This is a genomic window from Undibacterium sp. 14-3-2 (assembly GCF_016595265.1).
In the GTDB taxonomy this organism is placed as follows: domain Bacteria; phylum Pseudomonadota; class Gammaproteobacteria; order Burkholderiales; family Burkholderiaceae_D; genus Undibacterium; species Undibacterium aquatile.
The window spans coordinates 461,070-518,740 of the sequence record NZ_JAENGS010000002.1 but is presented as its reverse complement, the minus strand read 5'-3'; the positions used below and the strand labels follow the sequence as shown (position 1 = coordinate 518,740).

At 51.0% G+C, this 57,671-nt stretch carries 50 protein-coding genes (2 of these 50 cut by a window edge); 21 read left to right on the top strand and 29 right to left on the bottom strand.

Annotated elements, in window-relative coordinates; all coding sequences use genetic code 11:
• The 4 genes in view from Undi14_RS06795 to Undi14_RS06780 are tightly spaced (at most 10 nt apart) and all read right to left on the bottom strand, a layout consistent with a single transcriptional unit that may run on beyond the window.
• A protein-coding gene (locus Undi14_RS06795; RefSeq protein ID WP_234030458.1) for an FAD-dependent monooxygenase crosses the window boundary here: on the bottom strand, nucleotides 1-216 show its beginning. 978 nt of this gene lie to the left of the window's left edge; only the first 216 of its 1,194 coding nucleotides appear in the window; its start codon is at nucleotides 214-216; its stop codon lies beyond the left edge, outside the window.
• Nucleotides 217-1,569: an aminopeptidase P N-terminal domain-containing protein gene (locus Undi14_RS06790; RefSeq protein WP_200178879.1), complete on the bottom strand. Its 1,353-nt coding sequence runs from the start codon at nucleotides 1,567-1,569 to the stop codon at nucleotides 217-219.
• A 5-nt stretch (nucleotides 1,570-1,574) separates the two neighbouring features.
• Nucleotides 1,575-2,288, bottom strand: coding sequence for an N-acetylmuramate alpha-1-phosphate uridylyltransferase MurU (gene murU / locus Undi14_RS06785; protein ID WP_200178877.1), 714 nt, complete (start codon nucleotides 2,286-2,288; stop codon nucleotides 1,575-1,577).
• Nucleotides 2,289-2,298: 10 nt separating this feature from the next.
• Nucleotides 2,299-3,366, bottom strand: a complete 1,068-nt coding sequence (locus Undi14_RS06780) for an aminoglycoside phosphotransferase family protein (protein WP_200178875.1) — start codon at nucleotides 3,364-3,366, stop codon at nucleotides 2,299-2,301.
• A gap of 182 nt (nucleotides 3,367-3,548) precedes the next feature.
• Between Undi14_RS06780 and Undi14_RS06775 the strand changes: the two genes are divergently transcribed.
• The 6 genes from Undi14_RS06775 to Undi14_RS18390 all read left to right on the top strand — a co-directional run bounded on the left by Undi14_RS06775 (nucleotide 3,549) and on the right by Undi14_RS18390 (nucleotide 11,127).
• Nucleotides 3,549-5,753, top strand: a complete 2,205-nt coding sequence (locus Undi14_RS06775) for an LPS-assembly protein LptD (protein WP_234030457.1) — start codon at nucleotides 3,549-3,551, stop codon at nucleotides 5,751-5,753.
• 179 nt (nucleotides 5,754-5,932) lie between these two features.
• Nucleotides 5,933-7,264: a peptidylprolyl isomerase gene (locus Undi14_RS06770; RefSeq protein WP_234030456.1), complete on the top strand. Its 1,332-nt coding sequence runs from the start codon at nucleotides 5,933-5,935 to the stop codon at nucleotides 7,262-7,264.
• On the top strand, nucleotides 7,264-8,310 hold the full coding sequence (gene pdxA / locus Undi14_RS06765) for a 4-hydroxythreonine-4-phosphate dehydrogenase PdxA (RefSeq protein ID WP_200178864.1): 1,047 nt from the start codon (nucleotides 7,264-7,266) through the stop codon (nucleotides 8,308-8,310). Before Undi14_RS06770 ends, pdxA begins: the two co-directional genes overlap by 1 nt.
• The gene (gene rsmA, locus Undi14_RS06760; protein ID WP_200178862.1) at nucleotides 8,307-9,083 is read left to right on the top strand and encodes a 16S rRNA (adenine(1518)-N(6)/adenine(1519)-N(6))-dimethyltransferase RsmA; all 777 of its coding nucleotides are present in this window, start codon (nucleotides 8,307-8,309) and stop codon (nucleotides 9,081-9,083) included. Before pdxA ends, rsmA begins: the two co-directional genes overlap by 4 nt.
• A gap of 56 nt (nucleotides 9,084-9,139) precedes the next feature.
• A complete protein-coding gene (gene pgi, locus Undi14_RS06755; protein ID WP_186882937.1) occupies nucleotides 9,140-10,786 on the top strand; it encodes a glucose-6-phosphate isomerase in 1,647 nt (548 codons plus the stop codon).
• 215 nt (nucleotides 10,787-11,001) lie between these two features.
• The gene (locus tag Undi14_RS18390; RefSeq protein ID WP_255422771.1) at nucleotides 11,002-11,127 is read left to right on the top strand and encodes a hypothetical protein; all 126 of its coding nucleotides are present in this window, start codon (nucleotides 11,002-11,004) and stop codon (nucleotides 11,125-11,127) included.
• Nucleotides 11,128-11,233: 106 nt separating this feature from the next.
• Here Undi14_RS18390 and gloA read toward each other — a convergent pair whose 3' ends face one another.
• From gloA to glyQ, 6 genes are all read right to left on the bottom strand, one after another.
• Nucleotides 11,234-11,632: a lactoylglutathione lyase gene (gloA, locus tag Undi14_RS06750; protein ID WP_186882938.1), complete on the bottom strand. Its 399-nt coding sequence runs from the start codon at nucleotides 11,630-11,632 to the stop codon at nucleotides 11,234-11,236.
• Nucleotides 11,633-11,733: 101 nt separating this feature from the next.
• A complete protein-coding gene (locus Undi14_RS06745) occupies nucleotides 11,734-12,654 on the bottom strand; it encodes a M48 family metallopeptidase (RefSeq protein WP_200178860.1) in 921 nt (306 codons plus the stop codon).
• 210 nt (nucleotides 12,655-12,864) lie between these two features.
• A complete protein-coding gene (locus tag Undi14_RS06740; RefSeq protein WP_200178858.1) occupies nucleotides 12,865-13,611 on the bottom strand; it encodes a 1-acyl-sn-glycerol-3-phosphate acyltransferase in 747 nt (248 codons plus the stop codon).
• A 32-nt stretch (nucleotides 13,612-13,643) separates the two neighbouring features.
• Nucleotides 13,644-14,219: a D-glycero-beta-D-manno-heptose 1,7-bisphosphate 7-phosphatase gene (gmhB, locus tag Undi14_RS06735; protein WP_200178855.1), complete on the bottom strand. Its 576-nt coding sequence runs from the start codon at nucleotides 14,217-14,219 to the stop codon at nucleotides 13,644-13,646.
• A 23-nt stretch (nucleotides 14,220-14,242) separates the two neighbouring features.
• Complete coding sequence (gene glyS, locus Undi14_RS06730) at nucleotides 14,243-16,327, bottom strand: glycine--tRNA ligase subunit beta (protein WP_200178853.1); 2,085 nt, start codon at nucleotides 16,325-16,327, stop codon at nucleotides 14,243-14,245.
• A 70-nt stretch (nucleotides 16,328-16,397) separates the two neighbouring features.
• Nucleotides 16,398-17,330: a glycine--tRNA ligase subunit alpha gene (gene glyQ, locus Undi14_RS06725; protein WP_186882943.1), complete on the bottom strand. Its 933-nt coding sequence runs from the start codon at nucleotides 17,328-17,330 to the stop codon at nucleotides 16,398-16,400.
• 248 nt (nucleotides 17,331-17,578) lie between these two features.
• On the opposite strand from glyQ, the gene Undi14_RS06720 reads away from it, so the two are divergent.
• From Undi14_RS06720 to Undi14_RS06705, 4 genes are all read left to right on the top strand, one after another.
• The gene (locus Undi14_RS06720; RefSeq protein ID WP_200178852.1) at nucleotides 17,579-20,104 is read left to right on the top strand and encodes an EAL domain-containing protein; all 2,526 of its coding nucleotides are present in this window, start codon (nucleotides 17,579-17,581) and stop codon (nucleotides 20,102-20,104) included.
• 3 nt (nucleotides 20,105-20,107) lie between these two features.
• The gene (locus tag Undi14_RS06715) at nucleotides 20,108-20,350 is read left to right on the top strand and encodes a hypothetical protein (protein ID WP_200178848.1); all 243 of its coding nucleotides are present in this window, start codon (nucleotides 20,108-20,110) and stop codon (nucleotides 20,348-20,350) included.
• A 70-nt stretch (nucleotides 20,351-20,420) separates the two neighbouring features.
• Complete coding sequence (locus Undi14_RS06710) at nucleotides 20,421-21,074, top strand: 3'-5' exonuclease (protein ID WP_200178846.1); 654 nt, start codon at nucleotides 20,421-20,423, stop codon at nucleotides 21,072-21,074.
• A 184-nt stretch (nucleotides 21,075-21,258) separates the two neighbouring features.
• Nucleotides 21,259-21,465, top strand: coding sequence for a hypothetical protein (locus tag Undi14_RS06705; protein WP_200178844.1), 207 nt, complete (start codon nucleotides 21,259-21,261; stop codon nucleotides 21,463-21,465).
• A 124-nt stretch (nucleotides 21,466-21,589) separates the two neighbouring features.
• Here the strand turns inward: Undi14_RS06705 and Undi14_RS06700 are convergent, their stop codons facing one another.
• The 3 genes from Undi14_RS06700 to Undi14_RS06690 all read right to left on the bottom strand — a co-directional run bounded on the left by Undi14_RS06700 (nucleotide 21,590) and on the right by Undi14_RS06690 (nucleotide 23,504).
• On the bottom strand, nucleotides 21,590-22,078 hold the full coding sequence (locus tag Undi14_RS06700; protein ID WP_234030455.1) for a DUF805 domain-containing protein: 489 nt from the start codon (nucleotides 22,076-22,078) through the stop codon (nucleotides 21,590-21,592).
• 104 nt (nucleotides 22,079-22,182) lie between these two features.
• Nucleotides 22,183-22,593, bottom strand: coding sequence for a TM2 domain-containing protein (locus tag Undi14_RS06695; RefSeq protein WP_234030454.1), 411 nt, complete (start codon nucleotides 22,591-22,593; stop codon nucleotides 22,183-22,185).
• A 365-nt stretch (nucleotides 22,594-22,958) separates the two neighbouring features.
• A complete protein-coding gene (locus tag Undi14_RS06690) occupies nucleotides 22,959-23,504 on the bottom strand; it encodes a GNAT family N-acetyltransferase (RefSeq protein WP_200178842.1) in 546 nt (181 codons plus the stop codon).
• Between the two features lie 259 nt (nucleotides 23,505-23,763).
• Between Undi14_RS06690 and Undi14_RS06685 the strand changes: the two genes are divergently transcribed.
• Both Undi14_RS06685 and Undi14_RS06680 read left to right on the top strand, forming a co-directional pair.
• The gene (locus Undi14_RS06685; protein ID WP_200178840.1) at nucleotides 23,764-25,197 is read left to right on the top strand and encodes an L-cystine transporter; all 1,434 of its coding nucleotides are present in this window, start codon (nucleotides 23,764-23,766) and stop codon (nucleotides 25,195-25,197) included.
• A 199-nt stretch (nucleotides 25,198-25,396) separates the two neighbouring features.
• Nucleotides 25,397-26,587, top strand: coding sequence for a serine hydrolase (locus Undi14_RS06680; RefSeq protein ID WP_200178838.1), 1,191 nt, complete (start codon nucleotides 25,397-25,399; stop codon nucleotides 26,585-26,587).
• Between the two features lie 175 nt (nucleotides 26,588-26,762).
• Here the strand turns inward: Undi14_RS06680 and Undi14_RS06675 are convergent, their stop codons facing one another.
• Both Undi14_RS06675 and Undi14_RS06670 read right to left on the bottom strand, forming a co-directional pair.
• Nucleotides 26,763-27,794 (bottom strand): Glu/Leu/Phe/Val dehydrogenase, encoded by a 1,032-nt coding sequence (locus Undi14_RS06675; protein WP_186896966.1) that lies wholly within the window; start codon nucleotides 27,792-27,794, stop codon nucleotides 26,763-26,765.
• A 294-nt stretch (nucleotides 27,795-28,088) separates the two neighbouring features.
• Nucleotides 28,089-28,739, bottom strand: a complete 651-nt coding sequence (locus Undi14_RS06670; RefSeq protein WP_200178836.1) for a hypothetical protein — start codon at nucleotides 28,737-28,739, stop codon at nucleotides 28,089-28,091.
• Between the two features lie 441 nt (nucleotides 28,740-29,180).
• Between Undi14_RS06670 and Undi14_RS06665 the strand changes: the two genes are divergently transcribed.
• The 3 genes from Undi14_RS06665 (at nucleotide 29,181) to Undi14_RS06655 (ending at nucleotide 35,336) form a co-directional block, all read left to right on the top strand.
• Nucleotides 29,181-30,377, top strand: a complete 1,197-nt coding sequence (locus tag Undi14_RS06665) for an efflux RND transporter periplasmic adaptor subunit (protein ID WP_200178829.1) — start codon at nucleotides 29,181-29,183, stop codon at nucleotides 30,375-30,377.
• 3 nt (nucleotides 30,378-30,380) lie between these two features.
• Nucleotides 30,381-33,569, top strand: a complete 3,189-nt coding sequence (locus Undi14_RS06660) for an efflux RND transporter permease subunit (protein ID WP_200178826.1) — start codon at nucleotides 30,381-30,383, stop codon at nucleotides 33,567-33,569.
• Between the two features lie 210 nt (nucleotides 33,570-33,779).
• Nucleotides 33,780-35,336 carry an oligopeptide:H+ symporter gene (locus Undi14_RS06655; protein ID WP_234030453.1) on the top strand — a complete coding sequence of 519 codons (1,557 nt, stop codon included), beginning with the start codon at nucleotides 33,780-33,782 and terminating at the stop codon, nucleotides 35,334-35,336.
• 105 nt (nucleotides 35,337-35,441) lie between these two features.
• On the opposite strand, the gene Undi14_RS06650 is transcribed toward Undi14_RS06655, so the two are convergent.
• Entirely contained in the window at nucleotides 35,442-37,115 is a 1,674-nt protein-coding gene (locus tag Undi14_RS06650; protein WP_234030452.1) for an alkaline phosphatase family protein, read from the bottom strand.
• 359 nt (nucleotides 37,116-37,474) lie between these two features.
• Between Undi14_RS06650 and Undi14_RS06645 the strand changes: the two genes are divergently transcribed.
• Nucleotides 37,475-37,852: a TraR/DksA family transcriptional regulator gene (locus Undi14_RS06645; protein WP_200178824.1), complete on the top strand. Its 378-nt coding sequence runs from the start codon at nucleotides 37,475-37,477 to the stop codon at nucleotides 37,850-37,852.
• Nucleotides 37,853-37,970: 118 nt separating this feature from the next.
• Here Undi14_RS06645 and Undi14_RS06640 read toward each other — a convergent pair whose 3' ends face one another.
• From Undi14_RS06640 to Undi14_RS06620, 5 genes are all read right to left on the bottom strand, one after another.
• Nucleotides 37,971-39,113: a DUF3667 domain-containing protein gene (locus Undi14_RS06640; RefSeq protein ID WP_200178822.1), complete on the bottom strand. Its 1,143-nt coding sequence runs from the start codon at nucleotides 39,111-39,113 to the stop codon at nucleotides 37,971-37,973.
• Between the two features lie 188 nt (nucleotides 39,114-39,301).
• Complete coding sequence (locus Undi14_RS06635; protein WP_200178820.1) at nucleotides 39,302-42,130, bottom strand: ATP-binding protein; 2,829 nt, start codon at nucleotides 42,128-42,130, stop codon at nucleotides 39,302-39,304.
• 5 nt (nucleotides 42,131-42,135) lie between these two features.
• Entirely contained in the window at nucleotides 42,136-42,909 is a 774-nt protein-coding gene (locus Undi14_RS06630) for a hypothetical protein (RefSeq protein ID WP_186896959.1), read from the bottom strand.
• Entirely contained in the window at nucleotides 42,906-44,261 is a 1,356-nt protein-coding gene (locus tag Undi14_RS06625) for a hypothetical protein (RefSeq protein ID WP_234030451.1), read from the bottom strand. The genes Undi14_RS06630 and Undi14_RS06625 overlap by 4 nt, the downstream gene beginning before the upstream one ends.
• Before the next feature lie 378 nt (nucleotides 44,262-44,639).
• A complete protein-coding gene (locus tag Undi14_RS06620; RefSeq protein WP_200178818.1) occupies nucleotides 44,640-44,981 on the bottom strand; it encodes a hypothetical protein in 342 nt (113 codons plus the stop codon).
• A 361-nt stretch (nucleotides 44,982-45,342) separates the two neighbouring features.
• Between Undi14_RS06620 and msrA the strand changes: the two genes are divergently transcribed.
• From msrA to Undi14_RS06605, 3 genes are all read left to right on the top strand, one after another.
• Entirely contained in the window at nucleotides 45,343-45,882 is a 540-nt protein-coding gene (gene msrA, locus Undi14_RS06615) for a peptide-methionine (S)-S-oxide reductase MsrA (RefSeq protein ID WP_200178816.1), read from the top strand.
• A gap of 218 nt (nucleotides 45,883-46,100) precedes the next feature.
• Entirely contained in the window at nucleotides 46,101-46,664 is a 564-nt protein-coding gene (locus Undi14_RS06610) for a lysozyme (protein WP_234030450.1), read from the top strand.
• Nucleotides 46,665-46,674: 10 nt separating this feature from the next.
• Complete coding sequence (locus Undi14_RS06605; protein WP_200178811.1) at nucleotides 46,675-47,733, top strand: hypothetical protein; 1,059 nt, start codon at nucleotides 46,675-46,677, stop codon at nucleotides 47,731-47,733.
• A 39-nt stretch (nucleotides 47,734-47,772) separates the two neighbouring features.
• On the opposite strand, the gene Undi14_RS06600 is transcribed toward Undi14_RS06605, so the two are convergent.
• From Undi14_RS06600 to Undi14_RS06585, 4 genes are all read right to left on the bottom strand, one after another.
• The gene (locus tag Undi14_RS06600) at nucleotides 47,773-48,252 is read right to left on the bottom strand and encodes a hypothetical protein (protein WP_200178810.1); all 480 of its coding nucleotides are present in this window, start codon (nucleotides 48,250-48,252) and stop codon (nucleotides 47,773-47,775) included.
• Nucleotides 48,253-48,312: 60 nt separating this feature from the next.
• Nucleotides 48,313-49,464, bottom strand: a complete 1,152-nt coding sequence (locus Undi14_RS06595) for a glycosyltransferase (RefSeq protein WP_200178808.1) — start codon at nucleotides 49,462-49,464, stop codon at nucleotides 48,313-48,315.
• A gap of 193 nt (nucleotides 49,465-49,657) precedes the next feature.
• Nucleotides 49,658-50,293: a pyridoxamine 5'-phosphate oxidase gene (pdxH, locus tag Undi14_RS06590; RefSeq protein WP_200178806.1), complete on the bottom strand. Its 636-nt coding sequence runs from the start codon at nucleotides 50,291-50,293 to the stop codon at nucleotides 49,658-49,660.
• A 75-nt stretch (nucleotides 50,294-50,368) separates the two neighbouring features.
• Entirely contained in the window at nucleotides 50,369-50,902 is a 534-nt protein-coding gene (locus Undi14_RS06585) for a hemerythrin domain-containing protein (RefSeq protein WP_200178804.1), read from the bottom strand.
• Nucleotides 50,903-51,017: 115 nt separating this feature from the next.
• Between Undi14_RS06585 and tcdA the strand changes: the two genes are divergently transcribed.
• Both tcdA and Undi14_RS06575 read left to right on the top strand, forming a co-directional pair.
• Nucleotides 51,018-51,833: a tRNA cyclic N6-threonylcarbamoyladenosine(37) synthase TcdA gene (tcdA, locus tag Undi14_RS06580; protein ID WP_200178802.1), complete on the top strand. Its 816-nt coding sequence runs from the start codon at nucleotides 51,018-51,020 to the stop codon at nucleotides 51,831-51,833.
• A gap of 185 nt (nucleotides 51,834-52,018) precedes the next feature.
• On the top strand, nucleotides 52,019-52,525 hold the full coding sequence (locus Undi14_RS06575; RefSeq protein ID WP_200178800.1) for a chemotaxis protein CheW: 507 nt from the start codon (nucleotides 52,019-52,021) through the stop codon (nucleotides 52,523-52,525).
• A gap of 123 nt (nucleotides 52,526-52,648) precedes the next feature.
• Here the strand turns inward: Undi14_RS06575 and Undi14_RS06570 are convergent, their stop codons facing one another.
• The 4 genes from Undi14_RS06570 to Undi14_RS06555 form a co-directional block, all read right to left on the bottom strand.
• Entirely contained in the window at nucleotides 52,649-53,401 is a 753-nt protein-coding gene (locus Undi14_RS06570) for an energy transducer TonB (protein ID WP_200178798.1), read from the bottom strand.
• Between the two features lie 419 nt (nucleotides 53,402-53,820).
• Nucleotides 53,821-54,861 (bottom strand): GMP reductase, encoded by a 1,041-nt coding sequence (locus tag Undi14_RS06565; RefSeq protein ID WP_200178796.1) that lies wholly within the window; start codon nucleotides 54,859-54,861, stop codon nucleotides 53,821-53,823.
• Nucleotides 54,862-55,137: 276 nt separating this feature from the next.
• Entirely contained in the window at nucleotides 55,138-56,061 is a 924-nt protein-coding gene (locus Undi14_RS06560; protein WP_200178794.1) for a metallophosphoesterase, read from the bottom strand.
• A gap of 214 nt (nucleotides 56,062-56,275) precedes the next feature.
• Nucleotides 56,276-57,671, bottom strand: partial view of a heavy metal translocating P-type ATPase gene (locus tag Undi14_RS06555; protein ID WP_200178792.1) — the 3' portion only. It continues 1,301 nt past the right edge of the window; only the last 1,396 of its 2,697 coding nucleotides appear in the window; its start codon lies beyond the right edge, outside the window; it ends in the stop codon at nucleotides 56,276-56,278.

Below are 57,671 nucleotides of genomic sequence, written 5' to 3'. Positions count from 1 at the left end.
CGCCATCTCTAAAATTTGCCGACTGCCGGCAGACAGCGCAATCGTGCGTGCATCCTGTTCCGCCTGTGCACTGGTTTTTCCATCGAATAAGGCGATCCTGTCTGCCGCTATACCCTGTTTATGCAACAACAAAGCGAGTGCCTGACCAGCAGGGCCCGCGCCGCAAATGGCGATGTCAACATCATTGATAATGGCGTGAGTCGTTGGTTTCATCATTTATGTAGTACGCATTTCTGCTTCAATTTCTGTCACCGTTTTTGGTGTGTCGCTGGTCAGATTCCGATGGCCCTCAGCAGTGATCAGGATATCGTCTTCGATGCGAATACCGATATTCCAGAATTCTTTCGGTACATCGGGTGCTGGCTGCACGTAGATGCCCGGCTCTATCGTAATGACCATCCCGGCCTGCAAAAGACGATAAGGCTTTTCGTCGCCGCTATATTCATTTTCTCTGTAATTGCCGACGTCATGCACGTCCAGACCCAGCCAGTGTCCGGTGCCATGCATATAAAAACGCCGGTAAGCCTGACTTGCCAACGCGTCGTCAAGATTGCCGACACTGTTTTTATTCAATAAACCGGTATCCAGCATTCCCTGCGTTAAAACGCGCAAGGCTGCGTGATGCCCATCCATATACCGGCTGCCCGGATGCGCGCAGTCAAGTGCGGCTTGCTGCGCTGCCAGCACGATGTTATACAAGGTGTTCTGTGCAGGGCTGAAACGGCCATTGGCTGGAAATGTACGCGTGATATCGGAAGCGTAACTGTTGAATTCGCAACCCGCATCGATCAGGATCAAATCCCCTTCTTTTATCTGCGCCCGGTTGCTCTGATAATGAAGAATACAGGCATTGGCCCCGCTGGCAACGATGGAGCCATAGGCGGGTGACTGTGCTCCCTGACGAAGAAACTCATGCAGTAATTCGGCTTCGAGTTCATATTCAAATTGACCCGGACGGGCACAGCGCATCGCTCGCGTATGCGCCGTTGCAGAGATGCTGGCGGCGCGTTGCATCAGTACGATTTCTGTTTCGTCTTTGATCAGTCGCATTTCATCCAGCAAGACCCGCACGTCCAATGTGCGTGCCGGAGCGTGAATTCCTGTGCGGCTTCTGGCGCGTACTGCCTGTAGCCATTGATGTACCTGCGTGTCCAGATGCGGTTCGGCGGCAGTGCTGTAAAACAAGGTGTGCGCATCAGCCAGAAAATCCGGCATTTCAGTGTCGATATTGTCGATGGCATCAGTGAGATCGAAGCCGAATGTAGTTTTAGCAGCTTCCGGCCCGAAACGGAAACCATCCCAGATTTCACGTTCGGGATTTTTTTCACGGCAAAACAACATCGATTTTTCTTCGTCTGCATTCGCGATTAATACCAATACCGCTTCGGGCTCATCAAAGCCGGACAGATAATAAAAATAGCTGTCGTGCCGGAATGGAAACGGATTATCGTTGTTACGGATATGTTCCTGTGCAGTTGGAATGATGGCGACACCACCGCCATGCGCCCGCATCAGCGCCATCAGTCGCTGGCGGCGGAGCTGGAAATGGGCATGGCTGTGTTTTTGCATTGCTTTCACCGCTTGAACGTCAACGGCGCATTGAGTGCATGTAACTGATCCGGAGTCCCAAGATTATGCCATTCGCCGCGATACAATTCGCCGCCGATGCGACCTGCATCAATGTATTCACGCAGCAACGGGCCGAGTTTGGCGTAATCGCCGGGGCGTATGCTGGCAAACATTTCCGGGCGGTACACGCCGACATTGGCAAAGGTATGCCTTGGTGTGCCTTCGTTCGACAGCCCCATCAGCGTCATTGCAAAGTCGCCACCGGGATGAAAGGATGGATTTTTCACCATATACAGCCAGGCGATATCGCGTTGATCGGCAGGGTGCGGATTGCCCCATGGATCATTGTCTTCCAGCGTGTTCAGGCATTCTTTAAAATCAAAATGCGGAATGTAAATATCGGCCGACACAACAACAAACGGATCTTCGCCGATCAGAGACAGGGCTTGGGCGATACCGCCGGCGGTTTCAAGCGCACTGTCTTCTGCCGAATATTGAATCTGCACACCGAATTGAGAGCCATCACCCAGCGCGTCTTCTATCATGTGACCCAGGTGCGCATGGTTGATGACGATGTCGGTGATGCCTGCCTTAGCCAGATTCAGTAAGTGCCAGACGATCAGCGGTCTGCCGCGCACCTTCAGTAAGGGTTTAGGACAATCATCGGTCAGTGGGCGCATGCGTTCACCGCGTCCCGCTGCGAGTAACATGGCTTTCATTATCGTCGCCTCAGAATGTATAGCCAACTTGTGGCGCGGTATTTTCTAATTCATCGAGCAAGCGCAACAGCGGCACCAGTTCTTTATAACGATGTGCGGTCTTGCGTATATATTCCATGACAGTTGGAATGTCTGCGAGATAGGTGTCTTTGCCGTCGCGATGTGAGAGGCGAGTAAAAATACCGAGAATTTTCAGATGACGTTGTAAGCCCATCCATTCAAAGTCACGATAAAAATTGTCGATGTCGGTAGGAACCGGCAAGCCTGCACGTTTGGCTTTTTCCCAATAGCGAATGGCCCAGTCGAGCACCATTTCTTCATCCCATTGTACATACGCATCACGTAACAAGGACACCAGATCGTAAGTAAGGGGACCATATACGGCATCCTGGAAATCAACGATACCGGGATTGCCTTTGTCCATCCAGATCAGATTGCGCGAGTGAAAATCGCGGTGCACAAAGACTTGTGGCTGCGCCATTGCGCTGGCGAGCAGATGTTCAAAGACCTTGTCCAGCGTTTTGGTTTGTGCTTCGGTGAGGGTGACGCCCAGATGTTTGCCGATATACCACTCAGTAAAAATATTCAGTTCACGCAACAGAAATGCACGATCGTATTCAGGCAACACATCCGGCTGGCTCTGAGTTTGCAGCAAGACCAGACTGTCTATCGCATCCAGATACAGTTTATGAGCGGTGTCATTATTCAGTACATGGGCATAGGTATGTTGCCCCATATCGCTGACCAGCAGAAAGCCTTGGGTCAGATCTTGCGCAAAAATTTCCGGTACAGATAAATTCATTTGCCGGAACAGATCGGCAACCTTGATATAGGCTGCTGAATTTTCCGTGGCGGGTGGGGCATCAACGGCGATCAGGCTGTTGCCACTTTTTGTGTCAATCCGGTAGAACTGGCGAAAACTGGCATCGGCTGACGCGGGACGCATCGTTTCTATCAGCAATTCCTGATCCGGAAGATTTGTCAGCCATTCACGCAGAGCGAGGCGGCGTTCTTCTTTTTTATCCGGCAAAGCGGGATTTTGTGTCGGTGTTTGCGTCGGTGTAACGGTGGATGACATGGGTAAAATAATAAGAGAGTTAGTTTGTCTGCACTGTTCAGCTGGTTTTCTCAGCATTTCACCTATAATAGGCGACTGATTTCTGGCGGATTGTCTGAATGATACCGACCAGCATGCTTGCAAAACGCTTACTGACCTCTGAATACATGCGCAGGAAACCCGTATTATCTCACTCACCGCTGATGTTTCCTACTATCCCCGCGATTGTCGTGTCGGTGCTCGTACCGGCCTTCTTTGCGCAGGCGCAGGCGCAAACAACAGCTCCTCAGAGCTTTGAGGAAGATCTGGTACTACGCCAGAAAAATAATCAAACCAAAGCCGACGATAAAAACGCCCCGACGACCGTGCAGTCAGAACGTCTGTGGGGAAGACCAGAGCGATTTATCCACTTTGAAAATGATGTTGAAGTTGTAAAAGGTGCGACGACCATGAATGCAGATAAGGCCACTTATCGCTTTCTTGAAGATGAGGTCGACGCTGAAGGGAAGGTCAGTTTGCAGCGTAATGGAGATTGTTACAAAGGGGATAGTGCCCGCATCCAGCTTGATTCAAGCTCCGGCAATGTGATCAACCCTGTGTACAAACTGTTGCGTAACAACGCGCAGGGCAAAGCGGAAAAAATCGATTTTATTGATGAAGAGCGTTCTCTCATTCATCAGGGAACTTACAGTACTTGTGATGGGCTTGATCCGGATTGGTATTTGCGTGCTGAAACACTGGACCTCGATACCGGTCTTGATAAAGGGATCGCAGGCAAATCCGTACTGTACTTTCTGGGAACGCCAATTCTGGCGACGCCTTCGCTGACATTTCCGTTGTCAGGCGCGCGTCATTCCGGGTTCCTGCCACCGGTTTTCGGTGCCTCATCCAAGGGCGGTGCAGAATTTGCCTTACCCTATTATTTCAATATTGCACCGAATCGTGATCTGACTTTATATCCTAAGGTGATTTCACGTCGTGGCTTGCAGCTTGGTGCTGAAGGGCGCTATCTGGGCGAAACATATCGTGGCGAAACCAGTCTTGAGGGGCTCAATAATGATCGCGTCACGAATACCAATCGCTATGCGCTGACGTCTGTTCATCAGCAACAACTGCTGCCAGAGCTGGCGCTGAACTGGAATCTGAATTACGCGTCAGACGATAATTATCCGTCGGATTTTTCAAATTCAATTACCAAGACTTCGCAGCGTTTATTATTGCGCGACATTAATTTCACGTATACCGGATCGTTCTGGAATCTGAATTTACGTGCCAGTAACTATCAGGTATTGCAGGATTATGCAGCACCTATTGCCCGGCCGTATGATCGTTTACCGCAACTGCAATTTCATGCCGAGCAGCATGATGTGAAAGGATTTGACTGGTCCGCAGATGCAATGCTGACGCGCTTCTGGCATCCCACACAAGTACGTGGTGACAGGCTGGTTCTGAATCCGCAGGTCTCATTCCCTATGGTTGAACCTGGCTATTTTGTGGTGCCGAAAGTGTCTTTGCATGCGACCACTTATCAGTTGTCCAATATCGTTCCCGGTCAGGACCCGAATTTCCACCGTGTCGTTCCGACTTTTTCTGTTGACAGTGGCCTGGTGTTTGAACGGCAATCCAGTTTGCTGGGAAAAGAAGTCACACAAACGCTGGAACCTCGCTTGTTCTATGTACGTACACCGTATCGCGAACAGTCTGCTTTTCCTAATTTTGACAGCGGTGTAGCTGATTTCAATTTTGCGCAGATTTTCAGTGAAAATCGTTTTACCGGCCAGGATCGTATCGGTGACGCCAATCAGATTACCGCCGCATTGGTCTCCCGCTATATAGAAATGGATGGCGAGGAAAGACTTAAACTTGCGTTGGGGCAGCGCTTTTATTTCAATACCCAGCGCGTGACGCTGGATAACGTGAACAGCCCGAGTCGTTCAGACTTATTACTGGCAGCATCTGGAAAAGTCTCACCGACTTTGTCGGCAGATGCCGCTTTGCAGTTGAATCAGAGTACCCATCAATCGGTGCAGGCGAGTTATGGAATACGCTGGCAACCTGATGTAAAAAAAATCTTGAATCTGTCTTACCGCCTGCAACGGGATACATTGAAACAGCTCGATATTTCGGGACAATGGCCGATTGCGAATCGCTGGTATGCCGTCGGTCGCAGCAATTATTCTCTGATGGATAAGCGCGTTGTTGATGGTCTGGTTGGTTTTGAATACAAGGCCGATTGCTGGTCCTTACGCTTCCTCGCGCAGCGTTTTGCGGTGAACAGTACCAATAATAATTCAGGTTTTTCAATTCAGCTTGAACTGAACGGTTTAGCGCGATTGGGTATCGGTAATAACCCGATTGAAGCGTTAAAAAGGAATATCTCCGGTTATCAACCGGTTAGTGAGCGTTAATTGACGTTCGTTTAGACGAGAAAAAAGTCATTGACGATTTTCTCTGCGGCAATGTCAGGATGTGGTTGTTTGTGAAATGAGAGCTAACGTGTATATTGCAACTTTTGCGCTCTCAGAACACGCTGCTCTGACGCCTTGCTTAACCAGCTTTTTAGAACATTATGCGACATTTATTGCACATGAAACAACGCACTTTTATTTCTGTTTTGGCCGTTTCCGCAAGTTTGCTGACAAGTCAGTTCAGTCTGGCACAACAGGTATCAGCCCCTGCTAAACCACAAGCCATCAACAGCATTGCCGTAGTCGTGAATGATGAAGTGATCACGCAGCAAGAGGTTAATGAGCGCATAGTGTCCGTTGAACGTCGGCTCAAAGCGCAAGGAACCGCCTTGCCTGACCGCGCCGAATTAAAGAAACAATTAATTGAACGCTTGATTGTTGACCGTGCCCAGTTACAGTTGGCCAAAGAAAATGGCATGCGGGTTGATGATGTGATGCTGGATCGCACCTTACAGCGCATGGCCGAGCAGAATAAAATGAATCTGCAGGAATTCCGCAATCAGATCGAACGTGAAGGCACTTCATTTGCGCGTTTCCGAGAAGAAATCCGCGACGACATCATGATGCAACGTATTCGCGAACGTGAAGTGGATAGCAAAATTTTGATTACTGAATCAGAAATTGATAATTTCCTGGCAGCAGAAGCTACTGCCAAAGTCGGTAAACAAGAAATCAACTTACTGCATATTCTGGTTCGTATTCCTGAAAATGCTACTGCCGAGCAAATCGCTTTGCGCCGTAATCGCGCTGAAGAAGTCGTGCAGAAATTACGTTCTGGCGGTGATTTTGCCAAGTTGGCCGTGACTTATTCTGACAGCGCTGAAGCATTGAAAGGTGGCGATATCGGTTGGCGTGAACAAGATCGTATTCCGCAATTGTTTATTGACGCGATCAATAAAATCAAAGTTGGCGAATTCTCTGAAATCGTCCGTAGCCCGAATGGCTTTCATATTTTGAAACTGGTCGGGAAGCGTGCCGCCAGTGAGGGCCAGCCTGCAGTTGCGGCGGTTCAGCAGACCCGCGTTCGCCACATCCTGATTAAAGCGAATCAGATCGTGACTGAAGCGGAAGCACGTCAGAAATTACTGGATCTGAAAAAGCAGATAGAAAATAAAACAGCAACATTTGAAGAGTTGGCTAAAACCAATTCTGCTGATGGTAGTGCGTCCAAAGGCGGTGATCTCGGCTGGATTTACCCCGGCGATACCGTCAAAGAGTTTGAAGATGCGATGAATAAGCTCGCCATCAATGAAGTCAGTGATCCTGTGCAGTCGCCGTTTGGCTTCCACCTGATTCAAGTGCTGGAACGTAAAACCGAAGATCAGTCTAAAGACCGCCAGCGTATGACGGCACGTCAGGCTTTACGCGAACGTAAATCGGATGAAGCGCTGCAGGACTGGCTGCGCGAATTGCGTGACCGTACCTATGTTGAATACCGGGAAGATCAATAATGCCTGAACCAAGATTGCCGGTCATTGCCCTGACGGTAGGAGAACCGGCAGGAATCGGACCGGAAATCTCGTTGCGTGCGGCATGGTCTTTACGTCACGAAGTCCGACCAGTACTGATAGGGGACGCCGCTTATCTGGCGATGCTGGCAAATGAGATTGATCCGGCCATTCGCCTGATGGCAGTCTCGATCGAAGCAGTCAGAAATTACGGCTTGTCCGCGATTCCCGCAGATCGAATGAGCGTCATTGATTGCCCGCTGAGTGCGCATGTCGTTGCCGGTCAGCTGGATCCGCGTAATGGCCGTGCGGTATTGCATACATTGGATGTTGCTATCGAAACGGTGGAGCAAGGCTGGTGTGATGCTGTCGTTACTGCTCCTTTGCAGAAAAGCACGATCAACGACGCCGGGGTGAAATTCAGTGGTCATACAGAATATTTCGCAGAAAAAACGCATACACCGCAAGTTGTGATGATGCTCGCTTGCGAAGCCAGTGCTCATCTGCCTCAAGCTTTACGCGTTGCGCTGGCAACCACACATTTACCATTAAAAGACGTTGCGCAGGCGATACAGTCAGAGCATTTATTGCGCACGATACAGATCATCAATACCGATTTGCGAGACAAGTTCGGCCTGTCTCAGCCTCGTATTCTTGTTACTGGTTTGAATCCGCATGCCGGTGAAAACGGTTATCTCGGAACTGAAGAGATCAACGTCATCACCCCCGTGATTCAGCAGGCGCAAAGCATGGGTATCAATGTCAGCGGCCCTTATCCGGCGGATACTTTGTTTCAGCAAAAATATCTGGCGGATGCGGATTGCGTGCTGGCGATGTATCACGATCAAGGCCTTGCTGTTCTCAAGCATGCGAGTTTCGGGCTGGGCGTCAATATCACTTTGGGATTGCCGCTGATCCGTACCTCCGTCGATCATGGCACGGCGCTCGACCTCGCTGCAAAAGGCGTGGGACACGCCGATATCCGCAGCATGCAGGTCGCGATACGCACTGCTGCTGTTATGGCAAAAAACAAAACATCATCATCATGAAACATATTCCACGTAAACGTTTCGGTCAGAATTTTCTGACCGATCAATTGGTATTGAGCCAGATTATCCGCTCTATCAATCCGCAGGCTGGTGATACGATGGTTGAGATCGGCCCAGGTCTCGCCGCGATGACGCGCTTGCTGCTCGAAGGTGTGCCGCAGATGCATGTGGTCGAGCTCGATCGCGATCTGGTCGCCCGCCTGAAAAAAAGTTTTTCTCCCGAAAAGCTGGTCGTACATGAAGGCGATGCGCTTAAATTTGATTTCTCCTCTATTCCTGTACCGGAAGGAAAGAAATTACGGGTCGTCGGTAATTTGCCGTACAACATTTCCAGCCCCTTGTTGTTCCGTCTCGCTGAAATTGCGCCGCTGGTTCAGGATCAGCATTTTATGTTGCAAAAAGAAGTGGTTGAGCGCATGGTCGCAACGCCGGGCTGTAAAGCGTATGGACGTTTGTCTGTCATGCTGCAATGGCGTTATCACATGGATTTGTTATTCATCGTGCCGCCAGAGGCTTTTGATCCGCCGCCGAAAGTGGATTCGGCGATTGTGCGCATGATTCCTAAAGCTGAAATGCTGGCGTGCGAGCAAAAAAACCTGGAAGCCGTTGTGACCAAAGCATTTTCGCAGCGACGTAAAGTGGTGCGGAATTGCGTCGCCGGGATGTTTACTGAGCAACAGTTAATTGATGCCGGTATCGATCCGCAAGCGCGGCCTGAGACGATTGCGCTTGAACAATATGTCAATCTGGCTCGCCTTCTGCCTGCTGCATAATTTCTGCGTAACTGCGGATTAATTTTTCACTTTCTGTTCACATTGGTTTTGACGATATGAATATTACGCTGACACCGGAATGGTTATCCCTGTTAGAACATCAGAAGCGCCTGGAAAAAACGCATTTACGCGATCTGTTTGCACAGGATAGCCAGCGATTTCAGCGTTTTTCATCAGAGCTGGAAGGCCTGTTGGTTGATTATTCCAAGCAACGTCTGGATCAGCCTGCGCTCGATAGCCTGATGGCATTGGCGCGTTTAGCCGATGTTGAAGGCTGGCGAGATCGCATGTTTTCCGGTGAAAAAATTAACATCAGCGAAGACCGCGCTGTGTTGCACACCGCCTTGCGCCACATGGATTACAAGGCATTTCCGGCAGTCGACAATGATGTGATGCCGCAGGTGCGTGCAGTGCGCAAACAGATGCGCGACATTGTTGAACGCGTGCGCAGCGGTTTATGGCGTGGCTTTAAAGGCGACGCGATACAGAATATTGTGAACATCGGTATCGGTGGTTCCGATCTGGGCCCCAAGCTGGCAACCCGCGCGCTGTCTGCTTTGCAGCATCCTCATCTGAAATTTTATTACGTGTCGAATCTCGACAGTGCGCATCTGGCACCTTTACTCGAAGAGCTCGATCCGCGCACGACGCTGTTTGTGGTGGCATCCAAAACGTTCACCACGCAGGAAACCAGCATTAATGCGCATACCGCACGTACCTGGCTGATGGCAGCCGCGATGGAGGAATGGGCGATTGCCAAGCACTTTATTGCGGTCACTTCCAGCCCGGTCAAAGCGCATGAGTTTGGCATCCCCGATAGCAATATCCTTGAAATTTGGGATTGGGTCGGCGGTCGTTATTCTTTGTGGTCGGCCGTGGGATTATCGGTGGCGCTGGCGATAGGCATGAATGGCTTTGAGCGCCTGCTGATGGGGGCGGAAGCGATGGATACCCATTTCAGAACGACGCCGCTGGAGCAAAATCTGCCAGTCCTGATGGCGCTGATTTCGATCTGGAATACCAATTTCCTCGGTGCGGAAACCACAGCGATACTGCCGTACAACGAATCTATGCGCCATCTTCCGGCATTTTTACAGCAATTGGAAATGGAGTCGAATGGCAAAGCGGTTGATCGTGATGGGCAGGCGTTAACTTGTCATGCCAACCCCATCGTCTGGGGTGAAATTGGCGTGAACGGGCAACATGCTTTTTTCCAGTTATTGCATCAGGGCGGCTGGTTGATTCCTTGCGATTTTGTGGTGGCCGCTTCCAGTGATTTCCCTTTACCCGGGCATCAGGCACCATTGCTGGCGAATTGTCTGGCACAAAGCGCGGCACTGGCATTTGGTAAAACCGAGGCGCAGGCACGTGAAGAGTTGACGCAGGCAGGGCTGAGTGAGGTGCAGATTGCGAAACTTCTGCCGCACAAAGTGTTTGCCGGTAATCAGCCTTCGACCACGATACTGATGCCCGGTCTTGATCCTTTCCAGCTTGGGATGCTACTGGCACTGTATGAACATAAAGTTTTTGTGCAGGGCGTAATCTGGCGCATTAATTCATTCGACCAATGGGGAGTTGAATTAGGTAAACAACTGGCGAACCGCTTGTTGCCGGCGATTTTAGGCGATCAGTCGAATGATGCACAGTTGGATACATCGACCAGCGGCCTGATTGCGTATTTCCGACGGTACGGACACGTCTGATTGTTGGCGTACATTAGCTGACATGTGCTGTTACCGAATTGGTTCAGTGCCTGATGCAGAACTATCGTCTTACTGCTCACAAATCACATTCAGGCATTAAAGGTTAAATAATGAAAAATACTTAATCAATGAATAATTGATTCAAGGAAACTTTATTGACCTCACAGGTCTTTAGTTGCTATAAAGAAAGACTTTCTTTTGTCTGAGTTTTGCATATGTGGACGGCCATTTTTACCGGTTTATTACTGCTGTTTATTCTGAGTATGCTGTTTCTGGCAAAAGCAATTAATCAGATGGTGAGTCGTCCGGACGAACAGGAAAAAGAACCTGAGCAAAGGTAGCGGAACCGCTGCTTGTCTTTTGACTCGCATGAAAAAAAGCGCAGAATCTCTGCGCTTTTTTATTTGATCTGGTTAGTACAGCAATAGGGGCTTATTGCAGCAAACCTTACAGACTAACCTCAGACATACGCTGGATGAATTCAATTTTATAGCCGTCAGGATCCTGTACAAACGCAATCACCGTATTGCCACCTTTCACCGGGCCAGCTTCACGTGTCACATTGCCGCCGCGTGCTTTGACGGCTTCGCAGGCCGCATACGCATCCGGAACCGCGATGGCGATGTGTCCATACGCTGTACCCATGTCGTACTGCTCAACACCGTAGTTATAAGTCAGTTCCAGTTCCGCATGCTCAGGGTTGCAGCCGTAGCCGAGAAACGCCAGCGTGTACTTGTATTCAGGATTATCCGACTGGCGGAGTAATTTCATACCAAGAACTTCGGTATAAAAAGCGATGGATCGTTGTAAGTTACCGACGCGTAACATGGTGTGCAGAATGCGCATGTGTTTTCCTTTATATACTGGGGGGAGTAAATCAAATTTATTCAAAAAGTCTTAGTGTTGATGCGGATAAAAGGGGGAATATTCAGGATACCCCCCATTTTTCAGAAATCAGGCAGATCAGCGCTGGCGTGTTGGCGCAACTGATGGCGGGCAATTTCGAAGTCAGGGAAGACCGATTGTACCGTCGCCCAGAAGCGCGGACTATGGTTCATTTCCCGCAAATGCGCGAGTTCATGTGCGACCACATAATCAATAATCTGTGGTGAAAAATGGATCAGCCGCCAGTTCAGCCTTATCTTGCCTTGCGATGTGCATGATCCCCAGCGCGTCGTTGCTGCCGACAAAGCCATGCTGTGATAACGGACATTCAACTTCTCGGCGAAGATGGGTAAGCGCTGATTAAATTCGCGTCTGGCTTCTTGCTGCAACCACGCCTGCACCCGGTCTTTCAATTGCTGCTCGTTTGCGTCATGGGGCAGGCTGATTATCAGCTCGCTGGCTTCGTGCTGGAAATGCGTACCGCTGGCAGAGGCCGGTGTGATACGTAAGGTAATCTCATTGCCCAGGTAGGGCAGCCTGGCACCATCACACCATTGCATTACCGGTCGGGCGCGACGTGCTGTCAGTTCTCGCCGCTCTGCCAGTTTGCGCAATATCCAGGTTTGTTTTTCATGGATGGCTTTTTCAATGTCCGCAAGTGTGACCCAGCGTGGCGCGGTGATGCGCAGGCCATCTTCGTTAATCAGAAAGCCTATGCTGCGTCGCTTCGATCTTTGCAACTGATATGTCAGCCAAGTTCCTTGCAACTGTACGCGTCGCAGATCACCTGTTCGCCGCTCTATGTCGGTCTCTGTCGACGGGAGCTGAGGTGGCGGTTGTAAGGTCGCTGGTGGTTGTGCTACCTGGCTGCCAGGTTGTGGTGTCGGCGAACGCAGACGTTCCGACACCAGAAAATCACTGAATAAATCCAGTTGCAAGGCGCGTTGTATCGCTTTACCTAAAGATGGGAGCGGGGATTTCATTTCAACCGAGACACACTGAGTACACTGAACTTGTTTTGCACGCTTTTATCCGGAACAACAAAAAAGAGATTAGCCAGTGCGCAATGTATACCAAGTTGAAAAAGTCCGCAGAAGTCGCCAGAAGTGGCGGCCGGTGGCGAGCTGCATTGAGTACCGTCGCCTGTGATGCCGCGCCTGCCGGTGTATTCTGACGGCAGGCTAGGCTGGTATTTATTTCTGTTCGTTTTTGTACACGTCAGGCGAAATCACGCGCATTTCTGCTTCTATCCAGGTTTCGACTTTTTGCATCAGTTCGGCTGCTGTGCAGCCATCCGGGGAGATCGGTTTCCCCACTGATACTGTGATCAGACCGGGCTTTTTGATAAACGAATTTTTCGGCCAGCATTCGCCAGAGTTCAACGCGATCGGTACCACAGGCGTATTGGTTTCCACTGCCAGACGGGCGCCACCACCTTTGTATGAGCCTTTTTTACCGACTGGAATACGGGTGCCTTCCGGGAACATAATGATCCACTGACCATCTGCCAGACGCTTCTTGCCCGTGCTGACGACCTGCGCAAACGCATCTTTACCTTTTTTTCTGTCGATAGGAATCATGCGCAACATGGAAATTGCCCAGCCAAAAAACGGGATATACGTAATCTCTTTTTTGAAGACAAAGACCAATGGTCTCGGTGTTGCCATCAGCAGAAAAATAGTTTCCCATGCCGACTGATGTTTAGACAAAATAATCGCTGGCGCATCCGGGAAATTTTCATAACCTTTGAATTCGTAGCGAATACCGCAAACGACTCTGGCGGCCCACACCACAAAGACATTCCAGCGCGCCGTAATGTAGTAACGCTGGTTATATGGCAGAAATGCGAACAACATGCTGATTGGTGACCAGATCACCGTGATAGCAATCATCAGCAACATGAAAATAAAAGAGCGGATAAAAAGAATAGCGCGATACATGAGATTTCCGTTCATTACGACTGACAGCGGAGTCAGATCGCAATATTAATGTCAGTTTTGATGTCAGCCTGATTTGAAGCAAGCAAATGATCGACCATGGTTGCCAGGTCGGGATGAATTTGTGTGCCCGGTGGCAGTCCGCCTTTTTCCTGCGTTTTCTGGCCTTTACCCGTCAGCACCAGATGGGGAATGCAGCCGACCACAAAGCCTGATTGCAGGTCGCGTAAAGAGTCACCGATGGTATGCACGCCTTTCAGATTGACTTCATAGCGGCGTGAGATTTCCTGCAACATTCCTGGTTTAGGTTTGCGGCAATCGCAATTTTCATCGGCCATGTGCGGGCAAAAAAAGACGGCGTCAATCGTCGCCCCGACTTGTTGTGCTGCCGCATGCATCTTCTGGTGAATTGCATTGAGCGTGGCCATATCAAACAACTTACGCCCTATGCCAGACTGATTGGTTGCCACCACCACGCGATAACCCGCCTGATTCAGGCGGGCGATCGCTTGCAGCGAACCGGGGATAGGCACCCATTCATCCGGCGACTTGATGAAGGCATCGGAATCATGATTGATGACGCCATCGCGGTCGAGAATAATGAGTTTCATCGGCAAATCCTTAGACGTCATTCTTAAGCAGCGAGTTTAGAAATATCAGCAACCTGATTCAGCATGCCGTGCAGACTGGATAGCAGTGCTAAACGATTAGCCCGCAAAGCAGGGTCTTCTGCATTCACCATTACATCGTTAAAGAAGCTGTCGACTTCAGCACGCAAGGCAGCCAGCGTTTTCAGCGCAGCAGTAAAATCGCCTTTGGCAAAGGCAGCATCAACTTGTGGTTTCACATCAGCCATTGCTTTCGCCAGCGCCTGTTCGGCCGCTTCTTGTAATAATGCCGCATTCACTGCGCCGGGTGTGCCTTCTGCTTTTTTCAGAATATTGGTGATGCGTTTATTCGCAGCGGCCAGCGAGACTGATTCCGGCAAAGCTGCGAATGCCTGAACTGCCTGCAAACGTTCGACGATGTTGTCCAGCGTATCCGGATTTTGCGCGACGACGGCTTCAACTTCATTTTGCGCAAAGCCACGTTCACGTAATTGGCCGCGCAAACGGTCGAACAGGAAATTCAATACATCGGCGCTCGGATCTTTGAACTGGCTATTGCCAGCAAATAAAGCGACGGCGTCCGCCAGTAAGGCAGATAAAGACAAGGGCAAACGTTTCTCAACCAGCATGCGCAAAATACCTAAGGCGTGACGACGCAGCGCAAATGGATCACGGTCGCCGGTTGGTTGCAGACCGATGCCCCAGATACCGACCAAGGTTTCCAGTTTGTCGGCCAGCGCGACGGCGGTGCCGGTTGCGCTCGCTGGCAATGCATCACCTGAAAAACGCGGCTGATAGTGTTCAGAGGCTGCGGCGGCAACGTCGGCATGTTCGCCATCGTGCAGGGCGTAATAGGTGCCCATGATGCCTTGCAGTTCAGGGAATTCACCGACCATGTCGGTCAGCAAATCGGTTTTTGCCAGCAAGGCGGCACGTTCTGCCAGTGCAACATCGCTATGCAGCGTTGCGGCGATTTTTCCAGCCAGTGTTTTGACCCGTTCTGTGCGTTCGGCTTGTGAACCCAGCTTGTTGTGATACACCACATTCGCCAGCAGAGGCAGACGCGATGCCAGCGTTTTTTTCTTGTCTTGCTCAAAGAAAAATTTAGCATCCGACAAGCGCGGACGTACCACGCGCTCGTTACCCTGAATGATGTGTTCCGGTGTTGCCGTTTCCAGATTCGAGACGATCAGAAAGCGTGAGCGCAGTTTGCCGTTGGCATCGGTCAGCGCAAAATATTTCTGATTGGTTTGCATTGTCAGGATCAGACATTCCTGTGGAACTGCCAGAAATTCCTCTTCGAAATGGCACTCATAAACGACCGGCCATTCGACCAGCGCCGTCACTTCATCCAGCAGCGATTCTGGCATCAGCACCAGATCGTCGCCTGCCTTTGCCAACAGCGCGGTGCGGATTTGTTCTTTACGTTCGCTGACGCTGGCAATCACTTTACCTTCGGCTTTCAGCGCAGCGGCGTAATCGTCGGCGTGGCTGATACTGACTTCGCCAGCGGACAGGAAACGATGGCCTTTGGTGATGCGGTCACTGCTCAGACCAAGCAAGGATAAAGGGATGACGTCCGCACCGTGCAGAGCGATGATTTTATGTACCGGACGTACAAAATGCACAGTATCGCCATCGGGACGCTGATAACTCATCACTTTAGGAATCGGCAATTTGCTGACCGATTCTTCTATGGCAATTTGCAATGCTGGTGCCAGCGCGGAACCGGCTGCAGTGTAGGTGTAGAAAAAACTCTCTGCTTTACCGTCGGCCGCGCGCTCCAGATCACTGATCTGTAAATCAGCAAAACCCATCGCAGCGAGTTTCTTCGCCAGTGGTGCGGTTGGCTGACCTGCGGCATCCATGGCGACAGAAACCGGCAGCACTTTTTCGCGGATTTGTTTATCCGGCGATGTGGCGCGCACACGCGTGATACTGACGGCCAGACGGCGCGGTGAAGCATAGCTGGTGGCGACGGAATCCGCTTCTAAGAAATCACGTGATTTCAAGCCATTGACGATGCCAGCGGCAAACGCTTCGCCGAGTTTCGCCAGCGCTTTGGGTGGCAGTTCTTCTGTAAATAATTCAACTAACAGTGTTTGGTTCATGTTTATCTTTCCTGCATACCGGTCAGTAACCGGCATCCGAAATTGTGTAAGGCGTCTGCGCGTTCAGGTTTCAGGCGACAACAGGTTTATGCTTATCGTCGGCGGCGCACATAGGGAAACCGAGTGCTTCACGCGATGCGTAATAGGCAGCGGCAACAGCGCGTGACAGATTACGGATACGACCAATATAGGCGGCACGCTCTGTCACCGAAATCGCCCCGCGCGCATCGAGCAGATTGAATGTGTGTGCGGCTTTCAAGATCATTTCGTAAGCAGGCAACGCCAGCGATTTTTCTGTTACTTCGAGCAGACGCTTGGCTTCTGCTTCGTAGTTGGTGAACAACGAGAACAGGAAATCGGTATTTGAATATTCAAAGTTGAAGGTCGATTGTTCAACTTCATTCTGATGGAAGACATCGCCGTAGGACAGGCGCACCGTTTTGCCGTTTTCTTCACGCTCGGTCCAGACCAGATCGTAGACATTTTCCACGCCTTGCAGATACATTGCCAGACGTTCGATACCGTAAGTGATTTCACCGAGGATAGGTTTGCAATCAATGCCGCCGACTTGCTGGAAGTAAGTGAATTGCGTGACTTCCATACCGTTGAGCCAGACTTCCCAGCCCAGTCCCCAGGCACCCAGCGTCGGGTTTTCCCAGTCATCTTCAACAAAGCGGATGTCGTTTTGCTGTAAATCCAGCCCCAGTGCCTTGAGCGAGCCAAGATACAAATCGAGAATGTTTTCCGGTGCTGGTTTCAATACCACCTGATACTGATAATAGTGCTGCAGACGATTCGGATTTTCACCATAGCGACCATCTTTCGGACGGCGCGAAGGCTGGACGTACGCTGCACGCCAGGGTTCAGGCCCGATCGCACGTAAGAAGGTGCCAGTGTGCGAAGTTCCCGCGCCGACTTCCATATCGTAAGGTTGCAACAAGGCGCAGCCTTGTTTGTCCCAGTAATCTTGTAATGTCAGGATGATTTGTTGAAATGTGAGCATCGTGCTGTCTGCCTTTATCGCAGCCGGGGCGGCGCGAGGAATAATGTTTGCTAAACCTTCGATTTTAACCTAGAAATGCTGGTAGTAATGTCATCCGCTCAGACTAGGCGACACATTGCCGCAACGTGAAACGCCGTCGTGCTCACTTTTCGTTCTTCACATTAACGTTTATATTGCGTTAATGTTTTTAACAAGGTATAAAAATCTTCTCGCAGATTTCACGACGATTGAGGGGAGCGATGTAGCTGATGGACATAACAGGCCGCACAAATTCTTTGGACGAAGAGTCGCAAAGATTGGAAAACTGGTATCTGCTGCTGGGAGAGCTGACGGATTGTCTTTGGTATCCGGATGATTTACCCGGATTGCTGGAAGGATTTTGCAAGATACTGGTGTTGCGGGCAGGCTATTCACATACTGAAATTTTTTTTGAAAACAACGGCGAGAAATCCCGTTTTGAAGCGACTTCTGCACGGGCACCAGATTTTTTGTTTAACTCCTCAGATGATGAGCACTATGGCACCCATGCGCTGACGCTGGATTTCAATGTCGCGTCGCAGATGCATCTGACATTATCTGTCAGAGCATCATTTGAACTCAATGAAGCAGCAGAGCCAAGAAAAGTATTGACGCGTTTTGCGGAAGAGCTGGTCAGTGCAGTCCGCGCGCTGCTGACCACACAAGATCATCATGATCTGCAAAATAATCTGGAGTTGCTGGCGCTGTCAGTGCACCAAAGCCCGTACGCGATACTGATCACAAATGCTGCCGGTGAGCTTGAGTACTGCAATGCCGCCTATACCCGTATCTCAGGTTTCAGCCTGAACGAAGTCAAGAAAACCCATGCGCTGTGGAATAACGGCGCTGCCAGTGATGCCGCGCATAGAAACGCGTTTCTGGCGTTGAAGAGTGGTGAACACTGGCATGGCGATGTACAGAGCCGACATCTTAACGGCCATCTGTACTGGGAGCGCCAGGTCGTCAGTCCTTTGTGCAATGAAGCCGGACAGGTCACACATCTGGTGGCCGTGCGTCAGGATATTTCGGATAAGCAGTTTCAGTTACAGGAAGTGGAACAGGCCTTGTTGTTGCGGGAGCAGGCGCTGGTATCGAGCAGCAATGGCATCATGATCACTCGCAGTGATGAAACCGACCACTCCATCGTCTATGTGAATCCTGCATTTGAACGGATTACCGGTTACCGCGCCGATGAGGTAATAGGACGCGAGGGCCGTTTTCTGGTGCGCGATGATCTGGCGCAGCCGGATCTGGAAGAAATTCGCACTGCTTTGCGTGAGCGACGTGAAGGCCGTGCTTTATTGCGGAATTATCGTAAAGACGGCTCGCAATTCTGGAATGAATTACATATTTCTCCCGTCAAAGATGCTGCCGGTGCGGTGACAACCCACTTTGTCAGCGTGATTAATGACGTCAGCGAACGTGTTAATTATCAGAAAGAACTCGAATATCAGGCCACGCATGACAGCCTGACCGGGCTGGCGAACCGCAATCTTTTGAATGACCGCATTTCTCAGGCGATTGCCTGGGCCAAACGCCAGAATCTGCATGTGGGTTTGCTGCTGCTGGATCTTGATCATTTCAAACTGATTAATGATGCATCCGGTCATGGTGCCGGTGATGAAATGCTGAAGCAAGTCGCACAACGGCTGAACATGTGTGTGCGTGATACCGATACGGTTGCCCGTCTGGGTGGCGATGAATTTGTGATTGTGTTGACGGATTTGCCCGAGAGCGGTGACGTGGATGTGATTTCAGAGAAAATCATGCAGTCCTTATCCCGGCCCATGCACATCAATGGCAGCGAAATTTTTGTCACTGCCAGTATCGGCGTATCGGTGTATCCACGCGATGGCGATCACGGCGAAATTCTACTGCGTTATGCGGATATTGCGATGTACCGCGTCAAAGAACACGGGCGCAACAGCGTGCGTCAGTTTATTCCCGAAATGGGCGTCACCGCGATCAGTCGCCTGAATATGGAAAGCGCGATGCGACGCGGTCTGGAGCGCGCTGAATTTGCTTTGCATTACCAGCCAAAAATTGATCTGAAAAGCGGGCTGGTTGTTGGCGCAGAGGCCTTGGTGCGCTGGTATCACCCGCAGATAGGTCTGATTCATCCTATAGAATTTATCCCGCTGGCCGAAGAAACCGGACTGATTTTGCCGCTCGGCGAATGGGTCTTGAATGAAGCCTGCCGCCAGCAGGTAGCCTGGGTAAATAACGGGATGGGCGTGTTCAAGATTGCGGTGAATATGTCTTCACGCCAGTTCCGCCAGGATGATCTTGCCGAGCGCGTTGCCAATATTATTCAACGAAGTGGCGTTGATCCTCACGCAGTCACACTGGAATTAACCGAGAGCATGGTGATGCAGGATGTCAGCAGCACCCTGATGACCTTGCGTTCACTGAAAAATCTGGGCTTATCGATTTCACTCGATGATTTCGGCACAGGCTATTCCAGTTTGTCTTATCTGCGGCGTTTCCCGATTGATGAGCTGAAGATAGATAAATCATTTATCAATGATATTCATGTGAATCCGGATGATGCCGCGATTGCCGGCGCGATCATTGCCATGGGATTGAGTCTGGGTCTGAATGTCGTGGCGGAAGGTGTAGAAAAAAATGAACAGGCAAGCTTGCTCAAAGAGATGCGCTGTACTCAGGTGCAGGGATATTATTTTTCTAAGCCAGTGGATGCGTCCGCTTTTGAAGCGTTCGTACTGAAAAATCAGGCGCGGCGTGTTGAGGAGTGAGTCATGAGCAAAGCGGCGACCAATCAACTGGTGTGGCACGTCGGCGCCGTTAATGCCCTGGCCGATATATTGGTCGATGCCGAGATTCAGAAATCGCTGGCGGTGGGCGACCTGACGATTTATCATTTTCAGCATAATGGCAGCGAAAAAATGGCGGTGACTTTGCCTGATGGGCAGTCTCTGATGATTTCACTCGCGGCGCGTGCCAGTCACCCCGCACGCCGCCGGCAGGATGTCAATAATTAGCGCTGTACGTCGTGCATGCTGCGGGTACTGATAGACTGGCAGTCATTCCGTCATTCACCACACTTATTCCATGATGTCAGAACAGGAAACAACCCTGCCGCTTTACCCGGGGATCGCTGAAGCCAATATCCATATCGTTGCAGATGCCGCCTCAGCTGCGTTTGCGTATCGGCATCTGTCGCAGGCGAGCGTGCTCGGTTTTGATACTGAAACCAAACCCGTCTTTCAAAAAGGCCAGCGCCATCAGGGGCCGCATCTGATACAACTGGCGACCGAAACCAAGGCCTTTCTTTTTCCTGTCGTGCAGGCCGTGAATATCGATGTCGTCAAAGCGGTACTGGAAGCGCAGCATATTCTGAAAGTCGGTTTCGGCTTGAGTGACGATTTGCGGCATTTGAAAAGCAAACTCGATATCACAACGACGAACGTGCTCGACCTGGCCAAAGCGCTGCGCGAAAACCGGCATCAGGACATGGGCGCCAAAGCGGCGGTGGCAAAATTTTTTGGCATGCAGTTATCGAAATCAAAAAAGACCTCGACATCCAACTGGGCGCAGCAGCCGTTGACGGACAAGCAGATTGCCTACGCGGCGAATGATGCACATGTCGCCTTGCTGGTGTATCAGCGCTGGCTGACCTTGCAGCCAGCAATCCGAAAAGCGACAACACCTGCAACCACGCCGGCAACGACGTCACCGACTCCGGCATCGGCGCTATCGCGCTAGCGTGCGAGATTTTTTCAGGGAAAACAGCATACTCCCCCCTTATTTTATAAAAACGCCGCTATTGTCGGCATAAACAAAGGGTGATTTAAGATACTGGGGGGAGTATTATTGAAACTCGCAGAGCCTCTGCAGGCAGGCGTGACCGCGATGACGCGTTCGTCTTAGTCTTGTTATCATCTTGCACATGATGTCTGAAACGAATAAACCGATACAGCAAAACTGCCGTTTATGCGTGCATTACTACATTACGCATGATGTGAATTTCATGTATGGATGCCGCATGTTCGGTATTAAAAGTCAACGTCAGCCTTTGATGGAAATTGTCGAAGCGTCAGGCCAGCCTTGTGAGGGATTTGAATTGAAACAACGCTTGCCAGCGTCTGGTTCGTAAAATTTCCGGGCTACAAAAAACACCGGAAAAAAGAAAAAGCGACATCGGTGGTGATGTCGCTTTTTTTTTGCAGAGACACGATCAGGTCAGCACCTGATGATTTGTTCTGACGATGCCGGTCGGCTTATTTGACCGGAGCACCGTAACGGTTTTCTGTCTTTTGCCCTTCGCTCGCGAGGAACACCAGCAGCACGATGATACCGATGACAGGAATGAGTGCGATCAGCATCCACCAGCCACTGCGGTTGGTATCATGCAGACGGCGCATGGTAACCGCAATGGCGGGGATGAATGTACCTAGTGCATAAAGACCACCGAGAAACCCCATACCTGATGAAATATTTGAACTGCCCGTGATACCGTCGACCAGACCTAAACCCATACTGATCAGGATGTTAAACAGGAAAAAGAACCAGTACTCTTTGCGACGTGCACGGCCACTGAAGCCGGCATAATTTCTGAGTACCGCGACATACCAGTCGAACGCCTGAACTTCATCGCCAGCAACGTTCGCCGCTGGTGCCGGCACCGTTTGCTGCGCACCACAATGCGGGCAGGTTGCAGCAGTTTCGTGAATTTCCTTACCGCAGCCGCGGCAAAATACCATGCTCATAGTTTTCCTTTTCAGATAATTTTTTCAGCACATTGACAGATCACTGGCCAACACCGCATCGTGCATACGTCGCAGGCTTGTCGGGTTTGCTCGTTGCTGTGATCTCAGGTCCAGAGGTTGATCGTATTACCGTCTTTATCGGTGAAGCTGCCGACCACGATCATGATGAAATCGATCAGTGCCCAGATACCCAGACCGCCAAACGTCAGCAGCTGCAAAATACCGGTGCCGATTTTTCCTACATAAAAGCGGTGTATGCCAAAGACGCCTAAGAAAAAGCACAGCAATGCAGCAGGCAAAATCCGCTTGTCGGAATTGCTCGCTTCTTTTGGCGTTCCCTGTGGTGCGCCACAATTGGGGCAGGTCACAGCGGTTTCATGAATTTCCTTACCGCAGCCGCGGCAAAACACCATACTCATTTTTTCTCCTTGATTTGTACTGCGACGAAAGCGGCGAGCCAACGATGTGGCGCGCGATACCGATGAATTATTGAAAAGGAAGACGCTATTCAACATGAACTTCAACTGCTTGTTGATGTGCGGACAATCTAATCATAAAAGCAATTCTAAGAGAGAAGTTGTTTGAATGAAATGAAAAAATTCAAATAAGGCGGAACTTACGCAACATTGTCTGCGCAAGGCATCAATACAAACGCAGTGCAAAGGCAGCGCAAAACGATATGACGAGGATTCATCTGCTTAGCGAGAGGTTGGCGGGCTGGCTGCGCAAGAAGCTCAAATGGACTCAGTGCATAACGATGTTGTAAAAATGAACGAGCGTTGCTGATGGCAGACGAATGAAAAAAAACGACATCGTAGGTGATGTCGCTTCAGGGGAATCTTTTGACCTTGTTGATGCTTGTGAGCCAGTGTTGGCAGACTTAATTTGACTGATGCTGCGCGGCGCTGTTCGCTTGCCAGACTGCACGCGGCATATCGTAGACGGCGACTTGCATGTCGTACCATGATTCGGTTGCTTTAAACTGCATACCCAGTTTTTTCATCACGTGGGCGGACACATGATTATCCGGATGACAGACGGCACACAACAGTGGCGCGTTCAGTGTGTCGAAAGCAAAGCCAGCCATCGCTCTGGCTGCTTCTGACGCATAGCCGTTACCCCAGCGGTCACGGCGCAGCCGCCAGCCGGTCTCCAGCGGATTCGCCGGATCGCGCCCCAGATGCTGAATACAACCCGCACCGACTAACTGACCGCTGTCTTTTTCAAAAAACGACCACCAGGAAAATCCGTATTCTTTCCAGCGCGCTTTGACGCGATCGATCATCGCTTGCGTGTCGCCGGGTGTATCCGGTTTTCCGGTGATGTAACGCATCACTTCGATATCGCTGTTCATCGCGAACAGCCCATCAAAATGACTGTCGTCCATCGGAATCAATTGCAGGCGTGGGGTAAGCAAGATCGTCATTATCGGGCTCCTTCTCAGGCGTCAGAGTTAATCAGTAGGGCTGCTGTGCAGCAAGACGCTCAGTGTATTTGTACCAGACCGCTTTCGCAATGCGCTTTGATACGTGCGCTCTCGGGGCGACGTCGCCACCACGCAGTGACTTTATCGTTGCCAAGTATAATCACAGGAATCATTGATTTTTTATCGAAAAATCTCAACATGCTGAGTGGCCTATCCGTCACTGCTTTTCACTTCATTTCATTTAGACAGAGGCAAGTTCATGATCGGTCCGATCGCTACTTATTCCATTTTTTTTGTTTTGATTAATCTGGCCATCGCTGTGGCGATAGGCGGATTGATGTACCGGCAACAGCGCAAGGAGGCAACGTTTACCGTGCGTGTGCTGACTGGCCTGGCGCTGGGCGTATTGCTGGGTGCAGCGATGCATCTGTTGTATAGCGGTGATGCCAGCACGGCAGCGATTATCACCACGACCAATGCTTATCTCGACATCGTTGGTACTGGTTACGTCAAGCTGTTGCAGATGATCGTGATGCCGCTGATTATGGTGTCGATCGTCGGCGCGATTCTGAAACTGAATGGTGCCAGTGAACTCGGGAAAATCAGTGCTTTAACCATAGGCACCTTGCTGGCAACGACAGCAGTAGCAGCGGGCATTGGCATTATGATGGCCAAATTCTTTGGCCTGACTGCCGTTGGCTTGAGTTCAGCCGCGGCCGAAGTCGCGCGTGGCGAGTATCTGCAAGGCACGCTGGCAAACGCAAAGGCAATCAGCCTGCCAAGTTTGCTCTTGAGTTTTATTCCGACGAATCCATTTCTGGATATTACCGGTGCACGTAAAACATCAACGATTGCAGTGGTGATTTTTTCGATTTTCATCGGTCTTTCTGCGACCGGCATCGCCACAGCCAAACCCTTACTGTTTGACTCATTTACCCAGTTCGTCAGTGTTGCTCACGCCATTGTTATGCGCATGGTTTCCATGGTGTTGCGTCTGACACCGTATGGCGTTTTTGCTTTAATAGCGATGGTTGTGGCGGAATCGAGTTATGCCGATATTCTGAAGTTGATTAACTTTGTCGTCGCATCGTACAGCGCGCTGTTGTTGATGTTTGGCGTGCATTTATGTCTGATTGCCGGTAGTGGTCTGAATCCGGTTAAGTTCGCTAAAAAGATATTTCCGGTATTGGCATTTGCGTTTACTTCGCGCACCAGCATGGGCGCAATCCCGATGAATGTGCAGACCCAGACTCAGCGCCTGGGTACACCGGAAGGCATTGCGAATTTCGCTGCCTCATTTGGTGCAACGATAGGTCAGAACGGCTGTGCCGGAATATATCCTGCGATGCTGGCGATCATGATTGCGCCAACGGTGGGCATAGATCCATTTTCCTTCAGTTTCATCGCGCAGTTAATTGCGATTGTGACGATCGGTTCGATCGGCGTTGCCGGTGTTGGTGGTGGCGCGACATTTGCTGCCTTGATTGTTCTTTCGACGATGAATTTGCCAGTCGCATTAGCGGGGCTGTTGATTTCCGTGGAACCCTTAATTGATATGGGGCGTACGGCATTGAATGTCAGTGGTGCGATCACAGCAGGGACGATCACCAGCCGGGTATTGGGTGAGACCGATATGAACGTGTTTAACAGCGATGCAGAATTCACGACGGACGAGGCTGAACACCGAGTGTAATCTCCTTCCTGTTACTAAGCAGACCTCGCAAGCCGCCTGTATCCTTTTTCAGGCGGCTTCGTCATTTTTAACGCATGTATTTTTAATGCACACCGGAATGACAGATGGTGAAAATGCCGGTGTGCTGAGATTGCTCATTTTTTAAGTCCGTAGTTAAATGAATGCCGCTTGTTCTTTCAATGAAAAATAAGGTGATCGCATGGGGATAAAAAAACTGCTGTTTATTGTTAGCGGAGTTGTTTTGTTTTTCAGCGGATATTCATTTGCTTCTGCGCAAGTGAGCGCTCAGCTTGTATCAGCAACGCCGGCAGGCGCAGAGACGCAGGACAAGGCGGCGTTATTAAGTGCGGCCGAAACGCAATTAGCGAATAATATCCGCGCACTTCTTCAGGAAAAATGTCAGCAGAATCAGTTTTCCGGTGCGATATTAATCGCGAAAGGAGAGCGCCTCATTACCGATGGTGTGTGCGGGCAGGCAAATAAGCGCTACCACTATGCGAATACGATAGACACAAAATTTAATATCGCGTCGATAGGAAAGATGTTGACTGCTGTGGCGATTGCGCAATTGGCGGACGCGGGAAAACTCAGTTACGACGATAAGTTGAGTCAATACGTGGATACGGGCTGGTATCCCAAAAATGTACTGGATAAGGTCACGATACGGCAGTTGTTGTCACATCGCGCTGGCTTTGGTGACATGCTGTCGCAGCAGATCATTCAGTCGCCCTACATCAGACTGCTTTTTTTGCGGGAGCTGGAGGATTACACACCATTATTGCAAGGCGACACGCTGAAAGCTGAACCGGGCAGCCGGTTTTCCTATAGCAATACAGGGTATTTTTTATTAGGTCTGGTGATCCAGAAGGCATCGGGAGAAAATTTTTTCAGCTATATCCGGGAACATATTTACCAACCTGCAGGAATGCTGAACTCTGACAGTTATTTCAGGGACGAGCCTGTCGATAACATGGCGACTGGCTATTTTTCTACGCCGGAAGCACCGGATTTTTCAAAAGAAAATAATTTTTATATTCCTTTGCGGGGACTGCCATTCGGCGCAGGCTACTCGACCGTCCATGATTTATGGCGCTTCACGACCGCATTGCAGAGCGGGAAGTTAATTAAAAAAGCGACGCTGCAATTACATTTGACTGATAACAGCCAAGGACAAAACGCGGGCGGCAGACCATACGGTTTAGGCTTTCAGGTATGGAATAGCGCATTAGGAAAAGTGGCGGGACATTCCGGTAGTCTGCGCGGTGTGTCCGGCGATGTTGCAATGTACCTCGACAGTGGATATACGATGATCGTGCTGTCGAACTATGATTCTGCCGGATCTTTACCTGCGCAATTGGAGGGATTGCTGCCTAAGTCAGCGGAAAAGTGAACTTTCACCTTTACGTGATGTGAGTTTGGACGTACGCTTTTTTTGATCCACTCGTTGACAACGCAGCTGTTAAGCCGATGCCGTTATTAAGCCCGGATTAAAAAAAGCCACCTGACATGTTGTCTAGGTGGCTTTGCGATGACGGTATCAGTGAATCAGTATACCGTCAGCATGCTTAGTTTTTAAACTTCGCTTCCGCGATGCGATCAGCTACCACGCTGGTTGGCAAACCTTCTGCATCGGCGCGGGTGAATACTTCTGCCAGGGTGTCGCCGATACGGCGTACATGCGCTTCCATGCCGTCTTCAGGTGTATTCAGGTATTCGTAGCAGACTTTGATAATGCCGCCGGCATTAATGACGAAATCCGGTGCGTACAAAATACCTTTCTGGCGACAGGCTTCACCGATATCGGCGGTGGCTAACTGATTGTTGGCCGCACCCGCAACGATCTTTGCTTTCAGGCGGGAAAGCGTATCCGGATTCAGTGTCGCACCGAGAGCGCAAGGCGCATAAATGTCGGCCTGCACATCGTAGATCGCATCAATGCCGACAACTTCTGCACCCAGCTCGTCTTGCGCGCGTTGCAATGCAGCCTGATCGATATCGGCCACGACTAATTTTGCACCTGCTGCATGCAGACGGCGGGCATAGTCGTAACCGACATGCCCCAGGCCTTGCAGCGCAACGGTCAGACCGTCAAAGCTATCGCGTTTGAGTTGATGTTTGATTGCTGCTTGTGCGCCGACGAAGCAGCCGAGTGCGGTAAATGGCGATGGATCGCCACGGTCACCGAGACCCGCGACGTATTTTGTTTTGCTGGCGACATTGGCCATATCTGCCGGGCTGGTGCCGACGTCTTCTGCCGTGACATAGCGACCGCCGAGACGCTCAAGCGCTTCGCCCAGGGCTTCAAACAAAGCCGGTGTTTTATCTGTTTTCGGATTACCGATGATGACGCTTTTACCGCCGCCGATAGGCAGGCCGGCAACCGCGTTTTTATAAGTCATGCCGCGTGACAGGCGCAGTACGTCGCGTACCGCTTCTGCTTCGCTGGCATAGTTCCACATACGGCAGCCGCCCATTGCCGGGCCGAGATGCGTATTGTGAACAGCGATAATGGCTTTCAGGCCGGATTTTTCTTCTGAGGCAAAAACAACCTGTTCGTGGTTGTCGAAGTTGATTTCGTTAAAAACAAAAGCGGTCATGCTTATGGCTCCGCGCGGCGTAATACTGTGAACCTGATAAGGCAACAGTGTCTGGCCGCAAAAAGTGAATGAAAAAGGACAAAACGGGTACAACAAATACTGGATAAAAAAAAGCTTCTGATTGCTGGTTGGTGCAATCAAAAGCGCAGGGCGGTGATTGTGTCACGCGGGAGGAAGTATAAGGGACGCCAGACATTTACTCAAATCCGGGGCTGTTCTGATACCCGCAGCAAATTAATACGGCACAAACCGGCATTCATGATGTCCAGCGCAGATTTGAATATGCCATTCATTTCATGCAGCGGCTTTATCTGACGCCGGATGCAGCAGGCCGAATAATTCTGCGGTATAACGGGTTTGCGATTTAACGCAGCAACCGCGGGAATACGCATTCATGAAACCATGCCGGGTTCCTTTGGCAAGTTCTGCCGGATGACCGCGTTGGCGCAGATCGTTGACCAGTTTCGCGGGATCAAAAGCTGCTTCCTTTTCCGCAAAAATCAGGCGTACAGGGCAAACAGGAAGTACCTCTCGATAATCGCGTATTCGTGAGCCGTAAAATAGCACCATGTTCTGCAATGAACGCACGAATTCGTGCTGGCTGCTGATCCATAATGCACTGGCGCCGGCGCTGAATCCTATCGCATGAGTAAGCCCGGTTTGCTGTTGCAGGATAGTATTGAGCTTTTCTGTATAGCGGGCGACGCCGCCTTCGGCAATGAAGGCCTGGTATGCGTCTTGCTCCGAACGGAACTGGCGTTCAGTATCCTGAAACGGGCTGATGATGAGGGCGTTGACTGAGAGCTGACGTACCAGACTCTGTACCGCGGGGGTTATTCCAAAGACATCGGTGGCGATCAGTATGGTCGCAGCGGAGTTGGCTGATGCAGCAGTTACGGGGGCAGCAGGGGATGCAGTTTGAGCAGATTTGACAGAGGCTGGCACAACAAATACGGAAAAGCAAAGGAGGCCGGAGCCTACCGGACTTGCAGGGGAAAAGCAAGCCGTACAAAGGCTTGTGCCTGTCTTATTTAATACACGCAATGCCCGATTGACAAGAGCTTTGCGACTCATGGATACTGCCAGCTTCATTCCCTCACGACGCATTTAATTGAGTGCAAGTGTAATTCGCGGGATGCTGAAAAACTGACTGGCAATATTGAGTGTTTCCGGGATTTTTCCCGTGCCATTGTGTTGATGCTGACTGATGTTGGTTGAATCTGGTCCCTGTCTTTGACCTCGGTTTTACCTCACGTTTACTATTTTCAGGTCTGGTCAGCGTCATGTGTTGCGATGTTCAGCATGACAGGTTCGTTCGTTGAACCTTTTTTCTTTATTTTCAGTCCAAGCTGCCTTCTAAAAATTAGAGTATTCCGGAGATTCCTTATGTTGCGACCTAGTCTGATTGTATTAAGTATTGCACTTGCCTTCACTGGCTGTAGCAAGTTCAAAAAAAGTGATGACCAGACGAAGGCCAGCGCCTCTGCGACTGCCGATAAACCTCTGATGGTGACCAATGAGGATTTATCCATCGTACAAAGTAATGCACTCTCTTCTGGCCCCGTGATTACCGGCTCTATCCAGCCAGAACGAAAAGCCGATCTGCGTTCAGAAATTTCCTCGGTTGTATTGCAGGTGCTGAAAGAAAACGGCGAAACCGTGAAGCGCGGCGATACGCTGGTGCGGCTGGACGACACGTCGATCAAAGACAGTCTGCATTCTGCGCAGGAAGCCGAGCGCGCTGCGGTGCAGACGTTTGATCAGGCCGAGCGCCAGTTGCAGCGTCTGAAAACCCTGCGTGCTTCCGGTATGGCATCCACTCAACAATTAGAAGATGCTGAAATCCGTCGCAACAACACGCAAAGCGATCTGGTTGCCGCAAAGGCGCGCACAGTGCAGGCACGTCAGCAATTACAACGCACGGAGGTCCGCGCACCGTTTGACGGCGTGGTCAGCGAACGTAAAGTGTCGGCTGGTGATACAGCACAAATCGGTAAGGAACTGGTTAAAGTCATTGATCCGACCAGCATGCGTTTTGAAGGGTTGGTCTCAGCGGATAAAGTCACCAGCGTCAAGATCGGACAAGCAGTCTCTTTCCGCATCAATGGCTATGGCAATCAGGAATTCAGAGGAAAAGTGAAGCGCGTCGATTTAGCGGCGAACGCAACGACACGGCAGGTCGAAGTGCTGGTCACATTAGGCGAGGGCACACAGCCACGCGTATCCGGCTTGTTTGCCGAAGGCATGATAGAAGCAGCATCGACAGAAACACTGATGATCCCCGGTTCTGCACTGGTACGCGATGGTGACAAGGCTTACGCATGGCGCGTCAAGGATGGCGTACTCAGCAAAGTCAGCGTCAGCATCGGTGAGCGTGATCCGCGTCGTGGCGATTTTGTGGTACGCAGCGGCCTGCTGAATGGCGATAAGGTGGTCAGCAATCCGCTATCCACATTGAAGGACGGGCAAAAAGTGCAGATGGTGGCTTCTGTTCCTAAAAATACACCCGTTGCAGTACCTGCACCGGCAGCGGCATCCGCTGCAGCAGCTTCAACTACAGCTTCTGCGGCTGCGGGGAAATAAACCATGTTTTTATCTGACTTCAGTATCAAACGCCCGATAGCGATGATCGTCATCATCATCGCATTGATGGCGTTGGGCTTACTTGCCCTGAAAAAACTCAAGGTTAATCAGATTCCGGATGTCGATCAGCCCTTGCTGGTGGTCAGCGTGCCGTATCCCGGCGCCTCACCGGAAACCGTGGAACGGGAAGTGATTAACCGCATAGAAAAATCTTTGCAGAGTATCACCGGTGTCGATAAATTGACCTCGACTGCTTATGAAGGCAGTGCGAGTATCGTCATCTTCTTCAACTTTAATAAGAACATGGTGGAAGCCTCGGATGAGGTGAGAAATGCGATTGCCGGTGTGCGCTACAAGCTACCGGTGGAAATGCGCGAACCGGTGCTGCAAAGGATAGACCCGTCGGCGCAACCCATCATGCAGATTGCTTTGTCTTCCAGCACACTGACGCACGCTGAGATTTCACGCAAGGCCGAAGATGAATTTTCGGAAAAATTCCGGGGTATTGATGGCGTTGCGACAGTCACTGTCAATGGTTCGCTGAAACGTGAGCTGAGTGTCTTGCTGCATTCGCAGAAACTGCGTGAATACAATGTGTCGGTGGCGGAAGTCGTGAACGCCTTAAAAAGCCAGAACACTACAGCACCGGTGGGTAAAGTCAAAGGTGAGCTCAACGAACAAAGCATACGTCTGATCGGCAGGATAGAGTCGCCGGAGGATTTCAAGGCGATTGTCATCAAGCGCCGTGGTAATGAAATTATCCGTCTGGCACAGGTCGCCGATATCGCCGATGGCTTTGCTGAGATCAGCGGTTTCAGCGTCCGCAACGGCAATCCTAACGTCGGTATTTCTGTGACCCGTTCACGCGATGCGAGTACGGTGTCGGTGGCAAAACGCATTCGCAGCATGGTTGATGAGATCAACAAAACACTGCCTGCCGGTACCAAAATGGAAGTCACGCAGGATGGCGGCAAGGATGCTGAAAGCAGTCTGAATAACGTGATCGAATCGCTGATTTTCGGTGCGGTGCTGACGATTTTCGTGGTGTATGTTTTCCTTAATTCCTGGCGTTCAACTCTGATTACAGCGCTGAGTCTGCCGACCTCGGTTGTGGCCGCATTTATTGCGATCTGGTTGTCCGGCTTTACCCTCAACTTCATGACTTTGCTGGGATTATCGCTGGCGATCGGTGTGCTGATTGATGATGCGATTGTGGTGCGCGAAAACATCGTCCGGCACATGGAAATGGGTGTGGACAGACGTACTGCTGCAAGTAACGGGACGAAAGAAATCGGGCTGGCAGTGGCGGCAACGACGTTTTCTATCATTGCTGTTTTCATTCCTGTCGCGTTTATGCCGGGCGTTTCCGGCGAGTGGTTCCGGCCATTTGCGCTGACCGTTGCGTCTTCGGTGCTGGTCAGTCTGTTCATTTCCTTTACGCTCGATCCTATGTTGTCGGCATACTGGGGGGATCCGCCGGGGCATCATGAATTGCCGAAAAAAGGCATCAGTCTGGTTCTGGCAAGGTTCAATCAATGGTTCGATCATCAGTCAGACCGTTACGGTAATGTGATTGCATGGGCGCTGCATCACCGCGTCTGGATGGCGGTGATTGCCGGCGTCTCATTTGTCGTGGCTATCGTCTTACATGCGACACTGGGCGGCTCCAGCTTTTTGCCAGCAGCCGATAACGGCATGCTGATCGTCAACGTGCGCACTCCTTCGAGTTCCAGTCTTGAATATTCCAGACTGAAAGTCGAAAAATCCGCAGAGCTTGCGCGTACTATCAAAGAAACCAAGGCAACCAACAGCACGGTCAATCTGAGTGGTGGCCGCGTCTATGTTGATATTGGCAAAAGCACAGAACGTAAACGCTCTGCGGCAGAGATTGCGGTTGAATTGCGCAAGCTGGTCGGCAACATCATCGGTGCCGAATATGTGGTGCAGGATGATCTGAATAATGGCGGCGGTAAGCCGGTGCAGATACAGTTCTCCGGCCCGGATGCACGTAAGCTGTTGTCGATTGCAAATGAGTTCATGGATAAGCTCAGAAAAGTCGAGGGCGCAGTTGATGTCGGCTTGTCTGAACAAGATCCTAAAGATGAATTGCAGATAGAAATGGATCGCGGACTGGCGAATACCCTGGGCATTTCTGTGAATGACGCCGCGCAAGCATTGCGAGTCGCGTTTGCCGGTGTAGAAGTTGGCGACTGGGTTGATCCTACCGGCGAAACGCGCGATGTATCTGTGCGTTTGCAACCGGGTGACCGTGTCAATCTGGAAAATATCGAACGTTTGCCGATCTCCGTGACCGGCAGCGATAAGATGGTGCCGCTGGAACAGATTGCGAAAATCACGATGGGCAAAGGGCCATCGCAGATTCAGCATTACGATGGCAAACGCATGATTGCGGTGTCAGCCAACGTGCAGGGACGTTCTGCCGGTGAAGTGACTTCCGATGCGCTGAAAATCGCTAAAGCGATGAGTTTTCCTACTGGTTATGCACTCGAACTCGGTGGTGCCGCCCGCTCGCAGAAAGAATTGTTCAGCGAGATGGGAATTGCATTGGTGATGGGCATCGGTCTGATGTATCTGATTCTCGTCATGCAGTTTGGCTCATTCACGGCACCGATTGCAGTGATGCTGTCTTTACCGTTGAGTCTGATCGGTGTGGTGGTGGCACTGCTGCTGACCAAAGGCACACTCAATCTGATGAGTTTTATCGGCATCATCATGCTCATGGGGCTGGTGGCGAAAAATGCGATTCTGCTGCTGGACTGTGCGCGTGAACGTGAGCGTGAAGGTTTTGACCGAGAAGAAGCGCTGATGTATGCGGGGCGCAAACGTCTGCGGCCGATTCTGATGACGACATTTGCATTGATTGCAGGTATGTTGCCAGTCGCAATCGGCTTGGGTGAAGGCGGCGAGTTTTACCGTCCTTTAGCCATTGCAATTATCGGCGGCACAATTACCTCGACTTTGCTGACCTTGCTCGTGGTGCCGACTTTCTATGACAGTATAGAAATCAACAGCGACCGCATGGTGGCGAAATTCCACCGTCGCGATGAACGCTGGAATACGGCAGTGGCATTTGTGTTGACCTTGCTGGAGGCAATATTCACCGTGACGTTTATCCGCTTTATTTTCCGTCTGCCATTCCGGATCTGGCGCAAAATAAAAGGCAGAAAATAAAACGAAAAATCAATCCGCTGTCGTCAGCGAGTCAAGGCTTTACCTGCTTGCTGACGACGCTGAAACTTGACGTGATACCGGCAAATCAGGATACTTCGCCCACCATTTGGGGCGAAAAATACAGCAGGATAAAATGTTTTTTACAGACGGCCTTTACCAAGGGCCGTTTTCTTATTGTTCAACACAACAACAATGAAACTGGAGAGGTCGATGACGCAAAACACCGGGCACGCTGAACAAGCGAAAATGCCGCCACAAATTCCCTACATTATCGCGAATGAAGGCTGTGAACGTTTCAGCTTTTATGGCATGCGCAACATCCTGACCTCATTTCTGATTACCAGCCTGTTATTGTCGATGCCTGAAAACATGCGTGCAGGCATGGCGAAGGAAGTCTTTCATACCTTTGTGATCGGCGTTTATTTTTTTCCTTTGCTGGGTGGCTGGCTGGCCGACCGTTACTTTGGTAAATACAATACCGTTTTCTGGCTCAGCCTCGTGTATTGCGCCGGACATGCGTGTCTGGCGATATTCGAGGATAACCGCAATGGTTTTTATACCGGGCTGTTTCTGATCGCGCTGGGTTCCGGCGGGATTAAGCCACTGGTGACCTCGTTTGTCGGCGATCAGTTTGACCAGACCAATCGCAAGCTGGCGCAAAAAGTATTCGATGGCTTTTACTGGATCATCAATTTCGGTTCCTTCTTCGCTTCCCTGTTGATGCCTCTGTTTCTCAAGCAACTGGGTGCCAGCGTCGCTTTTGGTATTCCTGGTGCGCTGATGTTCATCGCGACCATGATTTTCTGGTCTGGCCGCAAGAAATATGTGCATGTACCGCCAGTCTCGAAAGACCCGCATTCTTTCCTGAATGTCGTGCGTACTGCGCTGACGACCAAAGTTGCAGGCCAATCGAATAGCGGCACACTGATGGCATGGCTGGGCGCGGCGCTGGCAGTTGGCTCGCTGTTCCTGATTCCGGCTATCGGCATAGTTGCCGCATTGTGTCTGGTGCTGGTGTTAATGCTGGGATTCGGCGGCATGGGCGCATGGATGCAGCTGGATCGCGCGCGTGGTGCCCATCCTGATGAGGCAGTCGATGGCGTGCGTTCTGTATTGCGCATTCTGGTGGTGTTTGCGCTGGTGACGCCTTTCTGGTCTTTGTTTGATCAGAAAGCGTCAACCTGGGTATTGCAGGCCGATCTGATGACGAAACCATCGTGGTTCCAGTCCTCACAGATGCAGGCATTAAACCCTATGCTGGTGATGTTGCTGATTCCATTCAATAACCTGATTCTGTACCCTATGCTCAAGCGCATGGGCGTTGAGCTGACTGCCTTGCGTCGTATGGGGCTGGGTATCGCGTTTTCCGGGCTGGCATGGATCGTCGTCGGCTTTATGCAATTGGCGATTGACGGCGGCAATTCGATTGATATCACATGGCAAATCTTGCCGTATGCTTTGCTGACTTTTGGCGAAGTGCTGGTATCCGCAACTGGTCTGGAATTCGCTTACAGTCAGGCACCGCTGGCAATGAAAGGCGTGATTATGAGTTTCTGGAATCTGTCCGTGACGATAGGTAACTTATGGGTCTTGCTGGCTAATTCCAGCGTGAAAAGCACGGCAGTGACTGAGCAGATCAAAACGACAGGCATCAGCGTGGCAGCGTTCCAGATGTTCTTCTTCGCCGGTTTTGCCTTACTCGCAGCCTTGTTGTTTGCGCTGTATGCAAAGAACTACAAAATGCTGAACAACTATCGCAAAGCCTGAAGTAACAAGTCAGTCCGCTGAAATAAAAAAAGCCGCATGATTTTTCATGCGGCTTTTTTCGTTTTCAATTACAGGTATCGAATATCAGGAATCAACAATTCGCTATCAGTGCAGGGCTTCTGTCAGTACCCGGCCTTCGGCGGCGGATGGTGGGCGCACGCGCAACAGATGCGCGAGTGTCGGTGCAATATCCATCACCTCTGCATATTGACCGTAAGCGCCTGCTTTAATCCACGGTTTGCCCATGATCATCAGCGGCACATTCGTGTCATACGAGTAAGGTGAACCATGCGAAGTACCTTGTTTTCCGCTGCTGAAATACCAGAAAGGTTTGATGACCACCATGATGTCGCCGGACACCTGACGGTTCCATGCGCGTTGCATCAAGGTGCCGATACGGGTGGCTGGCAGATTGCCATTTTCCAGTTGCGTGCGGGTGAAGGCATTGGCGACGCCGGGGTAATTCAACAAGAAACGTGCGGCGGTGTTTTCTACTTCTTCCCGTTTCAGACTCTTTTGCTCTATCAGTGTGTAATCAAGAATCACATTTGGCGGCGACCATTTTCTGACCAGGTTTTCCTGCCCGAATTTTTCTGCCAGATGTTTACTCAATGCTGCCGACATTTGCTTGCCATCGAGGCGCTGTGCATCGCGTTTGATCGATTGTGAGAATTCCGGCACATTCGGGAAACCATGATCAGCAGTCAGTACGACCATGGTGTTATCAAGGCCAACACGTTTATCCAGATAGCTGAAAAAATTCGCCAACAGACGATCGAGTCGTTGCAAATGATCATGCGACATGCGGCTTTCAGGGCCGAAACTATGATTCACATAATCATGGCTGGATAAGCTGACGCCCAGCACATCCGGCACACCGGCAGGATTGCGGCCCAGATTTTCGCCTTCCACCGCAGCACGTGCAAAGTCCAGTGTCATTTCATCGAGATAAGGACCGGTGTACAGCTTGCCGTAATATTCCGCATCCGGTTTGCCAGATTTACTTTCATATTTAAACGGGAAGCGGTTTTTTTCATCGGCGATCAGATCGTCGCTGGCATCACCGGCATACGACGCATCTGCAAGTAAGGGACGCCATTCTTTGCCATAGAATCTATCCTGTGGCTTGCTGGCATGGTATTGCTGCACCCACTGCGGGTGGCTTTGCATATAGTAGGTGCTGCTGGCGAAATTGCCGGATTTGCCCATATACATATACGCAGTACCCGCTTTGCCTGCGAGCAGAATCGCGCCGCGATCCTTGCCAGATACCGTGATGACTTTTGCCCGGTTACCCGTTGCGTAACGCAATTCGTCGCCCACCGTGCTGGCGCGTAAATTAGCCGGTGAGGTGCCAGCACCGGGCTTGGTTTCATCACCGATATAACTGTGCGCATTGTCTTGCGTGCAGTACATAGATTCCAGTGTTTTCGTATCTGTCCAGTCGTTCGAGATGATGCCGTGCTGGTAAGGATACGCGCCCGTCAGTACTGCGGCGTGACCGACAGCTGTGACTGTCACGCCATGTGCCTGATGCGCGTTGCTGAACCAGGCTCCCTGATCCAGCAGACGGCGGAATCCGCCCTGACCGAATTGATCACGATAACGCGTGACTTGCTCTTGCGGCAAACCATCGACCACCAGTACCACGACCAGTTTTGGTTGTGCAGGTTTGTCTGCCGCAATCGCCGGAAATGCTGCCAGGCTGCTGGTGGCAGCGAGACAAGTAAGTAAAAACAGCCTGCGCACAGGGCGCATACAAAGCAGGGAGGGCTTCATCGGTTTCATGTTCTGATGTTCAATGGAGGTTAACAAAACAGCCAGCCACAGGAGGCCGACTGGATGCGAGAGGAATAACAGCGTACAACAGAATTATTTCACGCCGATGATGCTTGTGGGGAGCTATTTGTGCTTTGATATGCATGAGGCCGGACATCTGCTGTTAGCTAAAGCCCTGCATTGCTATCGCACGCAGACGTGTGATAACGTAGACCAGAATATTCACCATACAGGTCAGATTTTTATATTCTTGTTTTAAGAGGAGATTGGCGGCATCCGGATTGTGTTTTATCAAGACGGTTTTACTTTGATCAGAGTAATCTGGACACTTGGCAGGTCATCGATTTAAGGGAGAAAACATGAGTCTCAACAGTGCACAACAAAACAGCTTAAAAGAGAAACTGGATGGCTTGAAGCAAAGCATACAAGAGGAATTGCGGCAACATAATCCTGAAAGCTTGCAGATACAATCGGGCGAGGGCGACCGTCTCACGAATGATGCGCTCAATGCCGATGAGATGGCGCAATACCTGCATCATCATGCGGAGTGGCAGGCGTTGCAGCGGGCACAGGCCAGACTCAATGAAAACGTCGCCGATATTTGCAGCGAATGTGGCAGTACCATTCCTTTTGCGCGTTTAGAGGCAGAGCCGACGGCCGAACGTTGTATCGATTGTCAGAGCAAACTCGAGGCCAACGACCATCGTCTGCATTTACATCCACATTCCAGCATGTAAATTACAAGGCTGCCGTAAAAAAAGCCCCGCAATATATTTGAGCGGGGCTTTTTTCTTTTAAGAAAATACTGATACCGAAATATTCTTTACACGCTTTCAGAAATCAGAAGACAAGTATTTAAACACTGATCGACAGCACAACAATCGCATAAAAAGATAGCGTGCATGCTGCAATAAAAAGTAATGCAAAGGTGCGCCAGAGTGCGCCTTTGACAGTCAGCTGATACGCTTGTTTTAGCTGCGTATACATATGCACCGGCGGCACAAATGCGAATAGCATCGCCGCAGTACCGCTGAAACCAAACCTGTCTGACAACGCGATGCACATCAGCAGTAAGCTCATGAAACATAATGAATACAGCGAGAAAACGGCATGGTCAAACATGACGTACTGACGTCGGAACATAAACAGCAACCACAAAAATGGCAGGGACATCGGCATCAGCAGAAAAGCAAATTTTGAGGCATTACTTTTCATTTTGTAGAGAATCAGCTCAGGATTTTTAACGGCAGTCCTGATTTTCTGTTCCAACCTTGGCAGGGCCGAAGTAATTTTTATGTTGTCAAACTGCCGGTCGACTTTTTTGATCAGTGTACTGGCATCGACAACCTCATTATCAGTTGCCACCTTCCCTGTCTCATTAGTGGTAGCAGCGGGCTGGTCAGGCGCTGTCGGGGCTTTTTTCTGACTTTGCTCTTTGTCAGTTTTTTGCTGCGTGTCTGCGTCTTCGCTCAGTTCTTTATCTATTCCTGACTGAATAGTGTTGTCATCAGCCTGCGGTATTTTTTCTTTATTGCCGTCAGTGGTGGTGTTGTTGATGCTGACCTTGCTTTTCGTTGCAGACGATAACTTTTCTTCCTGATGACTCGCCGTCATTGAAAAGACGAAAAACATCAGGAAAATCAGAAACAGAAATAGCGCCAGCGGTGACACATAGCGTGTCCGCTGTCCCTGAATATAATTGCGGGTTAATTGTCCGGGTTTAAAAATCAGTGCCGGGATAGTGCGCCAGGCTTTGGTTTCAAAGTGCAGTAATCCGTGTAAAAACTCTTCGGCCATATGCAGCAGAGAGCGATGAATGTGAGCCGACTGCCCACAGGCATGACAATAGGCACCGGTCAAAGGCGTGCCGCAATTGGCGCAGTTGCCGGCAGGCGCATGTACTTTGGCAGCATGGGAACCGCCCGCAGCCTTTTCTGCATCATTGACGATCAACGCCTCGCTCACGACATCCGTGGCGACATCCATTTCCATGCTCATGCAGCATCTCTCCTTCATACACTGTGACGATGGGGGTGATGTTTCCCCTTCAGCCGGCAGACAATGCCAGATATTTCAAAAAAAGCATTGTACGGTTTTTCTGAGAGATACCCCAGTGCAACTGTGGGCTGCACCGGATATTTTTTCAGACTGTCGGCTATTGATCACGAAACTGTGTATGCAAGAGGTCAGGCGCGGTTTTCCTTGCTTTTTTCCACCTTCCGTTGCAAGACGAAAATCGGCTGCGCCCATTCGGTATCTTTTTTCTTTTTGCTGGTGATCAGCGTCAGTTCTGACGGGTCATAGACGTCGGTGTTATGCGTCAGTGGTGTCGTCATCAGATATTGTGCATCGGTATTTTTCAGGAACTCGCCGACCAATTGAATATTGCGGATATCCAGATGGGCAAACGGTTCATCAATGAAAACGAAGCCGCCGGAACCATCTTCAGATTTCAGCAGACCGATCAGCAGAATCAGCGATTTCATCACCTGCTGTCCACCGGAGGCTTCACCGTCGTTCATACCGATAGGGCCTTTACCATCGAATTTGAAACGCACATGCAAACCGGCCTGTGCCAGTTGAATATCATCGTTCTCCAGTTTCACCGGATCGGTATGCACTTCAATGCCAGCCAGTTCACCAAGTTGCCGGATATTTTTGCTATAAGCCTTGATGGTGTAACGCAGCCTGTCCATATAGGCGGCACGGGCATTGATCGTCGCTTCGATTGCGCGGTTATTCTGATAACGGCGTTCATCGGTTTCTGCCTGACGACCTTGCAATAAGGCGTTCAGACGGGTGTACTGATCGACCACGGTGGAGTCGGTTTCCCAGTCATCGCGCGCCAGATTATTGCTCAGACTGCGGATGCGTAATTCGATCTGATGGACATTTTCATGTTCCGCCACCAGTTCACGCCGGTGCGAGGCACGCTTCCAGTTTGGCGGCAGAGTATGCCAGGTATCGCGCATACTGCGCAGCGTTTCGTATTGGGCGGCGCGCTCTTCGGCGTGACGCTTTTCTGATACACGCAATTGCGCTTCCGCTTCGGCAATTGCCGCCTTTGCCTGCTCCCATTTCAGGTGCGCAACAGAACGCTGTTCTGTTGCTGCTTTCAGCAATGGGGCGATTTCACCTAAGCGGCTGCCGACTTCGATACGCTGTTGTTTCAGCGGTTGTGTATTGCGCTGTGCTTCTTCAAATTCAGCATGACGTGCACTGAGTTCTTTCGCTGCATCGACACCCGCCAGACGCGCTTTATACGCGCTGATTTCTCCGGCGAGTTTGCTGATATTCATGGTCAGCACATCTTCCTGCGATTGCAGGCGCGGCAGCGATTTCAATAAGGCTTCGAGACGCTGTGTGCGACCGGCATTACCGAAACGGTAGCGTGATACTTCGACAAACAGGGAGCGCCCGCCACGCCGTTCAAAGTGATAAGCGTCGGGCGTAATCCATTCTTGCGAGCGCGGTAGTTTCATGCCTGCTTCAATCGAGCCGACGGTGGACACGCGTTGTAATTGTTCGATCAGCCAGGCTGGTGCCTGCGCGGTGAAATTCACGACCGATAGCAGGCTCTGGTCTTTGACGACGGGCGCACTGATGCGCTCAGGCACGATGAAGTGGCTGTATTTCTGCTTCTCACCAATGCGGTAGGCGGCAGCGGCGTCGCTGGCTTTGTCCAGCAGTATCACTGAGGTATAGCCGCGCAACATCCCCTCTACCGCGCCTTGCCATTGCGGGTCGGTGACTTCGACAATATCCGGCAGCATGCAATGCGCGATGCCCGCATCGTTCAAGGCACGGCGCATGTGGCGCACGTTTTCCGGGTCGGGCAGGGCAGATTTACCCTGCAGTGCGGCGATGGTATCCATCTCGCTGGCGATGCGCTGGCTGAGCGCGTCGCGATCGGCTTTCTGGCGCGAGAGTTCGGCTTCTTTTTTCTCTAAGTCATCGGCCACATTGGCGACATCGGCGTCGGCTTCGGCGGCTAGTTTTTGCAGACGGCTTTTTTGTTCGAGCAGACTTTCCTGCGGTTTTAGCTTCGCATTGATTTGCTGCAGTTTTTCACGTAACGCAGATTCTTCGGCTTCCAGCGCCGCTTCTACTTGCTTGGCTTCCGACACCTCATGCGCCTGTTGCGCCAGATGCTGACGGCGCCCGGACAAAGCTACATCCTGCGTCTTCAGCAAGCGCTTGCTGTTGCGCAGCGACTGGCTGGTGGCTGCGGCTCTGGCGAGGTCTTCATGGTATTGCAGCGTCGGCAGAATTTCTTCCTGCAGATCACGTTTTTCTTTATGCAGACTTTCATACTGATGGTAATTCGCGACCTTCAGGCGCAAACCTTCCAGATTAGCTTTTGCGCCTTCGAGTTCAGTTTCAAAACGCTGCAATTCGACTTCGGTGTCATGCTGATGGCGCTTCGCATCATCGTAAGCATCCAGCACTTCTTTATCGCCAAAGACCTGAAACACCAGATCGAGCAACTGGCGTGGTGCGTATTCGCACAGCTTGTCGGTTTCGCCCTGTTCGAGCGCCAGCACCTTGCCCATCGCATTCGACAAACCCGCATGGGATAAGCGTTTGCGGTAACTTTCCACACCCAGCCAGTCGTGTGCTTCGGTCACTTCTTCAATCTCAACTTTACCGCCGCGCATCAGATACTGACGCTTCCAGTCGCCGCCGTTTTTTTCTATTTTGCAGAACAGCGTGACTTCATCTTCATACAGCCCGGACATGCGGAAAGGGCGATTAGAAATTTGCGGCCCGACCGCACTGTTATCAACGACCGCACGTATCCATGCGGTTTGCTGGCCGGAATGGCGGGCATAGTGTTTGTAAGAGCGGCCCATAGAACATTCGAGACCAAACAAGGTGCGCAGGGCATCGAGCAAGGTGGTTTTGCCGGAACCATTTTGTCCGGCAATCGTGATGATCTTGGCGTCGAGAGGAATATTTTTGATGCGCTGCCAGTAATCCCAGTGCACCAGTTCCAGCGATTTAATATGAAACATAAGTCTTATTCTTTTCCGGTGTTGAGGGGCGCGTCTGCCTGGGTATCGGCATCGCTGGTGTTGTCTCTGGTGTCGTCGCTGATGTCATCACTTGTCGTCGTCTCCGCGGCATCCGGTTCATCGTTTGCTGGAGTCAGAATTGCAGGCGTGCGCACGGCGGGTATCTGAAAAATATCCGACAGCGCACCATTGATGATGCGGTCTTTCAGCGTGTCGGTATCCATCAGCAGATCCAGCAGCGGGCCTTCCAGAATCAGATCACCTTTGCGTTCGATAAAGCCGACGCGTGCCAGCTGACCGAGGTTCATATCCATGCGCGTTTTTTTACCCAGTTTGTCACCGAAATCGGCCAGCAGCGCGCGGTATGAAATGCCGATCGAAGTATCTTCGGCGCGCGGCAAAGGTTTCTCTTTGCCGAACATATCGTTCTGATCTTCTTCAGCAAGCTGATGCGCTTCCTGGCGTTCGCGTTTCGGCAAAATAATCAGCGACCACAACACTACCAACAGCGCCACGCCGTCGCGGGCGAGACCAAAATTATTGTTCTGCCAGGTTTCTTTGGTGCCGAACACTTTCGATTCGCTGTCGCGTGTCAATGCCAGCGTGACGTAATCGGCATACACGTTATCAACGAATTTCATGCCGCAGGCTTTGAGCCTCGCATCGAGTTCGGTACGGAAAATTTCATCGGATAAAGCGCGTTTGACCAGCTTGTCTTCACGGCGCAGGGTTTGATGCGCGAGCAGGCGCGCAATCAGAATTTGTGCATCTTCGGTCATGGTGTTTCTCTGTTTTTGCCAGCATTGTCGGCACTGGAAATCGTGTGAATAGTGGCAGCAGGTGCAGCGCTGATGCTGGCGACGGAAAGCGCGGCGATATGAGCGTCCTGCACCTTTTGCATTTTGTCTTTGGACTGAAAAATCAGCGGCAAGCGCGCTAAATTCGCCGTCGCGCCTTGCAGTGCGGATTCATTAACGTCGCCCAGCAAAGGCAGCATCGACGCCCGATACGAGGCAATTGCAAAACTGGCGGGCAGTAAAAGATCTTGCAGCGCGATCGGTTTTTCAGTCGGGTCTGATTTACTCAGCAGCGCGAGCCAGTGGTCGAGTTCATGCAGCGCGTCGCTGTCGTCATTGGCGATGGAGACGGCATTTTCACCGGCAGGCAAGGCACCGGCGACGGCGGATACGCGATGGCTCAGCAATTCGCTTTCGGCGACGTCTATCATTTCAGACGGCGTGATAAACAGCGGCGTGACCGGGTTCGCCAGCGCATCGTCAGCGAGCGCGGCGAGGTCGTCTTTTTGCAGCAGCCAGGTTTTGATATCGGTCGTCGATAAACCCGACTGACCGAGATGTACGCGTTGCCGTTCGATCTGATTCAACGCACGCGAAAACATGCCCTGCATATTCAGCAGCGCACTCTGGGCGCGGCCGATGGCCTGCGCTGCACGATGAGTGGCCGCATCGGCCCGCTCATCATGGGTAATTGCGTGAATGATTTGCGAGCCTTTTTCCACCCAGTCGCAGGCAGTGTGCCATTTCTGCTGCGCTGCGCGTAACTGGAATTCAGAGCCGGACGCAATCGCATCTGAAAATTCTTCGGTAAGCTCGATCAGACGGCCCAGCAGATGGTGCAATTGCTCGACAGAGACACCGCCAACCGCTTGCGCGCCGGCGACCTGCGTCAGCATGTAACTCATCTCAGCCTGATCGTTATTTTCTTCCACATGCAGCAGCGATTCTATGGCGGCCAGCACATTGCGCGCGGTTGGCGTAATGCGATACACCGACTGGCTCGCATCCCACACCAGCAGGCCGGTTGAACGCAGGCGCGACAGCACGGTTTCGAGCGCATCCGGCTCCAGATAACCGAGTTTGGCATTGATGTCGGCACGGCTCAGCGACGGTGTTTCGACATCTGCCGTCAGCTCGCGCAAGACCAGCAGACGCAACAAGACGCCGTTGAAGCCGCCATGAAACAGCGCCGTGAATGCCTGCAATACAGGCTGGGCGCGCTTTAAGGGGAAAACGGCGGAAACGTCGTCGGGAGAAATACCAGTTTTGAAATACGTCTGCAGAGCGAGGTCTTCCTCAGTCTGGACGTGAGCGTCGTCACTAAAATTTTGCATACGGCATTTTACCCGCTTGCAAGGGGCTTGAGTATTGTCTGAAAGCTATTTTGAAACGGGGAAATGAGGCGATGATTGATGGTTCTCATGCTATCCGGTGCCGGTCACAGAATCCGGAACTTGGCTGAAATGGCCGCAGAATCGATCCTGGAGCAAAACTAATACTGGGGGGAGTATATTTTGAAGCCCTTTGTTTATGTAGAGATCTATGCATTATTGGCACATACTCCCCAATTTTTGTATTTTTATAGGAAAAATGGCCGCGAAATGAGGCGTTTTTCCATGCGCTAAGCCCGTCTAACGTGTTTGCCGTTGGCGGCTGGTACTCGTGGTGACTTCTGGTGGCGCTGTTGCGGCGAAGTCGCGGTTTGCCCTTGCTTATTCCAGCCTTTTTTTATCGTATTTGTGTTCGACGATGCGCTGATGCACAAATTCACGCTCATCCGGCGTGGCATGCAGCAAACGCGTAACGGCAGAGCGCGGCACCCGATAATAGCGACGACGGTTCTGGCGGGATTCAAGCGTGCGCCAGCCGCGTAAAGTCAGCCATTCCCATTGTTCATAATCGATAGGCAAAAACAGCTGCATCTTCAGCCTGTTGAGAGTGATGGTGCTGCCGAATGCCGGTTTCGCGCCGGGCGGCGGCAGCAGGCGCTGACGGCGTACATGGAATACGGTGCGTAGCTGATCCCTGAGTTTGCTGATGGCCTGATAAAGCATGGTGAGCACTCCTGCCAGAAAATATTGATCGCAAATTTTAAGCGCAAGAGGAACAAACAACGTGTAATGAATTGTAATTTTAATTACATAAGGCTGACGCAACATTGTTCCGCAGTAAGCGGATCCGAAGCGCACACAAGATCGTCCACCCTCTGTGATCAAGACGCTGAGCGCCACTGCAACAGCGTCGGCTTTGCATACGGTATGTCCTAAGCTGCCTGGGGGCAAACCTGTAAAGCCGTTCATGCTTGTATATACTCACACAAGGCCGCAAATGTAGCGATGGTCAGAAATTCAGTAGTCTGCGAAAGAGAATGCTTTTGTTCTGGCCCTCTTTGTTTAACGTAACCAGGAATATGCTATGACGAATCCCAGCACAGAGATTGCCACCCTGGGTGGCGGATGTTTTTGGTGCACTGAAGCGGTGTTTCAACAAATTCGCGGGGTGCTGAAAGTGGAGTCCGGCTATACCGGAGGCAGCGTGCATCAGCCCAGCTATGAGCAGATATGCACCGGTCAGACTGGCCATGCAGAAGTGGTGCGGTTGACGTTTGACCCAGCTCTCGTTTCTTACCGTGAATTACTGGAAGTGTTTTTTACGATACACGATCCGACGACGCTGAATCGTCAGGGAAACGATGTCGGAACGCAGTATCGTTCCGCTATTTTTTATCATGACGAACAACAGAAAAAAATAGCGCATGAAGTGGTCGCGGCGATGGCTGCGGTATGGGATGCACCGATCGTGACGGAAATCACGATGGCACCGATGTTTTATATCGCCGAAGACTACCATCAGAATTATTATCGCCAGCATCCTGCGCAAGGCTATTGCGCTTTCGTGGTGGCTCCTAAAGTAGCAAAAGCGCGTCAGGTTTTTGCTAAAAAATTAATTGATTGACATATTTATTTGATACTATTCTTCCAGAACCTGCTACATAGGTTTTATGCAAGATTGTTCCGGTTATCGCTCGCAGTCATCCTGCCACCGCAGACTCAAGCGCTGTACGACAAGTGACTGCAACTACGCCGGGACGGTTGACGTAAGCCCTGCTATATACAACCCCCGGAGGACAATATCAGGGCTCCGCATCGATGTATTCTGTTCTGGAGGTTGCAATGGCACTGCGCGACGTGAATCAGGCGACGGTAGACCTGGTCAAACAATACGAAGGGATACCGGACGGTAATCCCGCAACAGACAATATTGATCCTTATCTTGATCCTGTAGGTATCTGGACTATCGGCTGGGGTCATGCGATTACCTATCAGGGGCGCTTCCTGAAAGGGGCTGCGGATAAGGCGCAGGTGCAAAGCCTGTATCCCGGTGGCATTACACTCGCTCAGGCCGAAGCATTGTTGCATACGGATCTGATGAACGCAGGGCGCGATGTGTCATCGGTAGTGCTGGTGCCCTTGAATGACAATGAATTCGGTGCGCTGACCAGCTTTACCTTCAATCTCGGCATAGGTAATTTGCGCAGTTCAACGCTGCTGAAGATGCTCAATGCGAATAACCGTGCCGGTGCTGCAGATCAGTTCGGGCGCTGGGTCATGGCGGATGGCAAACCCTTACCGGGACTGGTCAAACGTCGAGCCGCTGAACGGGATTTATTTCTGACCCCGGTGGCGTCGTCAGCCGACCCGCTTGTACCACCTGCATCACCTGCACAAGCAGCCTGAGGAGAAAACGATGAATACGCTGTCTTTTCTGTCTTCTACGTTGCAACGATGTTTTGTTGCTGTCCTTTTTTTCTGTGGCCTGCCAGCCACCGCCGCTGACACGGTGCGTTCGACCGAGATTGTTGCCGTTGAACTGAATCATCGTTTCGTGATTTCTACTCCCGGTATTTGTGAGCAGTTGAGCAGTGATCAGTATGCCGAAGTGGAATTACGCATACAGGGGGAACTGACTCCGCTGAAACCGATGGATTGCAATCCGGCTGCAACCGGATATGGTTTGCAATTTTTTATGCCGCAGCTCGATGGCAGCGATCTCGGCGCCATGCGCGAGTTGCTGGTCGGCTCGCCATGGAAAGATGCAAAACACGGCTTTCGGCGTGATCTGCCTTACAGTCTGACCTTGAACACCGCTGTTGGCGGTGGTGTGCTGGTGAGCGGAATGTTGCGCCTGCAGGTATTGCGTCCTGCTTATCTGTTGCTTGGCTTCGGCTTTATTCTGGGTGTCGGCTTTGCATTGTTGCGCCTCGGGCGTGATTCGGGTTTATTGCGGGATGTCACCGATCTCGCCGTACGTAGTCGCAGTTTCAGCCTGTCGCGGGTGCAGATGGCATGGTGGTTTTTTATCGTCTTTGCTTCTTATATGTGGTTGTGGCTGGTCGGGGAGGGAATACCGACCTTATCGAGTCAGGCGCTGGGCTTGCTTGGTATCGGAAGTGCCACGTATTTTGCCGCCGCCAGTGTGGATGCGACCAAGCCACCTGTTAATAGCGAGAGTCAGGGATTCTGGAGCGATATTCTGAGCGATGCTCAGGGGTTGGCTTTGTACCGTTTTCAGATGCTGGTGTTCAATCTGTTGTTTGGCGTCCTGTTCATTTTGTATGTTGCACAGCATGTCAGCATGCCCGAGTTTGACGGCAATATTCTGACCTTAATGGGCATGAGCGCCGGCACTTATGCGGGTTTTAAAATTCCTGAAAAAACGCAGAATACACAGGTTGGCACGACGTCGGCAGCATCGGTGGCGGACGTCAGCGATGATCCTAAAAAAGCCTACAGCGCAGGTGCCTGAAGCACAAAGACGTTGTGCCGCTGATGCAGTTTTTCTGCCTCAGCGGACTTTTTCTTTTTTGTAGGAATAGCAAAGCAACAGGATGGCGACTACTCCGCCTATCCAGTAATCTATGGGTGTTCCCCATAGCCAGTGGCGATGCCAGGGAACCAGCACGGGGTTAAAACTGCTGATGCCATAGGCGGGATTCATCACGAACCACAGGCAATCTTCCGTGATCCAGAAAACGATAATGCATGCGGCTATGCGCGCTTGTATTTTCCAGCTCCATTGCGACATCCAGATGATGGGGAAATGGAAAAAGATGGCGATAAACGGAAATACCCAGGCGTGATAGCCGGTCATGGCGCGACCACCCCAGAACAAATCAAGCAACCAATGGTTTTTTATGCGCCAGGTTGGCAGACTACCGCCCCAGCCATTCGCACCTTCGATCTGAATTTCCACCTGCGCAAAAAATACAGCCAGCACAAAGACCCATAACAGGGTTAAAAATAAGTTTTTGAAAGATGAATTCATACGCTTGAAGTAAGTGTGAATGACGTGCTGGTCCGGGAGTTGTTGCTTGATTGCTCAGCATTAGCTTGCTGTTTGCATCGTGTTTGCCTCTTGCCGTCCGAATACTTGTGTTAAGACATCGGCTGCAGCATGTGGCTTGCCTAAGGCGAGCGCTTTGCGGCGCATTTCATGTAATTTTTCGGGCTGGCTGAGTAGTACATTCAGACGGTAGGCAAGGCTGATATGGTCGTGGGCTTTCAGTGCGACGCCTTGTTCGAGTAAGAAGTCGGCATTCCTTTCTTCCTGTCCGGGAATCGGGGATGTCACGATCATCGCCACGCCACTGGCAAGACATTCCGAGGTAGTGAGGCCACCAGGCTTGGTAATGACCAGATCCGCACAAGCCATCAGACGTTCAACCTTGTTACTGAATCCGAGTGGCAGCAGCTTGCCAGGATAATGCTGTGCCAGCGCCTGCATTTTATGCAGCATCTGCGTGTTATTTCCTGCCAGTGTTATCAGTTGAAACGGCGTCTCTAAGCGCAATAAGTGCGCAGCCAGTTTGTCGAGATCGCCGACACCGGCACCGCCGCCCATCAGCAAAACCGTTGGTTTGTGCGGATCCAGTCCATACTCCGCGGCACAGGTGCGGCGATCATGCCGTTGCGTGAAGCCCGGCATCACAGGAATGCCGGTGACATGTATTTTTTGCGCAGGAATGCCATTCTGGCGCATGCGTTCAGCGACTTCGGCATTAGCGGCGAAATAGCCTGCCATATTGTCATGCACCCACATGCGGTGTAAGTCGAAATCAGTGACTTGTACCCACACCGGGCAGCTGAGTTCCGATTTTCGTATCAGATGCGACAGCATTTCTGCCGGCAGGAAATGTGTGCAGATAATCGCATCGGGCTGAAATCCGGTCAGCATTTTTTTCAGCGGGCGGGCATTCAGTCTTTCCACGCCACGGCGTAGTTTTTCGAGGAAGCCGTTGGCCTGCGCGCTATTACTTGCATGATACAGATAGCCCCATAGCAGCGGAGCGCGGTTGACGAGTCGGATGTAGAAATCGGTATAGATCTTGCGAAATCCGGCGGTAACAAAATCCATCACATCCAGATGGCGTATTTCCGCTTCTTCGTCGCCTGCCAAGGCACAGGCGAGCAGCGCTTCTGCGGCCCGTTTATGCCCGCTCCCCGCAGAAACGCTGAGCAACAAGATTTTTTTTCGCATGAATTTGAACTGATCGGAAACGATCATTCAGCATAACAGTGCAGTGTGATGACTTGATGACGTGATCTGACGCCGCGGTCTACGGGTTTTTGAAAGCACGTGCGAGGTAAAGAAAATCCCCCGGCCAGGCAAATAGCGACGGGGGATTTGTACGCGCCATATAAGACGGCGCAGCAGAAAGCGAGAGAGCTGATTAAGGCTGCAAGCGGCCGATACTCCATCTGCCATCTGCATTACGGGTGTAGACGATACGATCATGCAGACGTGAACTGCGGCCTTGCCAGAATTCGATTTTTTCCGGTACCAGACGGTAACCGCCCCAATGTTCTGGGCGCGGTGGCTGGTCGCCAAATGTACCGACAACGCTGGCTAACTGCTGTTCCAGCAGATCGCGATTGGCAATTGTCTGGCTCTGGGCTGATGCATTGGCGCTCTGGCGGCTGCCTAAAGGGCGACTATAAAAATATGCATCGTTTTCTTCGGAAGACACTTTTTCTATGCGACCTTCAATGCGGACCTGACGTTCCAGAGCAGACCAGAAAAATAACAAGGCCGCGTAGGGATTAGCTGCCAGATCCTTACCTTTCGCACTGTCATAATTGGTGAACCAGCAAAAGCCACGCTGATCAAACTCCTTAATCAGCACGATGCGGGATGTTGGGCGTCCGTCATCATTGACAGTGGATAAGCTCATGGCGTTTGCTTCAGCAGCATCCGCTTTTAATGCCTGATCAAACCAGACGCCAAACTGTTCAATCGGATCAGCGGCGACGTCTGATTCGGTCAGGCTGGCTTGTTGATAATCCTTGCGGAGATGGGCGATAGACATACGATTCCTTTAAAAACAAAATGGGTTGTCTGTAATTACGGCTGACGTTATGGCGGCACAGTCCGGGTTCTGGCGCTAGGCGCTGATGCCCCGGCGCGCCTGCATCGCCGCACCTAACTTTTGCATCTGTGCAGCACTGAATAAACGCTGCGCCATTGGTGCGATCTGGCCTTCTTCAATTTGCATATGTTTGGCATACAGTGCTGCAAAATCCTCAACCTCTGCAGCCGATAAATCAGTTCCTGTGCCATCTTCAATTGCCTGCAACTGAGCGCCCAGTACTTTCCACTGCGCTGCCATTTGCTGATGCTGCTGCAAGATGTCTGTCAGTAATACGGCTAACAGACTCGCATCCTCACCGGTGGCGGTCGCTTGCAACTCTGGCAGTAAATCAATTTCTTCATCTTCATGATGCAGAGGCGCTGCTTTATTGAAGTACCGCAAAACGGCTTTCGCCGCTTGCTGCGCATTTTCATCAATACCAACGTCATTCAGATGCACTACCAGTTTATCCATCGTTGCAAGTTGTTTGCGGATACGGTCGTGGCAATGTTTAAGAACGGCGAGTGGCTGATCAAAGCCGGGCGCACTGTCAAATAAGCTGTTCATGCAGACTCCTTCTGGAGATGTTGATCGTCATTATGCAATACCCATTGTAGACCTGCTTGCGACACATCAACCGTGGTCTTGTAAAATGGCGCCTGAATTTAAATTTCCTCTTATTATGCAACAAGATTCTGACATTGATTTTGATCGTCGTTTTGGCGGTATTGCACGACTGTATGGCAGTAATGCTCTGGCACGTTTTACGACCGCTCACGTCTGCGTGATCGGTGTCGGCGGCGTCGGTTCATGGGTTGTGGAAGCGCTTGCCCGCAGTGCTATCGGGCGTATCACGATGATCGATCTCGATAACGTTGCCGAATCCAATGTTAATCGCCAGATACAGGCGACCAGTGACACTCTGGGGAAAGCCAAAGTGACTGCCTTAGCGGAGCGGATAGCCTTAATCAATCCTTTTTGTCAGGTGACCGAGGTTGAAGATTTTGTGACGTCGGACAACCTTGACGCGATGCTGGGACAGCATGGTTTTGATTATGTGATTGATGCAATTGACAACGTTAAGGCAAAAACGGCCTTGATCGCTTATTGTCGTCAACACGCGATTCCTTTGATCACGATAGGCGCAGCCGGCGGACAGACTGATCCATGCAAGATAGAAATCCGTGATTTATCGCGCACCGAGCAGGAACCCTTGCTGGCGCTGGTGCGCAAGCGCTTACGACAGAATCACGGTTTTCCGCGTGGAACAAAAAGTAAATTCGGTATCGACGCGGTGTTTTCTATGGAAGCATTGACGATGCCGGAAACGGCTGAGGCGTGTGAGGTTGATGCCAGCAGTACTGACAGCGCTGGCAGCACCAATGGTATAAGCGGCCTGAACTGCGCTGGTTTTGGCTCTTCTGTAGTGGTGACGGCATCGTTCGGTTTAATGGCGGCAGCGCATGTTCTGCGTCAATTAGCGCAGCTTGAAAAATAAGTTAAAAGCCGCTTGAACAAGCATAAATCAAGTAAAATTAGTGCCTTAAGGAAATATTTTGACGAGAGTGGTGTGCGGCGATACATCACGTCGTCTTAAACTCATCTGAATTTAATCTCATCAGAACGCAGGCAGATAAACACCTTGACGTCTTTTGTTTTAAATTTTTTTTAAGGAACAGAACAATGAGCGTTGCTGAACTTAGCGCAACAACAGCAGATTCTGATGATCGTCAGGCGATCCAGAAAGATCAGGAATTTCTTGCTTTTCGATTGGGCTCCGAGGAATACGGTATTCCGATTTTACTGACCCAGGAAATTCGTAATTTTGAAGCACTGACGCGGATTGCAAATGCGCCGGAATACCTGAAAGGCGTAATGAATTTACGCGGCGTCATTGTCCCCGTAATAGACATGCGTTTGCGTTTCGCGACCGGAGAGGCGACGTTTGACGCTTCGACTGTGGTGATCGTGCTCAACATCGACGGGCATGTCATAGGAATGATCGTTGACAGTGTGTCTGACGTTGTGACCTTGCCAGCCTCGGCAATCAAACCGCCGCCAGATATGGGGACAACGTTTTCCTCAGATTATCTGGTTGGTCTTGGCGACATTGATGACCGTATGATTATTTTGCTGGATATTGAAAAACTGATGTCTGGTCCTGAACTGGGTCTGGTCAGCAACCAGTAATCACAAGCAATAATCCATCTTTATCATCCAACATCAAAAAGCCCTGATCAGCGTGAAGCGATCAGGGCTTTTTAATATTTAGCAGAGCGGTTTAGCAGAGCGGCATATTTGCCGTGCAGAGGCCTAGTCTATTTTGAAATTAAACTCGGTGACCGTTGTCTGCGCTCTCGATATCGGTGCGTATTTCCACTGCATCACTGTTGCAATAACTTCTTTATCAAAATGCCTGGGTGGGCGCGCTTTCAAAATCTCCACCTGTGACACTTTGCCATCCGGTTCGACATGAATTTTGGCGCTGACCACACCTTCAGTCACTCCGGCGCGTGCCGCACTTGCAGGGTATTTCGGTTGAACACTGTTCAGCAGTTTTAATACGATGCGCTCTGGCTCTGCTGCTTTTGCAACAACCGGAGCCGGGGCGGCAGCGACAACCGGGGCTGCTTCTACCGGTTTCGTCACGACAGGTGCCGGTGCGGGAGCTGGGGTCGAGGCGGCGGCCAAGACTTCCCGTGCAACAGGTGAAGGTTTAGCTGGCGGTGCTTTGCTTTCCTGTGCGCGTTTTGCTTCCAGTGCCTGCTTCTCTTTTTCTTTTTCTTTGGCTTCTTTCAGCAGTTTTTCTTCCTGCGCGATTTGTGCCGCCGTTTTGTTGGATGCCTGATCCATCCATTTTGTTACGTCTGCGACATGCCCGTGATTGACGGGATTTTTGACCAGACCTGTCGGCATTTCACCTGAGGCGGCGGATGCAGCGGTTTCCTTGGGTGCTTCTTCTGGTGGCGGTGTCTTGGAACATGCCGTAACCAATACACCTGTACAAAGTATGGCGAACGCAGACGTGCGGCGTTTATGCGCTGGTTGTTGAACTACCTTATTCATATTTCTCCCTATACAAATCGGTTGCTGCATCAATATCTTTTAGTGCTTTGTGCCGATATCACCCGGCTTTTTATATTTTTCGCAAAAGAAAATTCAGTTCAATTGGAAGTTAATTGTATAAAAGATATATTCCTATCCTGACATGGAATAATTTCTATAGCAATATTTTTGTGATGACTTCTTTCAATGTCACTATTGTTTTGAAAAAAATCACAGCAGGAATTGTGCCAGCGGACATCTTTTAAAAATCAGGCTGTTTCCAGACTTGAATAGGATGTTTACCGGTAACCATCATCAGCGGACGCGGGTGTTATGCACTTGATTAGTGCTGAATTACTGCTGTTGTGCGCTATAAATCAGCGTGGATGACGCTTCTCTTGCCTTGCAGTGTTGCGTGGCAAGAGAAGGTGAGGCAGGTATCAGGATTTACCGAATACTTCGTTGAGTTGCTGAGTGACCCGGATAAAGGTGGTGCGTTTAGTCAGCTCTTTGAGTTTATGTGCGCCGACATAGGTGCAGGCAGAGCGCACGCCGCCAAGGATATCCTGCAGGCTGGCTTCTACCGGGCCACGGTAGGGAATCAATACTTCTTTTCCTTCCGACGCACGATATTTCGCAACGCCGCCCGCATACTTGTCCATCGCAGCGCGACTGCTCATGCCGTAAAAGCGTTTAAATTGTCGGCCGTCCCGCTCGACCAGATCACCGCTGCATTCATCGTGGCCGGCCAGCATGCCTCCGAGCATGATGAAATCGGCACCACCGCCGAATGCTTTTGCCAGATCACCGGGAACAACGCAGCCGCCATCGGCACAAATTTGCCCACCCAGACCATGTGCGGCATCGGCACATTCGATAATCGCCGATAGTTGCGGATAACCAACACCTGTCATTTTGCGGGTGGTGCAAACGGAGCCTGGGCCTATGCCCACTTTGACAATATCAGCGCCGGCAAGGATTAATTCTTCTGTGATATCACCCGTCACGACATTACCCGCCATGATGGTCAGATGAGGGTAAGTGGCGCGTACCTTTTTTACGAAATTAATGAAACCTTCGGTATAGCCATTCGCCACATCGATGCAGACGTATTCAATCGCATTTTTTGCGCGAGCCATGACAGCTGAAAATTTTTCAAAATCAGCTTGTGTAATGCCCATCGAAAAAAACGCGGTCGATTTTTTTTCCAGCGTCGAGAAATAGCTGACCAGTGTGTCTTCGTCGTAGTGCTTGTGCAAGGCGACGGATAACTGATGGCCTTCCAGTGCCCGCGCCATTTCTATGGTGCCGGTGGAATCCATGTTGGCAGCGATAATCGGAATACCGTTGTAGGTTTTGCCGGAATGGTGAAAGACGAATTCCCGGTTTAAATCAACCTGGGCGCGGGATGTAAGGGTAGAGCGCTTGGGACGGATCAACACGTCTTTAAAATCAAGTCTCAGTGTTTCTTCAATATGCATGACGACTCCGTAATGCGTCTGGCGGACGCGGGAAGGGACAACTTGTGCGATGAATCAGATAAAACGCACCAAGTCGTTGAGCCGTAGTTAAGTATAGTCCTAAAAAAATGCCGGTTCGGAATTGATTTTGAAATGAGGAATATCACCGCTGGCGTATACGCAGGATTACGGCAGAGCAGTAATCATTAAATTCGTTTGCAAGACTGAATAAAAATGCGGCTTAGCAGGCAGAATACCTCGCTAAGCCGCATTATTGTTGAGACTAAGTGTGAAATCTTAGTGGCAGCTTCCCTTGCCTTTATCGCTGAAGTTGCTCCCCTGAACTGGCAGAAATTCCCACTCATAGGATTTTTCCTGCAGCGTCAGTTTCAACACGCCATGCGTATTGTTGTCGCGGATTTCGGTTGCCGCTTTCGGTAGAAACATCGGTGTCAGTTTAGCGCCACCAGTACCAACGACGAAACTGCGGATACCATTTTTATCGTCCCTGTCGCCGTTGCCATCAAGTGGCGCAAAGCGTTCGTAATCGTGATCGTGCGACGTAAGTACGATGTCGGCTTTGGCCGCCGCCAGAATTTTCCAGATGCTGTGCATGTGCGGGTTGTTGCCGTGTCCTCCAGAGCTGTAGGCAGGGTGATGCCAGAACGCCAGTGTGCACGTTTGTTTGCTATGACTGAGTTCTTCTTTCAGCCAACTCACCTGCTTCTCCATCTGTGCAGGATCAAGATTACTGTTGAGCGAGAGTATCTGCCATGCACCTGCGTGCTTCGCATAATAGCCGCGCCGCTCTGGCCCGGCGATCTCACCGAAATAATTGTAATAGCCCAGTGCTTTCGGCATGCCATATTCATGATTGCCCGGCGATGGCAGCGTGCGCTCTTTAAAGCGTCCCCAGGTTGGTTCATAACAATCGCTGAACTCCTCCGGTTTGCCGATAGGATAAGTATTGTCGCCGAGTGTGATCACGATGGCATTACTGTCTTTTTCCAACGCACTGGCGATCATATCCGAGGTGCGTGCGGCGACTGATTCCGCAGCCGGCTTTTTCCTGCAATCGGCAATATCACCTGCCGCATAGACTGTGATATTCGCTGGTTTGGGGGTATTTTTTCTAGCGTTGAGTTTTACTGATGTTTCTGTTGCCGTCACAAACGGCGTCAGAGCGATAGCCGAAAGCAATAAGAGGTTAGGAAGTCGCATGAGATCGATATCGACGAGGGTGCCATGGGATATGGTAGAAAAACAGAGGCGCATTTTACCCGCTATGCTACTTGTCTGCCGATCATTTCAACGTGATTGCTGAAATGACCGTGGTTCAGAAATCAATCAGACCTGTCTCCAGCGTTAGCGCAGACTTCGCCATCACGCGGAACAATTACGTGAGAGGCATTCTTGTTTCAATACCGTGCCCTTCTCATAATTTGGTATAACGCAGCCGCAGGGCATTGCTGATGACAGAGACCGAACTGAGGCTCATCGCTGCGCTGGCAATCATCGGGCTTAACAGGATGCCGAACCAGGGGAATAGCACGCCGGCTGCAACTGGCACGCCGATAAAATTGTAGGCAAACGCAAAAAACAGATTCTGACGGATATTGCGCATGACATTCCGGCTCAGCGTGCGAGCCTTGGCAATGCCGCGCAGATCACCTTTGACCAGCACCACATGCGCACTGTGCATCGCGACGTCGGTGCCGGTACCCATAGCAATGCCGACATTCGCCTGTGCCAGTGCTGGCGCATCGTTGATGCCGTCACCGGCCATCGCAACCATGCATCCCTGTTGCTGTAATTGCTGAATGAAACGGAATTTGTCTTCCGGCAGCACATCTGCATGCACCTCGTTTAATCCCAATTGTGTTGCCACTGCCTGCGCTGTTTGTGCGTTGTCGCCAGTCAGTACAATCACGCGGATTCCTTGTTGCTGTAACTGCTGCACGGCTTGCAGGCTGCTGGCTTTGATGCTGTCGGCAACGCTGATCAACGCTGCTGCTTTCGCGTTGATTGCCATCATCATTACCGTGTGACCACGCTGCTGTAATTCATTGATGCGTGAGCTGAATTCCTGCAAGCTGATATGGTTTTCTTCCATTAGCGCAGGTTTGCCGAGCAATATCTGCTGTCCGTTGAACGTTGCCTGCACACCCTTGCCGCTGATGGCTTTAAAGTCGTTGATGCTGGCTGCGGTGATATTTTTTTTGCGGATGAAATCCACCACTGCCTGCGCCAGAGGATGTTCACTTTGCTGTTCTGTCGCCAGCGCGATTGCTGATAATTCCTCTTCATTTTCACCATCTGCCACGATGAATTCCTGTAGCGTTGGTTTGCCTTCGGTGAGAGTGCCTGTTTTATCGATGACGAGCGTATCGATTTTTTCCAGGCGCTCAAGTGCTTCGGCATCTTTGATCAGTATGCCTTCCACCGCGCCACGTCCGATACCGACGGTGACCGAAATTGGCGTTGCCAGCCCGAGCGCGCAAGGGCAGGCAATGATCAGCACGGATACGGCTGCCATCAAGCCATTCGCCAGTGCCGGGGCGGGGCCGAAGACGGCCCATAATATAAACGCCAGTATCGCCGCCGCGATGACTGCAGGCACAAACCAGCCGGCCACTTTATCTGCGAGTTTTTGTATCGGTGCGCGCGAACGGCCAGCCTGATTCACCATATCGATGATCTTCGCGATCAGCGTATCTCTGCCGATTTTTTCGGCCCGCAGGCTGAAGCTGCCTTGCTGATTGATGGTACCGGCGCTGAGTTTATCTCCGGCCTGTTTGCCAACCGGAATCGGTTCGCCGGTAATCATTGAC

What these genes read in the sequence shown, in the direction of transcription:
- Undi14_RS06715 (WP_200178848.1), top strand. Translation starts at nt 20,108, where the DNA reads ATGAGCAAAGCGGCGACCAATCAACTGGTGTGGCACGTCGGCGCCGTT.
- Undi14_RS06770 (WP_234030456.1), top strand. Translation starts at nt 5,933, where the DNA reads ATGAAACAACGCACTTTTATTTCTGTTTTGGCCGTTTCCGCAAGTTTG.
- Undi14_RS18390 (WP_255422771.1), top strand. Translation starts at nt 11,002, where the DNA reads ATGTGGACGGCCATTTTTACCGGTTTATTACTGCTGTTTATTCTGAGT.
- Undi14_RS06595 (WP_200178808.1), bottom strand. Translation starts at nt 49,464, where the DNA reads ATGCGAAAAAAAATCTTGTTGCTCAGCGTTTCTGCGGGGAGCGGGCAT.
- glyS (WP_200178853.1), bottom strand. Translation starts at nt 16,327, where the DNA reads ATGAACCAAACACTGTTAGTTGAATTATTTACAGAAGAACTGCCACCC.
- Undi14_RS06600 (WP_200178810.1), bottom strand. Translation starts at nt 48,252, where the DNA reads ATGAATTCATCTTTCAAAAACTTATTTTTAACCCTGTTATGGGTCTTT.
- Undi14_RS06630 (WP_186896959.1), bottom strand. Translation starts at nt 42,909, where the DNA reads ATGACCGAAGATGCACAAATTCTGATTGCGCGCCTGCTCGCGCATCAA.
- Undi14_RS06745 (WP_200178860.1), bottom strand. Translation starts at nt 12,654, where the DNA reads ATGAAATCCCCGCTCCCATCTTTAGGTAAAGCGATACAACGCGCCTTG.
- Undi14_RS06655 (WP_234030453.1), top strand. Translation starts at nt 33,780, where the DNA reads ATGACGCAAAACACCGGGCACGCTGAACAAGCGAAAATGCCGCCACAA.
- Undi14_RS06665 (WP_200178829.1), top strand. Translation starts at nt 29,181, where the DNA reads ATGTTGCGACCTAGTCTGATTGTATTAAGTATTGCACTTGCCTTCACT.
- gmhB (WP_200178855.1), bottom strand. Translation starts at nt 14,219, where the DNA reads ATGAAACTCATTATTCTCGACCGCGATGGCGTCATCAATCATGATTCC.
- Undi14_RS06720 (WP_200178852.1), top strand. Translation starts at nt 17,579, where the DNA reads ATGGACATAACAGGCCGCACAAATTCTTTGGACGAAGAGTCGCAAAGA.
- pdxA (WP_200178864.1), top strand. Translation starts at nt 7,264, where the DNA reads ATGCCTGAACCAAGATTGCCGGTCATTGCCCTGACGGTAGGAGAACCG.
- Undi14_RS06645 (WP_200178824.1), top strand. Translation starts at nt 37,475, where the DNA reads ATGAGTCTCAACAGTGCACAACAAAACAGCTTAAAAGAGAAACTGGAT.
- Undi14_RS06780 (WP_200178875.1), bottom strand. Translation starts at nt 3,366, where the DNA reads ATGTCATCCACCGTTACACCGACGCAAACACCGACACAAAATCCCGCT.
- Undi14_RS06690 (WP_200178842.1), bottom strand. Translation starts at nt 23,504, where the DNA reads ATGACGATCTTGCTTACCCCACGCCTGCAATTGATTCCGATGGACGAC.
- gloA (WP_186882938.1), bottom strand. Translation starts at nt 11,632, where the DNA reads ATGCGCATTCTGCACACCATGTTACGCGTCGGTAACTTACAACGATCC.
- Undi14_RS06660 (WP_200178826.1), top strand. Translation starts at nt 30,381, where the DNA reads ATGTTTTTATCTGACTTCAGTATCAAACGCCCGATAGCGATGATCGTC.
- Undi14_RS06575 (WP_200178800.1), top strand. Translation starts at nt 52,019, where the DNA reads ATGAGCGTTGCTGAACTTAGCGCAACAACAGCAGATTCTGATGATCGT.
- Undi14_RS06685 (WP_200178840.1), top strand. Translation starts at nt 23,764, where the DNA reads ATGATCGGTCCGATCGCTACTTATTCCATTTTTTTTGTTTTGATTAAT.
- glyQ (WP_186882943.1), bottom strand. Translation starts at nt 17,330, where the DNA reads ATGCTCACATTTCAACAAATCATCCTGACATTACAAGATTACTGGGAC.
- Undi14_RS06740 (WP_200178858.1), bottom strand. Translation starts at nt 13,611, where the DNA reads ATGTATCGCGCTATTCTTTTTATCCGCTCTTTTATTTTCATGTTGCTG.
- Undi14_RS06560 (WP_200178794.1), bottom strand. Translation starts at nt 56,061, where the DNA reads ATGCGACTTCCTAACCTCTTATTGCTTTCGGCTATCGCTCTGACGCCG.
- msrA (WP_200178816.1), top strand. Translation starts at nt 45,343, where the DNA reads ATGACGAATCCCAGCACAGAGATTGCCACCCTGGGTGGCGGATGTTTT.
- Undi14_RS06790 (WP_200178879.1), bottom strand. Translation starts at nt 1,569, where the DNA reads ATGCAAAAACACAGCCATGCCCATTTCCAGCTCCGCCGCCAGCGACTG.
- Undi14_RS06625 (WP_234030451.1), bottom strand. Translation starts at nt 44,261, where the DNA reads ATGCAAAATTTTAGTGACGACGCTCACGTCCAGACTGAGGAAGACCTC.
- Undi14_RS06640 (WP_200178822.1), bottom strand. Translation starts at nt 39,113, where the DNA reads ATGAGCATGGAAATGGATGTCGCCACGGATGTCGTGAGCGAGGCGTTG.
- murU (WP_200178877.1), bottom strand. Translation starts at nt 2,288, where the DNA reads ATGAAAGCCATGTTACTCGCAGCGGGACGCGGTGAACGCATGCGCCCA.
- Undi14_RS06705 (WP_200178844.1), top strand. Translation starts at nt 21,259, where the DNA reads ATGATGTCTGAAACGAATAAACCGATACAGCAAAACTGCCGTTTATGC.
- Undi14_RS06620 (WP_200178818.1), bottom strand. Translation starts at nt 44,981, where the DNA reads ATGCTTTATCAGGCCATCAGCAAACTCAGGGATCAGCTACGCACCGTA.
- pdxH (WP_200178806.1), bottom strand. Translation starts at nt 50,293, where the DNA reads ATGTCTATCGCCCATCTCCGCAAGGATTATCAACAAGCCAGCCTGACC.
- Undi14_RS06570 (WP_200178798.1), bottom strand. Translation starts at nt 53,401, where the DNA reads ATGAATAAGGTAGTTCAACAACCAGCGCATAAACGCCGCACGTCTGCG.
- Undi14_RS06695 (WP_234030454.1), bottom strand. Translation starts at nt 22,593, where the DNA reads ATGTTGAATAGCGTCTTCCTTTTCAATAATTCATCGGTATCGCGCGCC.
- pgi (WP_186882937.1), top strand. Translation starts at nt 9,140, where the DNA reads ATGAATATTACGCTGACACCGGAATGGTTATCCCTGTTAGAACATCAG.
- Undi14_RS06635 (WP_200178820.1), bottom strand. Translation starts at nt 42,130, where the DNA reads ATGTTTCATATTAAATCGCTGGAACTGGTGCACTGGGATTACTGGCAG.
- Undi14_RS06650 (WP_234030452.1), bottom strand. Translation starts at nt 37,115, where the DNA reads ATGAAGCCCTCCCTGCTTTGTATGCGCCCTGTGCGCAGGCTGTTTTTA.
- Undi14_RS06605 (WP_200178811.1), top strand. Translation starts at nt 46,675, where the DNA reads ATGAATACGCTGTCTTTTCTGTCTTCTACGTTGCAACGATGTTTTGTT.
- Undi14_RS06775 (WP_234030457.1), top strand. Translation starts at nt 3,549, where the DNA reads ATGTTTCCTACTATCCCCGCGATTGTCGTGTCGGTGCTCGTACCGGCC.
- Undi14_RS06710 (WP_200178846.1), top strand. Translation starts at nt 20,421, where the DNA reads ATGATGTCAGAACAGGAAACAACCCTGCCGCTTTACCCGGGGATCGCT.
- tcdA (WP_200178802.1), top strand. Translation starts at nt 51,018, where the DNA reads ATGCAACAAGATTCTGACATTGATTTTGATCGTCGTTTTGGCGGTATT.
- Undi14_RS06680 (WP_200178838.1), top strand. Translation starts at nt 25,397, where the DNA reads ATGGGGATAAAAAAACTGCTGTTTATTGTTAGCGGAGTTGTTTTGTTT.
- Undi14_RS06610 (WP_234030450.1), top strand. Translation starts at nt 46,101, where the DNA reads ATGGCACTGCGCGACGTGAATCAGGCGACGGTAGACCTGGTCAAACAA.
- Undi14_RS06700 (WP_234030455.1), bottom strand. Translation starts at nt 22,078, where the DNA reads ATGAGCATGGTATTTTGCCGCGGCTGCGGTAAGGAAATTCACGAAACT.
- Undi14_RS06565 (WP_200178796.1), bottom strand. Translation starts at nt 54,861, where the DNA reads ATGCATATTGAAGAAACACTGAGACTTGATTTTAAAGACGTGTTGATC.
- Undi14_RS06675 (WP_186896966.1), bottom strand. Translation starts at nt 27,794, where the DNA reads ATGACCGCTTTTGTTTTTAACGAAATCAACTTCGACAACCACGAACAG.
- rsmA (WP_200178862.1), top strand. Translation starts at nt 8,307, where the DNA reads ATGAAACATATTCCACGTAAACGTTTCGGTCAGAATTTTCTGACCGAT.
- Undi14_RS06585 (WP_200178804.1), bottom strand. Translation starts at nt 50,902, where the DNA reads ATGAACAGCTTATTTGACAGTGCGCCCGGCTTTGATCAGCCACTCGCC.